41 protein-coding genes and 1 other RNA gene (1 of these 42 running past the window's edge) are annotated in these 57,671 nt (G+C 58.6%); 26 read left to right on the top strand and 16 right to left on the bottom strand.

The annotated features are described in order from the left end of the window. The first annotated feature begins 69 nt into the window (after nt 1–69). The 10 genes from ABAC402_RS31190 (at nt 70) to ABAC402_RS31155 (ending at nt 16,068) form a co-directional block, all read left to right on the top strand. A complete protein-coding gene (locus ABAC402_RS31190) occupies nt 70–1,302 on the top strand; it encodes a cellulase-like family protein (protein ID WP_023449715.1) in 1,233 nt (410 codons plus the stop codon). A 2-nt stretch (nt 1,303–1,304) separates the two neighbouring features. Continuing rightward, on the top strand, nt 1,305–2,774 hold the full coding sequence (locus tag ABAC402_RS39275) for a family 43 glycosylhydrolase (RefSeq protein ID WP_082179934.1): 1,470 nt from the start codon (nt 1,305–1,307) through the stop codon (nt 2,772–2,774). A 26-nt stretch (nt 2,775–2,800) separates the two neighbouring features. Further along, nucleotides 2,801–4,192 carry a family 43 glycosylhydrolase gene (locus tag ABAC402_RS39270; protein WP_082179931.1) on the top strand — a complete coding sequence of 464 codons (1,392 nt, stop codon included), beginning with the start codon at nt 2,801–2,803 and terminating at the stop codon, nt 4,190–4,192. A 62-nt stretch (nt 4,193–4,254) separates the two neighbouring features. Next, the gene (locus tag ABAC402_RS31185) at nt 4,255–7,074 is read left to right on the top strand and encodes a TIM-barrel domain-containing protein (RefSeq protein WP_162148521.1); all 2,820 of its coding nucleotides are present in this window, start codon (nt 4,255–4,257) and stop codon (nt 7,072–7,074) included. 8 nt (nt 7,075–7,082) lie between these two features. Next, nucleotides 7,083–9,224 carry a Sip1-related alpha-galactosidase gene (locus tag ABAC402_RS31180; RefSeq protein WP_162148520.1) on the top strand — a complete coding sequence of 714 codons (2,142 nt, stop codon included), beginning with the start codon at nt 7,083–7,085 and terminating at the stop codon, nt 9,222–9,224. Next, nucleotides 9,221–10,282: a glycoside hydrolase family 43 protein gene (locus tag ABAC402_RS31175; protein WP_023449710.1), complete on the top strand. Its 1,062-nt coding sequence runs from the start codon at nt 9,221–9,223 to the stop codon at nt 10,280–10,282. Before ABAC402_RS31180 ends, ABAC402_RS31175 begins: the two co-directional genes overlap by 4 nt. 58 nt (nt 10,283–10,340) lie before the next feature. Then, nucleotides 10,341–11,789, top strand: coding sequence for a glycoside hydrolase family 30 beta sandwich domain-containing protein (locus tag ABAC402_RS31170; RefSeq protein WP_023449709.1), 1,449 nt, complete (start codon nt 10,341–10,343; stop codon nt 11,787–11,789). 101 nt (nt 11,790–11,890) lie between these two features. After that, complete coding sequence (locus tag ABAC402_RS31165; protein WP_023449708.1) at nt 11,891–13,249, top strand: cellulase family glycosylhydrolase; 1,359 nt, start codon at nt 11,891–11,893, stop codon at nt 13,247–13,249. Between the two features lie 10 nt (nt 13,250–13,259). Then, a complete protein-coding gene (locus ABAC402_RS31160; protein ID WP_082179928.1) occupies nt 13,260–14,924 on the top strand; it encodes a family 43 glycosylhydrolase in 1,665 nt (554 codons plus the stop codon). Between the two features lie 91 nt (nt 14,925–15,015). After that, entirely contained in the window at nt 15,016–16,068 is a 1,053-nt protein-coding gene (locus tag ABAC402_RS31155; protein WP_023449706.1) for an ankyrin repeat domain-containing protein, read from the top strand. Nucleotide 16,069: 1 nt separating this feature from the next. On the opposite strand, the gene ABAC402_RS39265 is transcribed toward ABAC402_RS31155, so the two are convergent. From ABAC402_RS39265 to ABAC402_RS31115, 12 genes are all read right to left on the bottom strand, one after another. Next, nucleotides 16,070–17,578 carry a calcium-binding protein gene (locus tag ABAC402_RS39265; protein ID WP_023449705.1) on the bottom strand — a complete coding sequence of 503 codons (1,509 nt, stop codon included), beginning with the start codon at nt 17,576–17,578 and terminating at the stop codon, nt 16,070–16,072. 183 nt (nt 17,579–17,761) lie between these two features. Next, nucleotides 17,762–18,895, bottom strand: coding sequence for an alpha/beta hydrolase (locus ABAC402_RS0120215; RefSeq protein WP_082179926.1), 1,134 nt, complete (start codon nt 18,893–18,895; stop codon nt 17,762–17,764). After that, entirely contained in the window at nt 18,892–19,248 is a 357-nt protein-coding gene (locus ABAC402_RS31150) for a hypothetical protein (RefSeq protein ID WP_023449703.1), read from the bottom strand. Before ABAC402_RS31150 ends, ABAC402_RS0120215 begins: the two co-directional genes overlap by 4 nt. A gap of 32 nt (nt 19,249–19,280) precedes the next feature. Next, a complete protein-coding gene (locus ABAC402_RS0120210) occupies nt 19,281–19,688 on the bottom strand; it encodes a hypothetical protein (RefSeq protein WP_023449702.1) in 408 nt (135 codons plus the stop codon). A 263-nt stretch (nt 19,689–19,951) separates the two neighbouring features. Continuing rightward, nucleotides 19,952–20,704: a hypothetical protein gene (locus ABAC402_RS31145; protein WP_023449701.1), complete on the bottom strand. Its 753-nt coding sequence runs from the start codon at nt 20,702–20,704 to the stop codon at nt 19,952–19,954. Between the two features lie 204 nt (nt 20,705–20,908). Next, the gene (locus ABAC402_RS31140) at nt 20,909–21,844 is read right to left on the bottom strand and encodes a formylglycine-generating enzyme family protein (RefSeq protein ID WP_023449700.1); all 936 of its coding nucleotides are present in this window, start codon (nt 21,842–21,844) and stop codon (nt 20,909–20,911) included. A 10-nt stretch (nt 21,845–21,854) separates the two neighbouring features. Then, nucleotides 21,855–22,265 (bottom strand): hypothetical protein, encoded by a 411-nt coding sequence (locus tag ABAC402_RS40870; protein ID WP_155847381.1) that lies wholly within the window; start codon nt 22,263–22,265, stop codon nt 21,855–21,857. 122 nt (nt 22,266–22,387) lie between these two features. Then, nucleotides 22,388–23,218 carry a type 1 glutamine amidotransferase domain-containing protein gene (locus ABAC402_RS31130; protein WP_052025317.1) on the bottom strand — a complete coding sequence of 277 codons (831 nt, stop codon included), beginning with the start codon at nt 23,216–23,218 and terminating at the stop codon, nt 22,388–22,390. Nucleotides 23,219–23,258: 40 nt separating this feature from the next. Next, the gene (locus ABAC402_RS31125; RefSeq protein ID WP_082179925.1) at nt 23,259–25,058 is read right to left on the bottom strand and encodes an arylsulfatase; all 1,800 of its coding nucleotides are present in this window, start codon (nt 25,056–25,058) and stop codon (nt 23,259–23,261) included. A gap of 57 nt (nt 25,059–25,115) precedes the next feature. Then, a complete protein-coding gene (locus tag ABAC402_RS31120; RefSeq protein ID WP_031235615.1) occupies nt 25,116–25,775 on the bottom strand; it encodes a 2-hydroxychromene-2-carboxylate isomerase in 660 nt (219 codons plus the stop codon). 19 nt (nt 25,776–25,794) lie between these two features. Beyond that, on the bottom strand, nt 25,795–26,742 hold the full coding sequence (locus ABAC402_RS39260; protein ID WP_023449695.1) for a hypothetical protein: 948 nt from the start codon (nt 26,740–26,742) through the stop codon (nt 25,795–25,797). Nucleotides 26,743–26,888: 146 nt separating this feature from the next. After that, the gene (locus ABAC402_RS31115; RefSeq protein WP_023449694.1) at nt 26,889–27,956 is read right to left on the bottom strand and encodes an AraC family transcriptional regulator; all 1,068 of its coding nucleotides are present in this window, start codon (nt 27,954–27,956) and stop codon (nt 26,889–26,891) included. Between the two features lie 513 nt (nt 27,957–28,469). On the opposite strand from ABAC402_RS31115, the gene ABAC402_RS41245 reads away from it, so the two are divergent. The 3 genes from ABAC402_RS41245 to ABAC402_RS31105 all read left to right on the top strand — a co-directional run bounded on the left by ABAC402_RS41245 (nt 28,470) and on the right by ABAC402_RS31105 (nt 35,656). Continuing rightward, nucleotides 28,470–28,760 (top strand): type II toxin-antitoxin system RelE/ParE family toxin, encoded by a 291-nt coding sequence (locus ABAC402_RS41245; protein WP_082179923.1) that lies wholly within the window; start codon nt 28,470–28,472, stop codon nt 28,758–28,760. Between the two features lie 486 nt (nt 28,761–29,246). Next, a complete protein-coding gene (locus tag ABAC402_RS31110) occupies nt 29,247–31,346 on the top strand; it encodes an autotransporter assembly complex family protein (RefSeq protein ID WP_023449692.1) in 2,100 nt (699 codons plus the stop codon). A 2-nt stretch (nt 31,347–31,348) separates the two neighbouring features. Then, nucleotides 31,349–35,656 (top strand): translocation/assembly module TamB domain-containing protein, encoded by a 4,308-nt coding sequence (locus ABAC402_RS31105; RefSeq protein WP_023449691.1) that lies wholly within the window; start codon nt 31,349–31,351, stop codon nt 35,654–35,656. A 304-nt stretch (nt 35,657–35,960) separates the two neighbouring features. Here the strand turns inward: ABAC402_RS31105 and ABAC402_RS31100 are convergent, their stop codons facing one another. Further along, nucleotides 35,961–37,070: an Mrp/NBP35 family ATP-binding protein gene (locus ABAC402_RS31100; RefSeq protein ID WP_023449690.1), complete on the bottom strand. Its 1,110-nt coding sequence runs from the start codon at nt 37,068–37,070 to the stop codon at nt 35,961–35,963. Nucleotides 37,071–37,156: 86 nt separating this feature from the next. On the opposite strand from ABAC402_RS31100, the gene miaA reads away from it, so the two are divergent. From miaA to ABAC402_RS31075, 6 genes are all read left to right on the top strand, one after another. Next, complete coding sequence (miaA, locus tag ABAC402_RS31095) at nt 37,157–38,047, top strand: tRNA (adenosine(37)-N6)-dimethylallyltransferase MiaA (RefSeq protein WP_023449689.1); 891 nt, start codon at nt 37,157–37,159, stop codon at nt 38,045–38,047. Between the two features lie 41 nt (nt 38,048–38,088). Continuing rightward, the gene (locus ABAC402_RS31090) at nt 38,089–40,020 is read left to right on the top strand and encodes a S9 family peptidase (RefSeq protein ID WP_023449688.1); all 1,932 of its coding nucleotides are present in this window, start codon (nt 38,089–38,091) and stop codon (nt 40,018–40,020) included. A gap of 8 nt (nt 40,021–40,028) precedes the next feature. Next, nucleotides 40,029–42,023, top strand: coding sequence for a S9 family peptidase (locus ABAC402_RS31085; protein WP_023449687.1), 1,995 nt, complete (start codon nt 40,029–40,031; stop codon nt 42,021–42,023). Between the two features lie 214 nt (nt 42,024–42,237). Further along, nucleotides 42,238–42,981: a FadR/GntR family transcriptional regulator gene (locus tag ABAC402_RS0120200; RefSeq protein ID WP_031235612.1), complete on the top strand. Its 744-nt coding sequence runs from the start codon at nt 42,238–42,240 to the stop codon at nt 42,979–42,981. A gap of 208 nt (nt 42,982–43,189) precedes the next feature. Next, nucleotides 43,190–44,368 (top strand): aldose epimerase family protein, encoded by a 1,179-nt coding sequence (locus tag ABAC402_RS31080; RefSeq protein WP_155847380.1) that lies wholly within the window; start codon nt 43,190–43,192, stop codon nt 44,366–44,368. An 8-nt stretch (nt 44,369–44,376) separates the two neighbouring features. Then, nucleotides 44,377–46,179, top strand: coding sequence for an IlvD/Edd family dehydratase (locus tag ABAC402_RS31075; protein WP_023449684.1), 1,803 nt, complete (start codon nt 44,377–44,379; stop codon nt 46,177–46,179). Nucleotides 46,180–46,377: 198 nt separating this feature from the next. Here the strand turns inward: ABAC402_RS31075 and hutU are convergent, their stop codons facing one another. The 3 genes from hutU to hutI are packed head-to-tail and all read right to left on the bottom strand — an operon-like array spanning nt 46,378 to nt 50,778. After that, nucleotides 46,378–48,039: a urocanate hydratase gene (hutU, locus tag ABAC402_RS31070; protein ID WP_023449683.1), complete on the bottom strand. Its 1,662-nt coding sequence runs from the start codon at nt 48,037–48,039 to the stop codon at nt 46,378–46,380. Nucleotides 48,040–48,049: 10 nt separating this feature from the next. Beyond that, nucleotides 48,050–49,576, bottom strand: coding sequence for a histidine ammonia-lyase (gene hutH, locus ABAC402_RS31065; protein WP_023449682.1), 1,527 nt, complete (start codon nt 49,574–49,576; stop codon nt 48,050–48,052). Further along, nucleotides 49,573–50,778, bottom strand: a complete 1,206-nt coding sequence (hutI, locus tag ABAC402_RS31060; protein WP_023449681.1) for an imidazolonepropionase — start codon at nt 50,776–50,778, stop codon at nt 49,573–49,575. Before hutI ends, hutH begins: the two co-directional genes overlap by 4 nt. Nucleotides 50,779–50,879: 101 nt before the next feature. Between hutI and ABAC402_RS31055 the strand changes: the two genes are divergently transcribed. The 7 genes from ABAC402_RS31055 to ABAC402_RS31030 all read left to right on the top strand — a co-directional run. Next, nucleotides 50,880–52,238, top strand: coding sequence for a formimidoylglutamate deiminase (locus ABAC402_RS31055; protein WP_023449680.1), 1,359 nt, complete (start codon nt 50,880–50,882; stop codon nt 52,236–52,238). Then, nucleotides 52,235–52,924: a UTRA domain-containing protein gene (locus tag ABAC402_RS31050; RefSeq protein ID WP_023449679.1), complete on the top strand. Its 690-nt coding sequence runs from the start codon at nt 52,235–52,237 to the stop codon at nt 52,922–52,924. The genes ABAC402_RS31055 and ABAC402_RS31050 overlap by 4 nt, the downstream gene beginning before the upstream one ends. Nucleotides 52,925–53,401: 477 nt before the next feature. After that, the gene (locus ABAC402_RS31045) at nt 53,402–54,772 is read left to right on the top strand and encodes an MFS transporter (protein WP_023449678.1); all 1,371 of its coding nucleotides are present in this window, start codon (nt 53,402–53,404) and stop codon (nt 54,770–54,772) included. Nucleotides 54,773–54,924: 152 nt separating this feature from the next. Beyond that, on the top strand, nt 54,925–55,128 hold the full coding sequence (locus ABAC402_RS31040) for a hypothetical protein (protein WP_023449677.1): 204 nt from the start codon (nt 54,925–54,927) through the stop codon (nt 55,126–55,128). Nucleotides 55,129–55,456: 328 nt separating this feature from the next. Next, nucleotides 55,457–55,820: a transfer-messenger RNA gene (ssrA, locus tag ABAC402_RS39715) on the top strand. 172 nt (nt 55,821–55,992) lie between these two features. Then, nucleotides 55,993–56,571 (top strand): SspB family protein, encoded by a 579-nt coding sequence (locus ABAC402_RS31035; RefSeq protein ID WP_023449675.1) that lies wholly within the window; start codon nt 55,993–55,995, stop codon nt 56,569–56,571. 96 nt (nt 56,572–56,667) lie between these two features. Next, nucleotides 56,668–57,671, top strand: the 5' end (the start) of a protein-coding gene (locus tag ABAC402_RS31030) for a serine hydrolase (RefSeq protein ID WP_235079953.1). It continues 1,333 nt past the right edge of the window; the window shows 1,004 of its 2,337 coding nt (coding positions 1–1,004); its start codon is at nt 56,668–56,670; its stop codon lies beyond the right edge, outside the window.

Here is a 57,671-nt window from a genome sequence, read left to right as displayed (position 1 = left end):
TTTTTTGAGTCCATCAAAACTCATACCGCTCTAGCCGGACGTCAAAAAAAAGGTAGGTAAGGAACACAAATGAACCGCAAAGAGTTTATAACTGGCGCCGCTGCTATGGCCACTTTGGCTGTCACCAAGGCAGCGGATGCGGCGACAAATCCACCAACAGTTAGAGCGTCAACGCTCGCCATTACCATGTGGGATTTTTCCTGGCTCGAGCGCAGGTGGCCCGGCGCCGGTTACGAAGACTGGGATGTCGCGCTCGATGGTCTGGTCGAGCGTGGCTACAATGCGGTTCGGATTGACGCATTTCCACACCTCCTGCACTTCGGCGCGGAAAAAGAGTGGTTACTTCTGCCAGTCTGGGACCAGCAGATTTGGGGATCTCAGGACGTAAATCGCGTCAAAATTCTTCCCGCTCTAATTGAGTTTATTGAAAAATGCCACAAACGTAATATTCGGGTGGCCCTGTCGTCCTGGTTCCGGGAGGACGAATTCAACACCCGCATGAAAATCACCTCGCCTGAGGTAATGGCTCAAATCTGGATATCCGTGCTTGATGCAGTAAGACGCGCAGGTCTCATCGACGCGATACTGTGGACCGATCTCTGCAATGAATGGCCTGGCGATATCTGGGCACCCTATTTTCTTCCAAAAGCAAATTGGGGGGAGTGGCACCTTCCTCACTCATTAAGCTGGATAAACCGCTCCATAGAATTGGTTAGAATCGCCTACCCACAGATGCCATTGCTGTATTCATTCGACAATGATCGTGTCGAAAACTATCTTGATCATGATTTGTCAGAATTTGACTTGTTTGAACATCATATCTGGATGGCGCCCCAGAATGGTGGGGAATTCTACAATATTGTCGACTATAAGTATGGTCGGTTCGATCCACGCGGCTACCGCAATTTAAGTTTGAAGGCGGAAGCAACTTACCGCGAAAAGCCAGCCTATTGGCAGGGACTACTTACCGCAAAAATTGACCGCATTGCCGCCGTTTCGAAGACGGCTCGGAAGCCATTGGCGATCACGGAATGTTGGGGTTTGGTCGATTACAAGGACTGGCCACTGCTGAAATGGGACTGGCTCAAGGAACTCTGCGAGATTGGAACCGTCAGGGCTGCCAGCACCGGTCAGTGGATGGCGATCGCCACTTCAAATTTTTGTGCACCCCAGTTCGTAGGTATGTGGCGTGATATCGAGTGGCACCAGCGTATGACAAAAGTCATCCGCGAAAGCCCACTGGACCAAAGTTTGATTAATGCTCGCCTTATGCGCCCCCTTGCCGGCAAAAAGGTCGCCTAATCATGCGTATTCCGAATGGCAACGGGAAAACGGTGCCTGGGCGCCAGTCGGACCCGAGCCAACCGAACTATCCAGGGAAAAAATCATCAGTTTGCCGATGGTCTGCTGGCCTTGCCGCCGCCGCCGTTCTATTCGGCTTTGGTTCACAGGTTAAGGCCCAGAACCCTATACTCCCCCACATCTATGCGGCAGATCCGAGTGCCCATGTCTGGCCGAATGATCCCAACACACTTTGGCTGTACACCTCTCACGACGTTCCGGGGACCAATAACCACCAGTCGATGAACGGGTATCATGTTTTTTCGACCCAGGACCTCGTCAATTGGGTCGACCACGGACGGGTATTGGGTGTTGAGAATGTCGCATGGGCCATAAGTCATGCCTGGGCGATTGATGCCGTCTTCTGGAAAGGGAAGTACTATCTCGTTTACTGTATGGTTGAGCGTGAAACGGGAATGTTTCGCACCGGTTTGGCCGCAAGTGATCGCCCGCAAGGACCATTTACAGATATCGGATTTATCAAGGGTGTTGAATGGGGCCAGGATCCCGCGCTGTTCGTGGACGATGACAACACGCCTTATCTGTTCTGGGGTTCGGGGGGCAATGCCTATGGGGTGCGACTCAGCGATGATCTTATGTCGGCCATCCCCGGCACGACTGTAAAGCTGACCCAACAGCTTACAGACGTGTTCGAAGGGCCGTGGGTGCATAAGTATAACGGCACCTATTACCTGTCCTATCCCGGCCTCCCCGGCGGAAAATGGCCAGAGGAAATGTATTATGCCACCGCCCAATCCCCCCTCGGGCCCTACACGACCCAAGGCAAATACATTGGCTCATTTGCCTTGCAGTCGGGCACCAACCACGGTTCGTTCGTCAAGTTCAAGGATCGCTGGATCGCATTCTACCACAGCGCCTGGGGCTCGGCCGGGAAAAGCGAAGTCCGCTCGGTGATGGCGGACTTTGTAACCTACGACAACAAGGGCAAGATTTCGCCGGTTATCCCAAGCAAGAATGGCATCAGTAACGGCGTTCCCCCCAGGGTAACCATCCGGCTCGAGGCTGAAAACGGCCCCGCGGCTGGCGGGCGCCTTGACGATACCCGCGTAGAAACGGCACATTCTGGCTATAGTGGATCAGGTTATGTGACCGGCTTCAGGACTTCGCATGCCTATGTCCGCGTTCTGGCCCAAACCGCCGGAAAATCAAGCTACCGCTTGCGAATTCGCTATCGAGCTGAAGCAGATACGCCGATCTGGCTCTTGCTCAATGAGACAAGGCTTAACGGTGACAACGAAACCTACAAAACCGTTGCCTTGCCCAAGTCTGACACCTTTGTAACGTATGAGGTCGGCCTCGCCACACTGAGTGCCGGCGATAACCTTCTTTCCCTGGGTTCGAAGGATCCTGCACATGACACGTTGGCTGTTGATGCCATTGAACTTGTCTACGAACCCCACCCCCTAAATTAGGCCAACCTGTCGGGACGACATCCATCATGAAACGAAAGCACAACGCGTTGGCGATCGCACTTGCCGGGTCAATGTGGGCGGCACTGGCGCTTCACGGTCATGCCCAAACGCCAACGGCCAACGGTAATCCGATCGCGCCACACATCTATGCTGCCGATCCGTCTGCACATGTTTGGCCAGAGGATCCAGATACCCTCTATCTCTACACGTCTGTTGATACACCTGGCACCAACCATCATGCGTCGATGGCCAGTTATCACGTCTTCTCAACAAGAGACGGAAGCAACTGGATCGATCATGGCGAGGTCCTGTCTGTCGATCGCGTCAACTGGGCCGTCAGCCATGCATGGGCAATTGATGCCGTGTTTCACGAAGGCAAATACTACCTCGTCTACTGCATGAAAAACCTTAAGGATGGGCTGTTCTCGACGGGACTTGCGGTGAGCGATCGTCCTGAAGGACCTTTTGAAGATACAGGTGTTATCGAAGGCGTTGAGAATGGTCAGGACCCCGCCCTGTTTATCGATGATGACGGACGCAAGTATCTCTACTGGGGCTATGGACACCGGATTTTTGGGGCAGAGCTAAATACCGACCTAAGGTCAATAAAGCCCGAGACCAAGATTGAACTGAGTGGCCAACTCGAAGACGCTTTTGAGGGGCCGTGGATGAACAAGATCAACGGGGTCTACTTCCTGTCCTATCCTGGTCTGCCCGCCAAAAAGTGGCCGCAGCACATGTACTACGCGACAGCCCAATCACCGCTTGGACCTTTCGAGCCAAAAGGCAAGTTTATGGAAGGCTTTGATGGGCAGGCCGGCACAAATCACGGGTCTATTGTAAAGTGGCGCGACAAGTGGGTTTTCTTCTACCACAGTGCCTGGGTCTCGGGCGGGAACGGTACAAACCGCAGCCTGATGGCTGACTTTCTAAACCTCAGCCCGGATGGTCGTTTCAGCCTGGCGTCTCCCACCCGTTCAGGAATAGCGGCAAACGGCACAGGTCGAACGATACTTAGGCTGGAGGCCGAGAACGGCCGTGCAGCCGGTGGTTTTCTCAAAGGCGCTACAGCAGGGGCTGACACTTCCGGGTATTCGGGGCGCGGTTATGTCACCAACTTTGCCAGTTTCGAAAGTCTCGTGGGGGTCAGCGCCTATCTCGCCAAGCCACAGTCCATGAAGCTGAATGTCAGATATTCGGCACCCAAAGATACGCATGTATTTGTAATGGTTAATGAAACCAACATCAACGGTGGCTACGAGGCCTATCGGGAGATCGTTCTGAAGGGGAACGAAGGTTTCGCTGATGCCGATTTGGGCGTCGTCGACCTGAAGGCCGCGGCAAACCTTATCACACTCGCCTCGCGCAACGAGTCGGGACTGAAAATCGACTATTTTGAGCTCATCCCGCTTCCGTGAAGCAGGTTTTGATGCCTCGCGATTCCAACACAAATCCTCCCTGCCAAAGCATGGGAGACTCGATGGAGGAGAACATGGTAATCACCCGACGCCAGGGACTGGTGAGTTTTTCTGTGGGCGCCCTGGGATTGTCCACATCAACTGGATTGGCCGCGGAGGGAAGCGCGCCCTTCAGAGATTTCGAGTCCCTTCCAGCCGGCGTCCGCATGCGTCAGGGTGGCTACACAATCGATGTCTGCCTTTCTGGCGCGGACACCGTCAGTGTCATCAAATATCCTCATGATCGTAAGCCGCCGCTCGGTTTTTTCTTGCCCTCCACGCCGAGTGACAGTCAGGCCACCTTCAAGAATGGGGTTTTGCGCCTTGGCAAGATCAGTGTCTCGGTCGACAGCGCAGTCGGTCGCCTACGCTTTGCCAAATCCGGTGTGTCGAGATTAGAGGACCTGGGCGGACAGGACCTGACGACGTTCCACCTTGCGAAAGAAGCCGATTTGTATGGCCTGGGCCAGTTTCGCGATCCGCACATAAATTACCGCAACAAAAGCGTCTATCTCGCGCAGGGGAATATGGATGCCATCAACCCGATGCTCGTTAGTACTGACGGCCTGGGTTTGCTTTGGGATACGGGCACGGACAGCCATTTTACGTCCAGGGGCAAGTCAGTTGAATTCACAAATCCATCGCCGGTCACCCGCTATCATGTGTTCTTGGGGGATACACTTGAAGAGGTCATCGCCAGTTACAGACGTCTGACCGGCAAAGCGCCTCTGTTACCCAAGTACGCGTATGGCTTCTGGCAATCCCAGGAGCGCTACAATACCCAGAAGGAGCTCACCGACGTCCTGGACGGTTACCGGACTCGCAACCTTCCTGTTGATGTCATGGTTCAGGATTGGGGTTACTGGGGCGACGCTTCGCACTTCAGCGGTATGGTATGGGACAAGCAGCGATTTCCTGACCCGGCGGGTATGTGTCGGCATGTTCATAGCCAGAATGCACACATCATCGCAACGGTTTGGCCTGCGGTCGGGACGGAGTCGAAAGTGTATAAGGCGCTCGATCAGAAGGCGCTCCTTCTGAACGTGCCTCACTGGAGTGGGGGACGTGTCGTTGACATGACATCCCCTGAGGCGAGGAGCATTTACTGGGAGCATATCCGTGATGGTCTGCTTTCCGTCGGATTGGATGGCCTTTGGACAGATGGGACAGAGCCTGAATTCCTATCGACGGGAAGCCGCTACGTTACGACCCAGGCCTATGTCAGTGCCGGCTTGAGCCACGCGGGGCCAATAAGTGAGCACAGCCTGACCTTTAGCTATCTTCAGGCGCAACTCCTTTACAACAAGATGCGCGAGCATCGCCCGGACCGTCGGCCTTTTATCCTTACGAGGTCAGCATATGCCGGCCAGCAGGCCTTCAACGCGATCACCTGGTCGGGTGATATCTTCGCGAGTTGGCAAACCTTGCGCAATCAAATTGTTGCTGCGCAACAGATGAGCCTAAGTGGCATACCCTACTGGACCAACGACATCGGGGCGTTTCTCGTAACCCATCGCTTCCCGAAAGGTCTGGCCAGTCCCAGCTACCGTGAGCTCTATGTCCGATGGTTCCAGTATGGCGCTTTTTTGCCAATTTTCCGCGCACACGGCACGCAGATACGCCGTGAGCTGTGGGCGATAGGTGGACCGGACGATCCCTGCTATCTGGCCCTCAAAGGGGCGCTTGAACGGCGCTATGCGTTGTTACCCTATATCTACAGTCTGGCCGCCAAGGTCACGCTTGAGCACGCACCCCTGGTGCGACCGCTGGTCCTGGATTTTGGCCATGACCAGAAGATCAATGCCTACCCGCACCAATACATGTTCGGCCAGAACATACTGGTGTGCCCGGTCACGACACCGCTGCTGCATGACCAGGAAGATCCCTACGAATTCTTGCCCAACTACGCCGTCAAGGGTCATGCGGGGCCAGCGGCCGAGGTCATCTTCTATGAAGGTGAAAATTTCGAGCGCAAGGTAGAAGAGCGCCTGACCGATGACCTGAAGATGAGTTGGTTTGGTGATTTGCCGGCAGCCCTGAAGGGCAAGCCCTACAGCGCGATCTGGCGAGGCAAGATCATAGCTCAGGAGACGGGCCGCCACAAATGGCGCATATTCACTCAAGGGCTTCTGCGTTTTTCTTTTGATGAGGTCCTCAAAGTTTCCAGCAAAGGCTCCGACAGCGACGCGCTCAATAGGGCAAATGGAGCCGTTTCCTTTACGGGCCATGAAGGCGACGACGTCTATTTCTTCGAGGCGGACCTCGTCAAAGGTCAGGTGTATAGTTTTGAACTTACCCAGAGCCAACCCAAGCCTGACGCCGTGAGCCTGTGGGTTGAATGGATAACGCCCTCCCACGCCGAGGATATGAAAGCACCGCCGGCCAAGGCTTTTGAGGTGTATCTTCCGAAGGGTCGGGACTGGTACCCCATTGGCACCACTAAGCCACTGAAAGGGGGACAGGTCATCCCTCTGAAGCCCGCTCTCGATGACCTTCCCTTATTTGTCCCGGCAGGCTCCTTACTCCCCCAGACCCCGGGCATCAAGCACGCCGCTGACACAGTGTCAGAAACCGAAGTGCATATATACCCCGGTCTGGACGCTGGTTTCGATCTCTACGACGACCAGGGTGATGGCTTTGGTTACGAACGCGGCGAATACAGCCTGCTAAGGCTAAAGTGGCACGAAGCCCGCCAATCCCTCACCATCGGGCGTATCGACGGCAACTTCGACGGAATGCCGCAGGAGCGCCGCCTCAAGCTCATCCTGTACAAGGGCGAAACCCCCTCCATACACATGGCCGTGGCTTCAACTGCGGGTGCAAAATCAATCAAACTCGGATGAGGCTTTCCATGCATCGCCGCCAACTCATCAAGACCCTCCCTGTAACCGCTGCCGCTTTCAGTACTGCAGTGAACGCAAAAGCTGCGGAGAGCCTGGAAAAGACTGGCGCCTCTCTAAACCATGGGGGACTGAACCGCATTGCAGGCCTCTCGGCCTGGTCGTCAGTTCGAGGCGTCAAACCTGCGATCCGCGCCTCTGTCATGGCCAGAGGCACTACGCTGTTGTCGCTGGTTGTCCAATCGCGTGACACACTTCCATCCGACGCCAGCCTGGGTATTCGGTTTGAAGAGGCGCCTGGCTTTCAGGAGGGTGTCGTTTTCTGGCGCTACGCGCCTTGGAAAGCCTGGACGAAACCCGTCAAGATGATGCGCTTCGATGATCTGGAGGCCGACGACGTCCAGTGTGCCTATTGGCAGTATGAAGATGGGACCTATGCGGTTGCCCTGCCTCTGGGTGGTGGCGGCTTTCGGACGACCCTGGGCGCCAGAGCGGGCGCCATGACGACGGTTTCCAAGGCCCTTGCACCCGCGCGCGTTAAAGAGACCCTTCCACAGGTGGCGATTGGCTTCGGTGAGGATCTCTATTCTGTCCTGGAATCGGTTTTTGAAGACGCCATGGTGGCGCTGGGTACACCTGAAAACCTGCGAAGACACAAATCTCTACCCCATGCCCTCACCTACCTCGGATGGAACACTTGGAATGCATCCGGGAATGGCCGGGATATGAGCGAGCAATGGGTGCTCGACCAGGTGGACCGACTTCTGGCCGCCAAGGCCCCTATCCGCTCGCTCGTCCTCGATGACGGCTATTTCGAAGCAGACGACGGCAGGCTGCAGTCCCTTGTTCCCAACAGGAAAAAGTTTCCAAATGGACTGAAGCCCGTTGTTGATGCCCTGAAGGCCCGCGGCCTGAAGCACGTCGGGGTCTGGCACGCCTTTAACATCTACTGGAACGGTATGGATCCGGAATCCGAAATCGGACACCTCTATAAGGGGAAACTGTTTTCCTGGACCCAAAAACCCTCGCCCATTGATACAACAGGCAGGCTGGTAACCTATCATTCGCTCAAGCCTGAGGCAGCCGTACTGAATGGGTACTTCGATACATACTACACAAAACTGAAAGAGGCCGGAATTTCCATCGTCAAGGTGGACAATCAGCTGGTGGCCGAGCGCATGGCCAGGGACAACTATCCGGTATGGGATCTGGCCGTAGCCTACCACTCTGCCATTAACCGGGCCGTGGCTAAGCACTTTGATAACGCCATCATCAACTGCATGGATATGACCAATGATGCGTTCCTGAATTTCGGTCGCACGCCGGTTGCGCGCTCTGTTGAGGATTATTTCCCTTACAAGATCGGTGAAACCTACAATCTGCAGGAAGGCAATGCCGCGGCCCATGTGCTTCAGGCCATATACAACGCCCTCTATTTTGGTCAGGTGTCGTTTCCTGATTTCGACATGTTCGAGACCAGCAATCCGAATGCAAGACTTCACGCGGTTACCAGAGCCGCAAACTGCGCGCCCATCTACGTGACGGATAAGGCTGGGCAACATGATGTCGAACTGCTGCATTCCCTGGTGGATCACGAAGGTATAACCTTGAGGGCGGATACACCGCTCTTACCTACCCGCGACTGTCTCTTTCAGGTTCAGGCGGCCAGGCTGTTCAAAGCCTGGTCCCTCTGTGGCGAGGGTGGCCTCCTCACGCTAATGAACCTGGCGGATGCGCCCAGGGTCAGCGGCAAGGCTTATCTGACGGATATCGCACGGCTCCCACCCGGCCGTTACGCCGTCTGGGCGCAGTTTGAAGAGACCTTGTGCATGGCTGACGATGAAGCCAGCTTTGAGGTTACTCTGCCACGCTTTGGACATGAGATTTTGCGCGCCGCCCCCATCAGGCATGGCCGGGCCGTATTGGGGCTCAAGGAAAAACTAAATGGCCTGGCCTCGGTCCGCGATACCGTCTCAAGCCCCGAACACCTGGATCTGATAGCCCGCGATCATGGTGTTTTGCTAATCTATTGTGAACAGGCCCCCTCCCTGGTGCTCGTCGATGAAAAGCCTGTGAAGGCGGACTTTGCAAACCGACTGCTGCGCATCGAACTCAAGGACGGATCGCGCGCCTATAAGGTCTCAGTCAGATGACGCCCCCTGTTACATTAGCCGGCTTGTGCACGCTTTTCGCCGCCCTTCTTTGGACCGCTCCCGCGCAGGCTGAAAATCCGATTGTGCCCGGATGGTATGCCGATCCGGAGCTACGTTTGTACGAGAACAGGTTCTGGATCTATCCGACCTACTCGGATGACTATGGCGAACCCTATCGTTCAGATACTTTTAGCCAGTGGCAGACGGAACAAAGGGCCAGAACAGATCGGGTATGGCCGCCCTTTTTGAAGCATACCTTTTTCCACGCTTTTTCGTCTGAAGACATGGTTCATTGGAAAATGCACCCGTTTGTGCTGGATGTAAAAGATGTCGCGTGGGCCGCCTATTCGCTTTGGGCACCGTCCGCCATTGAGCATAATGGAAAGTACTATCTGTTTTTTGGCGCTAACGACATCAAAGACAATGAGCAGGTCGGCGGTATCGGTGTCGCATTGAGTGATCAGCCTCAGGGCCCGTTTCGTGATGCAATCGGCAAGCCTTTGATCGACCGTTTTCACAACGGGGCTCAGCCGATCGACCAGATGGTTTTCAAAGATGACGATGGTAAGGTCTATCTCATTTATGGTGGCTGGAAACATTGTAATATTGTTCGGCTGAGCGATGATCTTCTTAGCGTTCAACCACATGACGACGGCAGCGTTTTCAAAGAAATCACACCAAGCCCAGACTACGTTGAAGGTCCGTTCATGATCAAGCGCAAGGGCATATACTACCTTATGTGGTCAGAGGGCGATTGGACCGGCCCTGACTATAGGGTTGGCTACGCGACAGCAAACAACCCGACCGGTCCTTTCGAACCGGGTGGCGTAATCCTGGCTCAAGACGATCAAATTGCGCGGGGCGCGGGTCACCATTCCGTCTTAAACATACCAGGCACCGACGACTGGTACATTGCCTATCACCGCCGACCCTTGGGCGAAACCAACGGCAATCACCGTGAATTGGCAATTGAACGAATGAAATTCGATGATGACGGCTCAATCCAACCTGTAAAAATGACAAAATCTGGAACAGGCACAGTCCACTTGAATCATTAGGTGCCAAACCGAATCTGTTCTTTTGACTGCCTTTGCCTGTTTATGGAGGTAAACAAAAATGAAATTCAACCGCAGAACATTCGTAGCGAGCAGTTTGGCAACCGCCGCCGTGTCCGGGACTACTCAGGCCGCCGGCTCAAGAACACCCACCTTCATATCGACCAGGCGCGAAGCTGTATGGCAAGACCTGAGCGCCTCGGTGAACGTGCTGACGCAAGGCAGTCCGGATGTACGTGTGGCAACCGACCAGCCGGCTCAGATCATTGATGGGTTTGGCGCTTGCTTCAATGAGCTCGGTTTCGATGCATTAATGTCCCTCCCGCCAAAGACTCAGGTTTCCGTTCTTGGCGACTTGTTTTCACCGCCCTCGTCTACCGAACACGGACTTGGGTTCACTCGGTGCCGCATGCCCATCGGCGCCAATGACTTCGCGCGGGATTGGTATTCTTGCAATGAGGTGTCCGGTGATTTCGCTATGCGACACTTTTCGATCCAGCGCGATGAATCATCGCTCATTCCCTTCATTAAAGCCGCCCAGCGACTTCAACCTGATCTGACGCTTTGGGCGTCGCCCTGGTCTCCACCATCCTGGATGAAAACCAACGGGCATTACGCTCAGAATACTTCGTCGCCAGGACAACCCCCGAACGGCTTAACCGCTGCTCAAATTGTGCCCGAAGGGTCGGACGGCTTTATCCAGGACGACACTTATTTTCGGGCCTACGCCCTGTATTTTAAGCGCTTCCTTGAAGCCTATAGCTCACACGGCATCAAAATTGACATGGTCATGCCGCAGAACGAGTTTAACTCGAACCAATCATTCCCTTCGTGCGTCTGGACACCAAAGGGGCTGGCGCGCTTCATCTCCCACTTGCACGAAGCCATGTCGCCTTTAGGCGTTGACATCTTTCTTGGCACGATGGAGCGTCCAGATACTCAACTTTTTGAACAAGTGTATGCGGATCCCAATGCGAGACGAGCAATAAAGGGTGTAGGCCTGCAATGGGCCGGGCGCGGGGCGGCACCGTTCCTGAAACGGGACCACCCCGACCTCAAAATCTATCAAACTGAACAAGAATGTGGAGATGGACGCAATGATTGGCGATATGCCCGCTACACTTGGGACCTCATGCGCGACTACATGAGAGCAGGCGTGAGCGTTTATCAGTACTGGAACATGGCTCTTCTCAAAGACCGCCCTTCGACCTGGGGCTGGAAGCAAAACAGCCTGGTTGTTGTAGATCCAGATGCTCGGACCGTCTCATACACACCAGATTATTACACTTTGAAGCATGTATCTCATTTCGTAAGGCCCGGCGCGCGGCGAGTTAATGCTCAAAGCTGGACAGGTCATGACAATGCGCTCGCATTCGTAAACCCGGACGGGCAACAGGTCCTTGTTTTGCGCAATGACGACACCGAAGCCTTGCCTCTAAAAGTCGGCATTTCTGGGAATATCGCCGAAGTCATCGTGCCCGCCAATTCACTCAATACAATTGCGTTGTAGTGAGGAAAAACTAAATTTTGCATCAAACTGGAAGGTGAAGCGAGTGTGTTCAAGCGGTCGAGACTCTAAATCCAAGCTGCAAAAACATGAAAGGGTTACCTATGGCTGACTTTAATCGCCGACATATTCTGTGTTTTACCGGTGCATCCGTGCTCGCGGGCTGCGATACCTCGTCGATTACACGAAGTTCCAAAGACGCCGTCGGCCTAAGTTCACCGAGCCGATTCGTGTCCGTCGATGGGCAGAGATTTTCGCTTAACGGATCAAGCTATCGCTTTGTCGGCGCTAACATCTGGTACGGTGCCTATCTCGGCTCGCCAGGGGCCACGGGCGACAGGGCGCGTTTGTTGCGTGAGCTCGACGATATGCGCGCGGTCGGCATAACAAACCTCAGAGTACTGGCCTCGTCAGAATCTGGTCCCTTGATTAGCTCGGTTTCGCCAACCTTCAGCGAAAAAGGGAAACTGGCCAGCAATAGTGACCTTCTCTCGGGACTGGATTTTCTACTCTCCGAGATGGCCAAAAGAGACATGAAAGCGGTCCTCTACCTCACTAATTTTTGGGAATGGTCCGGGGGTATGCAACACTACCTACACTGGGCAGATGGTCGGCCGGTTGTAGATCCGGCTGCGCCCGACCACATCTGGCCGGCGGTCGCCAACCGGGTCGGGGAGTTTTACCGAACCCCGGCGGCCACTGAACTCTACTATAGCTACGTGAGAAGCCTTGTTTCGAGGGTTAACTCAATAACCGGGATTGCCTACAAGGATGATCCCACGCTTATGTCTTGGCAACTGTCCAACGAACCTCGTGCCGGCGGCAGTCGAAACGATGTCTTGGCAAACCTGCAACCCTACTATGAGTGGATTGAGACCACCGTACAACTCATCCGCTCGATTGATAAAAACCACCTGGTATCATTAGGCCATGAAGGCCTGAAAGGCTGTGGTGAGGACCGCCAGTGTGTGCTGGATGCCCACCGTTATGTTGACTACATGACCGCACATATCTGGCCCCAGAACTGGGGATGGGTAAACGGAAAAGACCTAAAGGGCACTTACCAAAAAGGTGAGGCAGCCGTAAGTGACTATATAGATCAACATGTCGCCATGGCTAAGCTTGCAAATCAGCCGTTGGTTTTTGAAGAGTTTGGTTATCCGCGAGATGACGAGGCATACGACCCAGGCACGCCCACGATATGGCGAGATCGCTTCTACGCGTTGATCTTTAAGGCCGTAGAAGACTCGCAGCGGCTGGGCGGTCCAGTACAGGGGTCTAATCTCTGGGCTTGGGGCGGCACCGGGAGAGCAATTCATTCGGACTATAAGATGAAAAAAAATGACGTCAACTTTGTCGGCGATCCCCCCCATGAGCCACAGGGTTGGTACAGCGTCTTTAGCTCCGATACTTCCACAAAAGCGCTCGTTAAAGCGCATGCTTCAGTATTGTCAAAACGATAGGATCCCGGACATGACCTTTAACCGACGTATGGCGCTGGGTGGGATGGGCCTCATGGCGAGTCTCCTGGCGCGGCCTGCAGTGGCTGAACAAACGCCTAAATCCGAGCAGGCTAAGTCACCTTCTAGCCCTGGCCGCCCCCCGAGGGCGACGGAACCAAACCCCGGACAATTTGCCGACAACTGGCGTCGCGGGCCAGAAGGCAACCGGCTGGCTGATACGGGTAAAGGGACCTTCCTCAATCCGATTTTAGCCGGCGATCGACCTGATCCCACGCTTCTCAGAGACGGCGACACCTACTATGCGACCTTTTCATCCTTTGACGCGCACCCCGGTCTCGTTATCTGGGCGTCTTCGGATCTGGTGAACTGGTCGCCGGTCACCAGCGTTCTGCGTGAATATATTGGCAGTGTTTGGGCTTCAGATCTCTGTAAACATGACGGAAAGTACTTTATCTACTTCCCCGCCGGCGGAAAGATTTTCGTTACCCATGCTGAAAAGATTACGGGCCCCTGGTCTGATCCCATTGATTTACAAATCCCCCGAATAGATCCTTGTCATGTGGTCGGGGAAGACTCCAGGCGGTATCTTTTTACGAATGAGGGGGATCGTGTAAAACTCTCCGACGATGGTTTGTCAACCGATGGTCCGATAGAGCACGTTTATGACGCTTGGACCTATCCGGACACTTGGGATGTGGAAGGGTTCTTCCCGGAAGGCCCCAAACTCGTGCGGCACGGTGAATTTTTCTACATGATTGTGGCCGTCGGCGGAACCGCTGGACCGCCGACGGGACATATGGTTGCCGTTTCGAGATCCCGTTCGGTTCACGGTCCGTGGGAGCATGCCCCTAATAACCCCGTCGTTAAAACCCAATCGGCTGCCGAGAAATGGTGGAACAGAGGCCACGCGACTCTGTTTGAAGGGCCCGAGGGGCAATGGTACCTTGTCTATCATGGTTATGAAAACGGTTATCGGACCCTCGGACGCCAGATGTTGCTGGAGCCCGTCCGATGGCGTGATGACGGTTGGTTTGAATCCGCGCATCCGGACCTCTCCACACCCATTCCTTTTGCCACCAAAGCGAATTCGGCGCCACTTACCCAGTTAAGCGATGACTTTTCAGCGGCCCGATGGGGCACGCAATGGAGTCTTCAAGGTGGGGACCGAAACGAGTTTAAGGAACGGGTTCGATTAGGTAACGGCGGGGTGGTGCTTAAGTCGAAAGGGGAAACGCCAAATCAAACCGCACCCTTGACCCTGATTACGGGAGATCTTGCCTACGGATGCGAAATCGAGATTGAGCGCGACGCCGGGGCAGAGGCAGCTTTGCTTCTATGGTATAACAAATCGCTCTTCTGCGGTATGGGCATTGGCGAAGGGTTTCATTCAATGTACCGGGGTGGAACCCAATGGAAAATCGAGACGTACCTAAAATGGGTGCCGCCGCAGCCAAAACTCGGCCGTCGTTTTTTTATGAGACTTGAAAACGACCACCATACTGTACGCATACACTACAGTCCGGACGGTCAAACCTGGACGAAATTTTTTATGGGGTTTGATGTCTCCGGGTATCATTTAAATGTGGCGGGCGACTTTCTGAGTTTAAGGCCGGCGTTGGTCGCCTTGGGTAGTGGCGAGGTGGTCTTCAGAAACTTCAAGTATTACGGTCTTTAACAAGAACGTTCTCCCGTGCTGACAAAAGCAGGCGTCTCGCTATCCGCGTGACGCCTGCTTTTGTCGCGCGATGTTTTCCGGGAAGAAGAACATGGCTAAGCCCAAAAAGAAACAATTGCCCAAGACCTTCGAAGACCTGCTGAAGGCCAGCGATATCGAAGCCCTCAAGGCCGTGTTCGACACACATGAGCTCGACGCTCGCGGCGGCTATACCAAACACACAGCCCAGGCCTATGGCGACTGTCCAGACGAGTTGACCCGCTGGCTGGTCGCAAAGGGGGCCGACCTGATGGCGACCGACACCTACGGCGATACGCCGCTGCATGCCCGCGCCGGAAGCTGGCAAGGCCATGTCGAAATCCTTCTGGAACTGGGTGCCGATGTCCACCATGCCACCGGCTTACACGGCACCCCGCTTCATGTCGCAGCCACCAGATACAGACCCGAAAGCGCCCGAACCTTGCTGAAATACGGTGCGCGCGTTGACGCCCTGGACCGTGAGAACGTGACACCGCTGGAGCGGGCGCTACGGTGGTGCCAGAACACTCAGATTGAAGCCATGGCGGAACTGGCCGGTATCCTGTTGGTTCACGGTGCCCGGGTTACGCCCGAGATCAAGACCTGCGTCACACGTATCGGCGGAAACTTCGAATTCCACCGTAGCAGTTTTAATCCGGAGCTCCTTGAGACGACCAGTAACGCCCTCGAAACGCTATATCGGCTACACGACGTTCCATCAGTGCCGCGCCGCCGGCTGCACGACGGCACATCTCCCATTATCGCGAAGGCCGCACGCTGGCAGGACCGGCATGAGGAACTTTGGGAAATGCTGATCCCTTCCAAAGGTCCAGCCGCTACGGTCCAGGGTGAAGTCCTGCGCATCGGTAGCCGCATCGTCGACGAACTGGACCGCAACGGCGGCGTCAATTGGGATGCGAACTACCGTAAGATGGCCCAGAGCTACGCGCGGCACGTTGCGTCCGGCGCTTCCCTTCCCGAAACTATGCTCAGCGAAGTGCGTGATATCGTGGCCCGTCTGAACGGCCAACAGGAGGGGCCTCAGCGGCTGTGCGAACTAGCCGTCGAATGGATTTCTCGCAATCCGGTCCCGGTCAAACTCCCCAGGCCGGACTACAATCGCTGACCTACCACACGATATGACTGAGCACATCCACCTGGGCCGCATTTAGCACTGTCACGACATTCCCGCTGCCGAAGTCGATGACCACATTCAGCCCCACCTGAGTCACCAAACCTTCGTTGGCCACACCATTGGTATAGGCGTTGACGTCGATCATATCCCCTTCAACCGCGCTGAAGTCGGTCACCGTATCCGCCCGGCTTGCCACCCCGAACAGAAAAGAGTCTGCGCCCAGCCCGCCGGTCAGGGTGTCATTCCCGCCCAGACCGTTCAACACATTGGCGCCGCCATTGCCGACCAGGACATTGCTCACCCCATTGCCCGACGCGTCGATGTCCGCCGAACCCGTCAGCCACAGCTCCTCGGCATGGCGCCCGGTCAGGGTGTAGGTCGCCGACGCATACACCACGTCATAGCCCTCTCCACTCGCCTCGACCACCTTGTCGCCAGAGCTCTGAACATAATAGGTGTCATCCCCCAGCCCACCGGTCAACGTGTCGTTACCCACCAGCCCGTCCAGCACATTATTTCCGGAATTGCCGGTCAGCCTGTTGCCGACGCCATTGCCGGTCGCATTCAGGTCCGCCGTCCCCGTCAGGATCAGGTTCTCGACCACCGTCCCGACCAGCACATAGCTGACCGACGCATAGGCCAGGTCCGTCCCCTCACCGGCCAGTTCGAAGATCCTGTCACCGGTTTCATCGATGTAGTAGGTGTCGTTGCCCAGTCCGCCGGTCATGTAGTCGCCGCCGGTGGCTCCATCCAGCACATTATTGCCGCTGTTGCCGATCAACTGGTTGTGCGAGCTATTGCCGGTGGCATTGATATCGCCCGTTCCGGTCAGGGTCATCCGTTCGACATGGTCGCTGAGCGTGTAGCTCACACCTGCCCGGACCAGGTCATCGCCCTGACCAACTACCTCGATGACAATGTCGGACGCGGAATTGACGATATAGGTATCCCAACCGGCGGCGCCCATCATGGTGTCGCTGCCGTCACCGCCGTCAAGAAGATTGGAACTGTTATTGCCAGTCAGGCTGTTGGCCGAGGCGCTGCCGGTCCCGTTGATGTTGGCGATGCCGATCAGAACCAGGTGTTCGAGATGAGTGCCCGCCAGCGAAAAGGTGATGGAAGCCTGGACGACATCCGTACCCTGGCCGCTCTGTTCGTCGATCACATCACCGACAGCATTGACGACATAGGTATCATTGCCTGTCCCGCCGGTCAGGCTGTCGTCACCGAAGCCACCATTCAGCACGTCGTGGCCTGTCCCGCCCCACACCATGTCGTCGCCTTCGCCGCCATTTAACGTGTCGCTGCCGGTCTCGCCATAGATCTGGTCGTTGCCGCCTTCGCCTGCGATGGAATCCTGCCCGCCGCCCCCGTCGAGCAGGTCATCGCCCTCGCGGCCTTCGATCGTATCGCCGCTGCCCCCACCGACATAGCTATCGTTGCCGGGGCCACCGGTCCAGATGGCTGCGATTACGCTTGTACTGGAGCCACGACTTGCCATGTGTTTCTCCCGGGATTTTGCGGGAAGATAGTCAGATACTGCGACATCGCGCAAGGAGATAGGGATGACGGCAAGCCCAATGTAACGATATCGAGTTTCAGGGGCAGCGTATGGGGAGCACTTCAGCTAACGACAAGTCCCATCAATTAATGTGACTCAAGCTTTGTCCCCTCGCGCCGACAACTATTCCTTCTCAGAGAGCTTGGCGACCCCCATGCCGAGCGTCACAATAACGGCCCCAGCCAATTCTCCGACAGATGTTCGTTCAGATTTCGCGACGGCATCATCTTTCAGGGTCTGGTTCGCAAACTGAAGCATTTCTTCACTTTCTGCGAACTTTGAATGACGCGCTCCGCCGCCGCCGGAGACCTTTGAGAGGTCAATAACACGGATGCCCGGAGTTGCCTGGATCCTTGATTTGTAGGGCTCCTGAGAGGGATCTAGGGCCCCAAGCCGCTGCTCACCGCGGGCAAGCATTTTTGACAGCCTCAGAGCGCGATCATCTGCCGATACGATAAACGTAAAATACGGTCTTTCCTGTCCAAGGCTGGTAAATTGCTGCTCGAAAACATCCAGATCCAGATCCGGTGCGGCGAGAATCACGTCCGATACCTTTGCCGAGACGCGACCATGTCGGATACTCATCTGGCGCAGCGTCTCCATTGTCACATAACTGCCCATGGAGTGGGCCAAAATGGTTATTTGAGAAACCTTGTCACTCTCGATCGCCTCAGTAAGAACCATTTCCAATGCATCACGGGAGTAGGTCGCGCTTTCCCGGTCATAAAGATATCCCATTAGCTCTCCGCCGGATGGCCAGGAGAACAGCACTGGAGCCGCGACAACGGGCAGGTCTTCGGAAATTTGGGCCAGACGGAATACTGCATCAGCAAACTGGGTGTTGTAGCCGTGAACAAAGATCAACAAGCGTCCATCTGTCTCTTGACGACCAAACCACGCCCACGCTTCTTCTGGTGTAGCCGGCTTGACGCTTACGGCCGCGAATTCCTTTTGCGGATCCGACTTGCTGTCAGAGGGCCATTCCAACCTGCCGGGCTGGTGTGCAGGTGGAACTGAAACCTGAATAATTCTGCCAGATATTCCGGGGCTGCGCTCACCTGTGTAGATTTGGCCCGGCAAATCAGAAGGCTGCCGTGTCGAAATCGCCAGAATATCGACCGTCTTTGCACCTTCGGGGGCCGTTCCAATAGGCATTAACAATGATGGCGTGCGTGCAGCACAGCCCCCTAGGAGAAGTGCGCCCGTAATCACGATTGCCGGTAGTGCGCGTTGTAACCGTGATGGCATAGCGATCATGATGGCAGCCCTTCAGCGTTTTGGGAGGTCTGAATAGCGTCTTTCGTCTGACACTGGATTTCAATATCCGTTATTCGGGCCTCAAGCTCAGATTGCGTTCGACCCGACAAGATTTGCGCATTGTCTTTGTAAGCCCCCTTAGCCGCCCCTACGACAGCTCCGATAGGCGTTGCCGTTTGCAGGACCGACTTTGCCCGTTCGCCGCGAGACGGCATGGCAGCTTTGAGCGCGGTGATCTGTTCATCGGCTTTGGCACAGTCTATGTTTTGGGCCAGCAGCAATGCCCGCTCGTCATGGCTGGCCGTCGCACAGCCTGCTAGTGAAGCGATAAGCAGTAACGGAAGCAATTTCATTTGAATTACAGCCTTTTTCTAATCGAGGTAATCTAAAATTTGGTACTAGAGCCAGCTGAATTCGTATTCGAGCGGCTCATACGCCAGTGGTTTAGCGCGAAGACACTTGTTGCAGTGGCTTCGACCAGAACCATATCAACAGGGAGATCGGCGTTATGTGCGAGATAGGCCGTAACGCGACCGACCATGGCAAATACCAGCAAGAGGATCGCCGCCAAAACCCAGGGCCTCGCCCCAGATATCAACCCGATCAGCGCGGTTGCGCCCAAGGTTAAAAAGAATGAGGCAAGGTCGGCAATTTGCGTGCTGAGCCCGGTTCCCATCATCAAGTCCATGCGAAAACTTTGCGCAGCAAGTTGTGGCGCGATTAACCATGCCAGGCCCACCAACACAAAGCCTGAGGCAAAGATAGCGCCAGTGAGTTTTATGATCCTGTCCATCTTGATCCCTCGCTAGAGCGAGATGGCTTTAGGTAGAATCACCATCTCGCTCTAAGTTTTTGTTTTGTCGCGCAATTTATCCGAAAACGGGAGCGCCCGTGCGGGTGCGTCACACTTTATCGGATTGCGCTCTAGCCAGGCGACACGGGCGCGCTATTCGATAGGCTCGCACCAGATAGACGCTCTAACTCTTTGCTTTTAAAGGCTTCTGGTAGCGTTGCCCTAGACGCCTGCGCAAAGCGTCACACTTCATGGAGCGAGTTCTAGAACTTCGCCTGCAAACCCAGGAATGGGCCCGACACTTCAGATTTTACATCTGCGTTGCCAAAGACTCTTTCAATTGACATGTGACGGTAGCCACCAATCATTGACCATCGGTCATCAAAACGATAGCCGAGGCTTCCGGCGACCTGCCATGTCAAATCGGACGAGTCTCCGAGCCCGAAACCTCCGACATCGGCATAGGCAACGCCGTACCAGTTGTCGTTGAAGGCTTTTGTTATCCTCGCCGCGACGAGAACATCGGCCCATCCCCCTTCGTTATTGAAAGTGGCATCTGGCGTGCTGCCTTGTCCCGCGAGGTGCGTATCAATCGACAGATCGAGGTAACGCAATCCACCCCCGACATCGAGCCGCAAATCTTCAGTGTCAACCACAGCATAGGTGGCATAGGCACTGGCCAGGGCCAGCTTTGAGTCTATCTCGGCTTCACTGTACGGCAATCCTACAGGTGGCTCCGTTTCAACACCGATATCGAAATATTGTACGTCACCAATAAGCGACAGGCGATCCTTGCGGGCTTCGAATGCGCCAAGAAAAGCGATATCCAGAGTCTCGAGTATCTCTTCAAACTCCGCCTCGCCTTCAACAACCCCGACGGGCGTCACAATCTCCGATGACACCCCCGGAAACCATCCGTACAACGTGGCTGTGTAATCCCATTGGCTTTGCGCGGCAGCTGCTCCCGGCATGATCAAGGCGATAGCGGCTAATGTCGGCACCCAATTTAGTGACATTTTCTATGCTCCCGGCCGCTTTACCTCACATCACGCAAGGCTCAACCCATTGCTGCGGCTTCGCAGTCAAATTAGTACCAGAGGACCAAACCCAACGGACAGCTCAACTCAGGCCAAAGATCATTCACTTCTGACCAACGCCAAGCTTATTCGTCTTGCTCAAGTTTTAACATGAAGTGCGCTTGGCTCTTTGTCGCTTTATTGTCATTTCGGACCTTCCAAGACTATACGAAATCCGACATGTGAGGTGCTGAAATTCGGTTCGACGCTATCACGTGCGGCCACTCGGTATCGGCGACAATAGTTATCACTACAAAGAAAGGAGCCACCTTTGATGGTGAAACGCGGCACGCCGCTGGCAAACGGGCTCTCGGTCCACTCCCAAACATTGCCGATCAGGTCATAGGCACCGGTCAGTGCAGGCTCAAAGCAGCCGACGGGCGCAATTCCGGCAAATCCGTCCTCGCCGGTGTCCTCCAACGGAAAGAGACCCGTCCATATGTTTGCGCGTGCCCTCCCATACCGGTCCACCAGCCCCGATTTCGGATCGCCAGGATCAAACAAACCGATACTGGCAGCATATTCCCACTCGACCTCGGTTGGAAGACGTCCACCAGCCCATTTGGCATATTCGCGTGCATCATTTAGACTGACGTGAACGACGGGGTGGAGTGAACGGCCGTCCAGTGTGGAGCCGGCGCCCTCGGGCGATTTCCAGTTCGTCTTGGAGTCTATCCGCCACCACGACATCAGGTTTTGCGGTTTAGAGGTCGTTTGAAAAAGGGCTGACCCACCATTGCGTTCGGCTTCTGTGACGTAACCAGTGGCTTTGACGAATTCTGCGAATTGGCTATTGGTTACTTCGTGCGCTTGAAGGCGAAAAGGTGAGACAAATATCCGACGCGGAGGCCCTTCTTCGGCATAGAGCGGCTCCGCCCCCATGATGAAGCCGCCGCCTGGAATGTTGATGAATTGACCCAAAGCACTTTGTCGAAGTTGACAGGATTTAGCATCCAAGCTTCTCTGCGCCCCTCCCCAAAGCATGATCCCAAACAATGTTGTAATGGTCCCGGCAATAAAAACCACAACCATAAGAGCGTAGGGCGTCCGGCTAAGAAGATTCAAAAATCCCATTTTCATACCAGGTGCCTCAATGGATTGTATACTTAAGTAAAGCCAATGCAGCACCAATGCTTCCCACAAAAGTTGCGCCAGCAAGGGGCATCCATGATCTTGGCCTGATGGCCCACCCCGCCCGTGCCCCAATAATAATGAGAATAGCAATACAGTACACTTGTGCGCTGAATACAGCATAGCTGTATTTGTACAGGCCAAGTCCGAAAACCAAAATCAGAAGTGTGGGAGGCGTTGCAACGATAAGAGAGGGGAGAGATTGTGCCCAGGCCATTTTCATTGCGCTGAAAGTTAGAATCCGATCGCCCGTGCGGATGGCATTCGCTAAAACTTCAGAAAAGGCGCGCGCCAGCGTCACCGCAAGCATTGTGCCAAACAGAACGACAGCCGGCCGTAGTGTAATCTGCGCCCTGTCGCCAATAGCCATCAGCAGGCTCAATACAATGATAGAGCCATAGATTATGCCGACAGCCGCAGAGTCTATGACTTGCCAATTCGGACGCATATTGAATCGTATGTACATGTCTGACCATCGAGCCTTGATGACCGCTACGTCATTTTTTTATCATTTCTAATCTTTTCGAGTATCCGGTGAGCTGTTTCATAGCCACTATTTTGATTTTGGCCTGTGATTAAATTTCCATCTACAGAGGTATGCGTCATGAATGGATCGAGCCAGCCATGCTTGCACTCAAATACTGCACCTGCTTTTCGCAGCTCCTCTTCCGGGTGCTTCGGTGTAATGGCGATGCCGAACGTATTAATCTGATTATTAGTCACGCCCGTAACTCGCCGCCCCTTGACCAGAAGTTCACCATCAGTGCCCTTTGCACTGCAAAGACCAAGGGCTCCATGGCACACCGAGCCGAGTATTTTGCCTTGAGCGTTGGCCCGAGTGACAAAATCGGCCAGGTCATCACTTTGCATCAGGTCATAGGCCGCCCCCCACCCCCCTGCCATAAAGATGACGTCATAGTCGTCGGGGTTCATTTCAGCTATATTTTTGGAATTGTTGAACTTTTGCATGGCATCGTTATCAGCCTTGAAGCGTCGATCATCGTCACAAATCAGAGGCCATACCCAAGATTCAGGCTGGATTGGGATTTGGCCGCCCCTGGGAGAGGCCATGTCTACATCCATACCCGCATTGATAAAGGCGTAGTAGGGAACGGTGAATTCTGATCCGAAAGCACCTGTGGGTCTGTTTGTCGGATCAAGGCGGTTGTGGTTTGTACAAATGATTAATGCCCGACTTCCCTTGAGGTCAAACGGAGGAATATCATAATGTCGATGTAGCCCAAGGGCCTGTAAAAGACGTGGTAATAAAAAATAAACCGAGGTCGCAGCCGCAGCCGCACCAAAAACTGTTATTAAAAGCATGTCTCTCCTCGTCATCATAGTCATCCATCTTCGCAAAAATCTAACTTAAGGAGTCTACATCTCTTCTTGAAAATAAATTTCTTTTATGAAATGCAATTATTAAACTGAATATAAAGAAAATTAGCCCGCCAATTGCAAATATAAAACCCATCATATATGGCCAATACTTAGAAACAGACTTTTTAATCAAATTTTTCTCTAGGAGTTTAAAGGCGCTTTCATCTTCACTAATCTCTAATACTCCAACACGCTGAGCATAGGTTTCATATTCAGCGAGCATGTCTTTGAACAGGTCTGGATTGTCATTTGACAGATCCGTTGTTTCGCCTGGATCCAAAGATATGTCATAAAGGCGCCATGTGCTGTCGCCATTCGGTGGCGTATTGCGGGTAATTTTCCACTTGCCGCGATACAGAGCTGCATTGCCGCTGACCTCAAACGCAAAGCTCTCATCGTCTTTGTATGTCGTATCAGAGTTTCCCGACAGCATAGGAAGCACGCTTTTGCCATAGAATTGGTCAGGCTCATAAGGCAAATCCGCCGCATCCAGGATGGTAGGAACCAAATCAGCCACATGCACGGGGGCATGTTTGACGCCCACATCGGCAATGCCCGGACCCGCGATGACAAAAGGAACCCTTAAAGCGCCTTCGCTACCGTAGAACTTATAAAGGTCAAAAGGCGCAGACAGGACTGAAGCCCATTCTGGACCAACGGCCGTGACGCTGCGGCGTTGTCCGAGGTTTTCGTAGGACGTATCAAACCTTTCGATCATTTTGACGGCATCTAGGGCGAGGTTTGCTGGTCCCTCCATAGATGTCTGTCCAGACTCAGCCCCGTTATCTGACAGAACCACAACAATGGTGTTTTCCAATTGTCCGTTTTTTTTCAAGTAGTCCAGGAGCCGCCCTATGTGATAATCAGCGGCCTCCATCATGCCAGCGTTCACTTGCATCGAGCGCGCCGCATAGGCTTTCTCGTTGGGCGAAAGGTCATCCCAGGGGCGATGCGTCTCGGGCACAGGCGCGAGTTTGGTTTCAGGCGGGACTAATCCAAGGGCAATCGCGCGCGTTAACTGCTCCTGGCGCATGACGTCCCACCCCCTGTCGAACACGCCCTCGTAGCGGTCAACATATTCGGTCGGGACCTGGATCGGCATATGGGCCGCCTGCAGAGAGAGATAGGCGAAAAAGGGCCTATCAGGGTCCCCAGCGCCCACATACTCAATCATTTTGTCAACAAGCGTGCGCGAGGAGTAGAAGTCCTCCGGCAAGTTGACGGGCTTGCCGTCCTCAAACCATTCGACCGAATGGGAACCCGGAAGATAAGGCTTGGCATCGTAATTGCCCCCTCCCGTTGCATCCATGACGTATGAACGTTGGAAGCCAAACTTGTGCGGCAGGTTCGCGCCGACCTCTCCGATACCCCACTTACCCGTCACATAGGTTTGGTAGCCCCCCCGAGACAACATGGTCGCGATGGTCTGCTGATTGGCATGCCAACGCATAGAGTATCCGGGTGCCCCACGCATACGCTCCGTCGTCGTTTCAACGAGCGTTCCCATACCAACTTCGTGATTGTCCTTTCCGGTCATCAGCATAGCCCGTGTCGGGCCGCAAAAAGGTGACGTGTAATAGCGAGACAATAGAGCGCCGCGCTGCGCGATCGAGTCAATCCGGGGCGTTCTGGCATCACTGCCGTAGGCGCCAATGCCGGAGAAACCCACATCATCAAACAGAACGACCAAGACGTTTGGTTTCTTGTCTTTTGCGAGCGCAGGCGTAGAAGCACACGCCATTGCCAAAAGAACAGGTAAGGCCACTTTTACGATATATTTCATGACATTGTCCTAGATTTCTGTGTGGAGCTTACGGATCGACGAGACCACAGTGACGCGTTACGTGATTGGCATTGCTGGGCGTCTCGCAACACCTGATCGCTCTAAACGCCATCGGAGAGTCTCAATGCGGTCCTGGCCGAAAAAGGGCTCTCCCTCGAAAACCATTGTCGGAACTCCCCAACCGCCCGCTGCATCCAGCGCGGTGTGGTTCGCGTCAATGATCCTAGTCACCTCGTCCGGATCGAGCATTGACTCCATTTCGACCAGATCGAGCCCTGCCAGGGCTACCGCATCCGCGAGTTTAGCCCCCTGGTCCCAACCGGCTTCACCGCCCCAGATCAGATGCGAAACTTGGAACGCGAACTCGAGACCTTTTCCGCGACGCTCCGCCTCGATGCCCAGTCCCGTCAAACGATAAATATAGGGCTGCTTCTCTGAGATCTTTAAGGTCGACAGATCCTGCACAATCGGGTCCGGTGAGGGCATTGCTATCTTCATACCGAGAAATTCTGCCCGGCGAGCCGCGTCCATAACAATGTAGCGGACTTTGTGAGGGCCTTCTGTGAACAAGACTTCCTTGGCACGCAACGCGATCGGCAATACCGGTCGTAAAGTCACGTCAATATCGAAGTTTTCACGCAAGCGAATAAGATCGGGCGTAACAAGATAGGAATAGGGACTACGAAATGACCAGAAAACATCAACCTGACTGCGCATCTTCATTTCCTCAAAAATTTTACTGAGTAATGGAAATCGACGTTTCGGGGTTCACATCATCTCTTGGGTCAATCAGGTATCCAGCAGGAAAATGAACGGCCTGGGCGCGTTCAACGCTACTCATGCAGAGCAAATGATTATTATCGCCATCATTGAGATCAGCAAGGGCGAAGGGCACCTTGTCAATCAACTGACCTTCTTGATTGAGTATTGAAACCTTATAACGGCTCCGCACGCTCTCATCGGCGTCCTTGCCGTCAATTTTTCTGATACCGCCGCCCCAGGTCACGCGAACCACCTGCTTCGTTCCGACCGGGCATCGGCTGCCCCCACCCCAGGGAAGGCGCGTCGCCTTCGTGCCTAACGCCCACTGCGCCTCAGGCACAATTTCAGCAAAAACAAGTGTCGGGCCGGCATTCAGCGGCGTGACTTCGACTTTGGTGCCTTTGAAGTTTATAGTGCCGTCCAGGGATAATACATTTCCGATGATCTCAACTGAGACGGGTTCATCATCCGCGCTGCCCAAGTCTCCAGCCAACAGGGCCGTACGCAGTTCGCCAGGGTCATCCGCTGGCGCCAGGGTCAGACAAGTGACAGGCTTGATGCGGCCGGAACGAGTCGTTACCCGTACATCACCTGGCTCAAGGGTCGTATGGTCAACTTCATGAGAGAAGATGATGGGCATACCGTCAGCCCCGCCTGCACCAACGCAAGCTACCCGGTCCGTATTTCGCTTCGGTAAGCCATTATCCAGTCCAAAAAAGGCCGAGATGAGCGTTGCGCCTCGCCCCTCGGCATGACGCGTGGCCATTATGTCTGTTCGGGTTGTGTCGCCTTGTGCATAGGCGTCCAACGTCCGCTTATACTGTGCAACCCCTTGAGCAAGACTCAGTTTGTCACACCCCGTTTGCGTTAAAGACAACGCCAGCGCCGAGCATAGCAACAGCACGCTGCGATTATTTTTCATAGATGCGCTCCCCGACCTTAGCCCTAACCTCAACGTAACCCGTCGACACATGCGCGCTTGCGCAATGCAGCGGTTAGTCTAAATCAGTGCGGGCAAGTTAGGCATCAGCCCGACAATTCAAAAGCTCTTATCCGGCCAAAGACTATTCACTCGTGACCGTGTTGCGCCGCGCGAGCCATACGATCTCGAAAGGACTTGGGCGACTCGCCGGTCCACCGCTTGAAGCTACGGGCGAAATTCGATGGCGTATCGAATCCAAGATCGTAAGCGATGGCGTTGATCGGCATCGTGCTGTTGGCTAGCCGGTCTCGGGCGCGTCCCTCGAGGCGCTGCTCTATCAATTGTCTGTAGGTCGTCCCATAACGCTCCAACTGTCGACGCAAGCCCCGTTCAGAATACCCAAGCGCTGTGGCGGCATCCGAAAGGGGCAAGCCAAGGTTTCTCTCGTTTTCCAAAAAAGAAAAAATCTGACTGATAGGCGAAGTGACATACCCTGCGTCTGCCGAAAAGCGCTCACAAAGGGCCACAAGGCGCTGGTGATTGATCGGATCTGCACCAGGTAGCTGGTGATAAAGAAGCGGCGAAGGAAACTTTATCCGATTAACGGAGGCCCCAAAGCGAACCGGAATGCGCGAGACTTCAGTCGCAATATCAGCCCAGCCGGGAGGTTCGGCAATCGCCGCCTCGCAATGCGTCACAACGACTGGCAACCGTACCATGTCTTTGAGAAGATTATTGATAACGATCAGGGCGCTACTTGTAACAAAATAAGCCACGTCCTCCAGTGGGAGCTTGGGGCTCAGGCAAATCTCAGCATCACGACCCTCGGGGGAATCACTCCAACTGTTAAACATGAAATCAAATGCGGGGAACGTCAGATGAAGAAAGCGTCCTAAGGTTTCGAGTCCATCGATAAGAGTTTCAGCATTCATTGCGGCATAGGCCGGCGGCCCAATATAATTCGGCTCAAAGCGTAGCGCCAACCGCGATCCCAAATGCAAATCGCCCGTTTCTTTGATCGCATTTAGTATAAATAAGCGAAGTGTAAAAAACTCTACCCGAGAATTAGGATCGTTGAAGCGCTCCTCTGTTAGACCTGTGCCGTTTAACAAAGCTTTTGCTGAATAGCCTGACTTAAGCAGCTCGCGAAAAACGAAACCGGGGTAGTTCATCGGGCAAGCCTGGTCATATTTAGTGAGCAACGTCGTCTTCATCACGCAGCCTCAAGGGTCTTACAGTTTGGACAAGCGGCATAGCTTTGTTCGGAACTTGATAAAGAGTCCAGACTGGAAGAGCCAAAAAACCAACACCCACTGGCCGATTTCAGGCTCAATCGTGTCGCATCCGTTTGTGCTCATAGCAGAAAGGGGTCGAAGACGTTAAAGGTACAGTCGTGGCGTCGGAACTGTCGTCGGAGAGTTCGGGAATTGGGAACAGGAGAGCAGTTCCGCAGCCCGATGAAAGCACGTGCTGCAAAAGAGGTTTAGATTTTTCCGGCTAAATCCTGCAATACTGACCCCATTGCCGACACAAAAACCCTTCTTGAAAATCCGAGTTTCACGTCGCGGACGTTTCCAGACGCCGAGGATATGGCCCTCTGGCAAAGTCTTTCCCCGGCGCAGCAATTCGAAGTGATTGCGCGCGACGAGGAAGCAGGGTTTCAAAGCGGAATTGCCCCCCAAGAGACTATGGCCGAACGTTTGGCCCGTGTCCGCCGTCTGTAATTCATACGTTGGGAAATAAGCCGCCAGGCATCAGACGATATTGACGACATAATTCGCTACACCGACACCAACTTGGCTGCAGACCAAACGCGTGATTATGTCGGAGGGCTGTTTCGCAGCTTTGACCTTCTGGCCGATAATCCGGAAATGGGACGTGTCTGGGCGCCGGAGCGACGGTGTTACATTTATCGCTCTCATTATGTGTTCTATCGCATCATGACGAATTATGTTGTCGTCTCGGATATTCGAAATACCCGTCAGGCCTTGCCCGAGGCATGGCAAACTCTCCGTTGAGCCGGATGGCCAAGCCAACCCACCGGCCCCAACCGCCCTCCTTTTGCGTCTTCGCGTGAAACCGCTTGTGCCTTATCGTCCATCGCTAAAGGGGCTTCCGAACCTCCGCGATATTTCACGCGAAGACGCGAAAAAGAAACGACCAAACCCGCTTCGGTAGCGGGACCAGAACCAAACGTTGATGCGCTTCGCGCGGTGGCCGATAAAGCACCGACGGCGCCAAATGCTCCGTCCATCTGTGTTCATCTGGCTTATCTGTGGACAACCCTTCTTAACTCCAACCTGCACCACCCGCGACCGCCGGAAATAACCCAGAACACAATCCCGCCGCACCTCGCGTTCACGGTTGATCAATCTGCATCGCCTATCGAATCAAGCCATATTTCCATATGGATTTTTTGCGCCGCGGTGGCGTGTGTGTTCGGTATCTGACGACAGCCGAAAGCCCCGGCATCATTCGGGCACTGGCAGAATAAAGGTGGGCACGTGACAGGCGCAAGGGGTGGACTAGTCTTATGCGCCGTCAGCCTGGCCGCCCTGCTGGCCGGCGCGGTCACCGCCCAGGAAACACAAGCCCCGCCCACCGACGATATCGTCTCCGACGAAGCCTTCGACGAAGCCCTCCCAACCCTCGACAAAATACCGGACGCCACCCCCGAAACGCCAGCACCGCCCGTCGAAACCCCAACACCCGACGCCACGGTCACCGTCACCGAAACCGCCCCCAACCGGGCCGACGCCCTGCCCGCCGTCACCGTCGACGACCAGGAACTCGAAGCTCCCCTCCCGGCGCTGGAAGGCTATGACGTTCAGCCGTTTCAGGCCGCCGCCGAGCCCGACCGCGACCTGCCCGAAATCCGCTACACGCTTCAGGTCGACGGCCTGTGGGGCCGCATGAAGGACCGCTTCAAGGACCTGAGTGCCCTGGAAGACGGCGACGGCAAGGCCGCCAATACCGCCATGATCCGCGCCCGCGCCAATGAGGACGAAGCCCTCATCCTGCGCCTGCTCAAATCCGAAGGCTATTTCGACGGCTCGGTCATGACCACGCTTGCCCCCGTCACCGGCCAGCCCGACCAGACCCGCGTCGCCATAACTGTTACCCCCGGCAACCTCTACCGGCTCAACGCCATCGACATCGCCGCCCAGCCGACCGCGCCGCCCGACCTGATCCGCAATTCCCTGCCGCTGAAAAAGGACGACGGCATCGTCGCCGACACCGTCCTGGCGGCCGAGGCCAATGTCAGCCTGGAGATGCAGCGCAACGGCTACCCCTTCGCCAAGATCGGCGCCCGCGACATCGCGCTGGAAGACCTCACCCACACCGGCGACTACAAACTCAATGTCGACACCGGCGACCGCTCGCGCTTCGGCGGCTTCCGCAGCGATGGCGACATCGTCTTCCAGCCCGACCATGTCGAGGTCCTGACCCGCTTCGAACGCGGCGAGCTCTACGACAACCGCAAGGTCGACGACCTGCGCGAAGCCCTGGTCGCCACAGGCCTCTTCTCCAGCGTCGGCGTCGAGCCCGTCCTCAGCGGCGAAAAGGCCCCTGACGGTACATCTTACGTCGACCTGCTGGTCCATCAGCAGAAGGGCCCCAGCCGCACCCTGTCGGCCGAGGTCGGCTTCAGTACCGGCGAAGGCTTCCAGGCCTCGGCCAGTTGGACGGACCGCAACCGCTTCCCGCCCGAAGGCGCCGTCATCTACACCGGCGTGATCGGCACCCAGGAACAGAGCCTGTCGGCAACGTTCCGGCGCTCGAACGACAAGCGACGCGACCGCAGCACCCAGTTCGGCCTCAGCGCCGCCCACAATGTCTACGATGCCTACGACGCCAATACGGCCGCGCTGACCTGGTCCCGGTCGCGGGTCTCGACGCCGCTGTGGCAAAAGGTGTGGACCTGGTCGTATGGCGCCGAAATCCTGGCCACCCAGGAAATCTCGACCGACCTGAGCCGCCCCGCGACCAACAGCAACATTCGTGAGGTCTTCTACCTGGCCGACCTGCCGATCCGTATCGGCTACGACCGCTCCGACGACCTGCTCAACCCGACAACAGGCTTCCGCCTCGGCATTCAAACCACCCCGGAAGTCAATCTCGGCGATACCGGCGCGCCCAACGTCAAAACCCTCCTCGATGGCAGCTATTACCGGGCGATCAACGACAAGATGGTGATCGCCAGCCGCGTCCGCCTGGGGACCCAACTGGGCGCCCAGCTCGACCAGATCGCGCCGTCGCGGCGCATCTATGCCGGCGGCGGCGGCTCGGTGCGCGGCTTCGCCTTCCAGGGCCTGGGCCCCGTCGACGCCGACGGCGATCCGACCGGCGGCCTGAGCGTTTTTGAGGCCTCGGTTGAGCTGCGCTACCGCCTGGGCGACCTCGGCATCGTGCCCTTTATCGATATCGGCCAGGCCTATCCGGAAGACATGCCCACCTTCTCCGACCTCCGCGTCGGTATCGGTGTCGGCGCACGGCTCTATACCAATTTCGGCCCCATCCGCATCGACGTCGCCATCCCGCTCAGCCGCCGCGACAACGACCCCCAGGTGGCCCTCTATGTTGGCATCGGTCAGGCCTTCTGAGCATGGCGGAACCTGAACCCGAGAAGCCGAACCTCAGACAGCACCTCGACCGGGCGCGCGGCCACGCAACCCGCCTCAGCCGCTACGCCGCGACAGAACTCCACGGCCGCTGGAAGGCGCTGGACTGGCGCGAGGTCACCTGGTCGAAGGTGGCCCTCAACATCGCCATTATCCTGGCTATCGTTGCCGTCATCGTCGCCATTCTGCTGATGTCGCTAAACACGGCACCCGGCCGCCGGCTGTTGATCGAATACGCCACGGGCATCAAGCTCAATTCCGGCCTGCAGATCGAGATCGAGCGCATCGACGGCTCGCTGTATGGCGAAATGACCCTGCACAATGTCCGCGTCCGCGACCCCAAGGGCGTGTTCGTGCAAAGCCCCATCATCCACCTCAACTGGCGGCCCTTCGGCGCGCTCGACAAACACGTCGATATCCGCGACTTTTCCAGCCCGCGCATCGATGTCCTGCGCCAGCCGGCGCTAAACCCGTCCCAGGATCCGGAAAAGGACCAGGGGCCACTGCTGCCCGACATCAAGATCGATATCGGGCGGGTCAAGGTCGACGCCATCCACCTGGCGCCCGAAATCACCGGCGAGGCCCGGACCCTGAGCCTGAACGGCGAAGCCCACCTGTTGAAACGCCGGGCAAGGATCGTCGCCGACGCCCGCAGCACCCAAGGCGATCTGCTCAATGTTCTGATCGATGCCGTCCCCGACGACAACCGGCTCGACATCGACGCCCGCCTCAGCGCCCCCTCCGGCGGCCTGGTCGACGATGTGCTGAAACTGGACGGCCCGGTCACCGCTGCCATTGCCGGCAAGGGCGAATGGAAGCTGTGGCGCGGCAAGGCGACCGCTCGGTTGGGCGAACACCCGCTGATGAACCTGGACCTGACGGCCAAGGACGGCACCTTCTTCGTCAAGGGCCCGACCTATCCGGGTGTGTTACTGACCGGCGAATCCGCCGCGCTGTTTAAGCCCGCCGTCCAGGTCGATTTGACCGCCAAGGGTAAGGACCGCCGTTTCGACACCGACCTGAAACTAACCTCGGACGCCCTCAGCCTGACCGCCAGGGGCCTGGTCAACCTGGCCGGCAACCGCTTTGACAAGGTCGAAGCCCATCTGCGCCTGCTCGATCCGGACGCGCTCGGCTACGGCTTTGACGCCAGCGACCTCTATGCCGACCTGATCATCGACGGCACTTTCCGCCAACCGCGCTTCGACTACGACGTCAAGGCAAAGCGGTTCAACCTGGACACGCTGCGCCTGGTCGATTTCACCGCCAAGGGCACCTCGCGCGGCGGCGACGGCGTCGTCATTATCCCGGTCAATGCCCGCGCGACGGCCATTTCCGGCATCGACCCGCGGGTCGATCCCCTGCTCACCCACCTGAAACTGGACAGCGATGTCCGTATCGAGGACGGCCAGTTGACCAGCGACAATATACGCCTGGTCTCCGATCGCGCCAAGGCCAGCGGTAGCTTACGCGGCAATACCCGAGACGGCGTCTATTCTGCCGACGTCAAGGCCAGCGTCAACAACTACACCATCGCCGAAATAGGCACGATGAACGTCTCGACCTCGGCCAGGATGACCTATCGTGACAAGCCGGGCTTCTCCATGACCGGTTCGGCCGATATCGTCACCACCCAATGGTCCCAGGACGGCGTGCGCGACCTCATGGGTGGCAATGCCCGCCTGACCGGCAACTACGCCTGGTCGCCCGCCGGCATCTTCTCCTTCTCCAAGGTCAGCGGCAAGGCCCCGCTCTTTACCCTGGCCTCGGCCGACGGCAATTTCAACACCAAGGGCGCCATCACGCTCAAAGCGCTGGGCACCTCGCAAACCTATGGCCCGCTTGACCTCACCGCCACCGGCACCTTTGACCGACCCGTGGCCGTCCTGCGTGCCGCCAGCCCCGGCCTGGGTGTCGAGATGCGCGATGTCGTAGCCAACATCACCGGTGTCGATGGCGCCTACGCCATCGTCGGCGAAGGCAGCAGCGCCTACGGCCCCTTCTCCGCCGACACCGTCCTTCTGATCGGTCAAGGTCCGCTGGTCATCGACATCAAGACGGCATCCTTCGCCGGCATCAACACCTCGGGGCGACTGACCCAAACCGACGGCGGCCCCTTCGCCGGCAACCTGGCCCTGGCCGGATCGGGTCTGACCGGCACGGCGGTCTTGAGCAACGACGGCGGCGACCAGGCCGCCGTCGTCAACGCCACCGGCTCCGGCGTCATTATCCCTGGCGATATGCCAGAAAAGCATCGTGGCACAGTCGGCCGCGCCATCATTGCCGCCAACCTGGTACTGCGCGATCAGCTCGAACTCACCGGCGACGTCCAGATGGCCAATGCCACCTGGCAGGATTTCAGCCTCGCCACCGGCCGCGCCAAGATCAACCTGAAGGGCGAAGCGGGCACCGTCCAGGCGGTCGCGACCGGCTCGGCCGCCGTGCCGTTCAACATCGCCTTAAACGGCACCATCGCGCCCAACCTGTACACCATCGCCGCCAAGGGCACCGCCAACGGGCTGCCCTTTACCCTCGAAAAGCCGGCACGTATCACGAAAGCTGGAAATGCCAAATCTGGCGTGGAATGGGTGTTGCAGCCGACCAGGCTGGTCATGGAACAGGGCCGCATGGACCTGGCCGGCCGCTTCGGCGAACGCACCCAGATGCAGGCCCGGCTACACAATGTCGACCTCAGCGTCGTCAACCTGTTCAGCAACGACCTGGGGGTCACCGGCCGGGCGGAAGGCTCGGTCGAGTTCGCCCAGATTGGCGGCGGCTTCCCGACGGCGCGCCTGGCGCTGAAGATCGACGACTTCTCGCGCACGTCAGCCGCCATGGTTTCGGCGCCGGTCGACATGACGCTCGACGCCCAGCTCAACCCCAACCGCTCTTCGTCCTCCAACTATGTCCGCGCCGTGGTCCGTCAGGGCGGCACTGTTGTCGGCCGCATCAATGCCGACCTGACACCGTCAACCAATCCGCGCTGGGTCGAAGCCCTGATGGACTCAGGTCTCTCAGGCGGCGTACGCTACAACGGTCCGGCCGCCGTGCCCTTCTCGCTGAGCGGCCTGCCGCGCCAGAACCTGACCGGTGCCGTCGCCGTCGCCGCCGACATGTCGGGCCGCCTAAGCCAGCCGTTCCTCAATGGCGTCATCAAGGGCACAGGCCTGACCTACGACAACGAAACCTTCGGCACGCGCATCACCGCCCTGGCCATCGACGGCCGCTTCACCAATGACCGCCTCGAACTGACCAAACTGGAGGGCCGCGCTGGCGCCGGCACCGTTTCCGGTTCGGGGTGGCTCAGCCTGGCCGCCGACCAACGCTTCCCAATGTCGATTCATATCGATCTGAACAATGCCCGCCTGGCCCGCAGCGACACGGTCGACTCAACCGTTTCCGGCACGCTGGACGTCACCAACTCGCAAGCCGACGGGGCCTGGGTCCGGGGTGATCTGAGTCTGCCGCAACTCAAGTACGAAATGGTCCGCCAAGGCGCTGCCCAGGTCAATGTGCTCGATGGTGTCCACAAAAAGGGCGTGGACGACAAGCCTCAGGTCGCCGATGAGACAATTCCAGCCTTATGGAATTTAAGCATTGGGGTCCGTGCCGACCGCCAGATTTTCGTCTCCGGGATGGGAATGGATTCGGAATGGGCGATGGACCTGCGCGTCATCGGCACGACGCGCGATCCGCGCGTCGTCGGACGCATGGAGGTTGTCCGCGGCAACTACACGTTTGCCGGCAAGGCTTTCACCATCGATAACGGCCAGATCCTGTTCGACGGCGGGCCTTTGGTGGACCCGGAAATCTCGATCCAGGCGTCGGGCGACATGCAGGATGTCAAGGGGCTCATTAGGGTTTCCGGCTCGGCCCAACGGCCGTCCCTGGCCTTTTCCTCGACCCCGGCCCTGCCCCAGGACGAGGTCCTGTCGCGCATGCTGTTCGGCGAGAGCGTGACCAACCTGTCGGCCACCGAAGCTCTGCAACTCGCATCTGCTGTCAACGGCTTACGTGGTGGGACCGATTTCCTTAATCCGTTGGGTGCGTTACGCTCGGCGACCGGTATCGACCGCCTGCGCCTGGTCGGCGCCGATGCCGAAACCGGCCGCGGCACGTCGCTGGCCGCCGGCAAATACCTGACCAGCAATGTCTATGTCGAGATCGTCACCGACACCAAGGGCTTTACCGCCACCCAGTTGGAGGTCGCCCTGTCGCGCGCCCTCTCTGTCCTGTCCCAGGTCGGCAACCAGGGCACCGCCGTCAGCGTCCGCTATTCGAAGGATTATTGAGGAAGGTTTTTGAACCACGGATGGACACCGATAGAATCGGATTTCAAGGTCACCCGAAACTCACTGCAAAGAGGCATCGAAGTGTGTTTAGAACCGCGAATGAACGCGAATAAGCGCAAGTATCTTTAGCATTCGTCTAACCCCGTGCGCTTGACATCAGCTATTGAGCGCCTTTGGCGCTCGCTCTTATTCGCGTTCATTCGCGTTCATTCGCGGTTCCAACCAGCGAGCGGCGCTTCTGCACAATCGACGCAGGATTTTCATGATGTCGGTGTCTATCCGCGTCTATCCGTGGTTCAATCACTTACTCTGTAGCTGTTGCCAGGCCATCCAGGACCTTCTGGGCCATGACCTTGAACCGCGCGGCCATGTCGCCGTCCGGCTCCAATGCCGTCAGCGGCCGGCCGTCGTCGCAGCCAGCGCGCAAGGCCGGATCCAGCGGCACCTCGCCGAGGAAGGGCACCTTGACGGCATCCGCCAACCGCGCCGCCCCGCCACGGCCAAAAATCTCGATCTCGCTGCCCTCCGGCGCCTTGAAGAAGGCCATGTTCTCGACCACGCCCAATACCTTCACGCCGGTCTTGCCGAACAGGGTGACCGCGCGCCGGGCATCCGACAGGGCCATTTCCTGAGGTGTGGAAACGACGACCGCCCCGTCGATCAGGGTTTTCTGTGTCAGAGTCAGTTGCACGTCGCCCGTCCCCGGCGGCATGTCGACCACAAGCACGTCCAGGGGCTCAGCCTCAGTCCCCCACCGCGTCTGCGTCAACAGTTGTGTCAAGGCCTGGGACGCCATCGGCCCCCGCCAGATCATGGCCTGATCGGCATCGACCAGGAACCCGACCGAGTTGACCTTGAGCCCCCAGGCCTCCGGCGGCACCATCAGCTTGTCGGGACCGAACTCTGGCGGCCGTCGCACACCCAAAAGCGTCGGCGCCGACGGCCCATAGATATCGGCATCGAGGAAACCGACGCTCAACCCCAGTTGCTGCAAACCCAGAGCCAGACCCAGCGACACGGTCGACTTGCCGACCCCGCCCTTGCCCGAGCCCACAACGATGACCTGCTTGACATGGTCCGGCCGGGCTTCGGCGACGGGGGCGGCCTTCTTGACCTGGTCGATCGCCTGGGGCGACAGCCGCGCCGGTGCTGGCTTGGCTGGCGCCGGCGCCATTTCTGCCGTCAGCACGACCTGAGCCTTGCGAACCCCCTCCAGCCCCGCCAGCAATTTCTCGGCCGCCAACCGTACCGGGCCGTAAGACGTCACCTTGTCCTGCGGAACTTCCAGCATGAAGCCGATGCGTTCGGGCGAAACGATCAGGGCACGAACCATTCCGGCGTCGCTCAGTCCCTGACCGGTCGCGGGATCGGTAATGGCGTTGAGGGCGGTCAGGACCTGGGCACGGTCTAACATGGACGGGACTCATTTCGTTCGGTATGGGGATCAAGGAACAGGACGGCGTTGACATAGGCGCTCAGGTCACCGCTTTAAAGTAGAAAATGCCAAAAACGGACATGCCAACCGACGTGCCGATCCTTTTGCTGGCCGGACCGACCGCCTCGGGCAAGTCGGCGCGCGCGCTGGCCTGGGCGCAGGAAACCGGTGGGGTCATCCTCAATGCCGACTCGATGCAACTCTATAGCGACGTTCCCATCCTGACAGCGCGACCGACGGCCACCGATATGACGCAAGCCGAACATGTCCTTTACGGTCATCTTGGCCCGCAGGTTTTATGGTCGGCCGGCGAATGGCTGCGCGCCGCCAGGCCGTATCTCGATGCCGCGCTGAACGGTGGGGCGCCGGTCTGCGTCGTTGGTGGTACCGGCCTCTATTTCAACAGCCTGGTCTTCGGCCTGGCCGATATCCCTCCGATCGGCGAACTGGCCCGCACCACCGCCCGCGACACCTACGACGTGCTCGGCGAAACCGCTTTCCGTGACCTGTTGCGGCGACACGACCCCAAGGCCGAACATCGCATATCTGCGAACGATCGCCAGCGCCTGGCCCGGGCCTACGAGGTTTTCCTGCACACCGGAACGCCTCTGAGTGATTGGCAGGACAGGACAAAGCCGGCCCTGCCGAAAACTTCCTGGAAAATGGAAATCTTGCACCCGGACCGTGAAGAACTCTACGCCCGTTGCGACGCTCGCCTGCAGATAATGCTCGATCAAGGCGCCCTGGACGAGGTCCGCGATCTGACGCGTCAGGGCCTGCGGGAAGACTGGCCGATCATGCGGGTGCTGGGGCTACGTGAATTCGCTGCCCATCTTAAAGGCGAAATGACGCTCGACGCCGCCCTCGCTCAGGCGCAGCAGATGACGCGCAACTATGCCAAGCGCCAGGGCACCTGGTTCCGCAACCAATTCCCTGACCAGGCCTTGCAGCCCTAGGTCTCTCACGTTATGGTTTGGCGGTATTCCGGGGGGTATCCATGCATTTCCATCGCCGCCACTTTCTCACCTTCGCCGCAGCCTCCGGCGCCACCGCCTTCTTGCCGCGTGTCGCGAACGCCGCCTTGCCGATCGAGGCCTATGCGGCCCTGCCGATGGTCGACCAGATTGCCCTGTCGCCCGACGGCACACGTATCGCCCTGATCAGCCAGAACCAGGACAACAAGGTCCTTATCCACCTTAATGTGTCTGATCAGGTCACTAAAACAATCCCGCTCGGGACAGTCAGAACCCGCAAACTGATGTGGGCGGATAACGACCATGTAGTGATCCAAACTGGCCATGTTCGGGGCGAACGCCGGCGCGCGGAAGTAGGGCTGGTGTCCGTGGTCAACCTCTCGACCCTTCAACAAATCATGTTGTTCGACAAGGACTCAGACCGGTACTTCTTCCATCCCACCCAAGCGGGTTGGCCGCAACGGGTACACACCGCTACCGGCTATCAATTGATCGCCAGTACGTGGTCTAGTCGTGGGCGGGTCGTTGTCCAACGCTTTGGGATGGACGATCCGGCCGGGACTACGGTTTTCGAAGGATCGGAATACCTGTCAGACTGCATCTGCGCTCCCGATGGCCAGATTATCGCCATTGCCGAGGCGAGCGCGACCTACGGTTACTGGCGATTGAAATTTAATCGCGCCGCCGTCGGACAACCGCCCCGTTTCGAGGAGGTCTATGCGGTAAACACGCACGACCTCTCCCCTTGGCCGAACCTGGTGGGACTGGATCGCTCCGGCAAAGGGCTGTTGCTCGCCATGTATTCGAAAGACGCCGGCTGGTTTTACCACGAGATGTCGCCCGCCGGGACCTTGGCGCCGGCCTTCGAAACCGGCAGCGGCGGAGACGAGATTTCCGCTCTGTTCCATCCCGTCACCGGACGCCTGGCCGGATACGCCGTTCATGACGACTGGTTCCGCTACGAATTCTTCGATCCGCTGATGAAGTCGCTGGCCGAGGCTGTTCCAGAGGTACTGGGTCCGGGATATCGCTTTTCCCTGATCGATCACGCCGAAGATCCGCGCAAAATGATCGTCTATGGCGAAGGTCCTGGCGACGCCGGGTCCTACTACTATTGCGATTTTGCGACAGGCAATGTTTTCACCATCTTCTCCAACTACCTCGATCTCGACGAAGCCGCCCTCTCGGAACGCAAGCCGATCGACTACAAGGCCGCTGATGGGCTGGATATCCATGCCTACCTGACCCTGCCCAAGGCGCGGACGGCAAAAGACCTGCCGCTGGTGGTGCTCCCGCATGGCGGACCGGAATCGCGCGACTACGGCGGCTTCGACTGGCAGGCGCAAGCCCTGGCGTCACGCGGCTACGCCGTGTTGCAACCTAACTTTCGCGGCTCAACCGGCTATGGTGAAGCCTTCCTGCGTGCCGGCGATGGCGAATTCGGCCGCAAAATGCAGACCGACTTGTCCGACGGCGTTCGCCACCTGGCGGCGCAAGGCCTCATTGACCCCAAGCGAGTCGCCATCATGGGGGCATCCTACGGTGGCTATGCCGCCCTGGCCGGCGCCACCATCGACAAGGGTGTATATCGCTGCGCCGTTTCGGTGGCCGGCATCTGTCACCCCGAATGGTTGGTTTTCGGAAGAATGCCGGGAACCTATTACCACAAGATCATTACCCGCCGCCTCGGCGACCCTGAACGATACGACGAAATTTCTCCCTTCAAACGTGCCAGGGAAGCCTATTGTCCGATCCTGCTGCTTCACGGCACAGACGACTCGGTTGTGCCCATTGACCAGAGCCGGCGCATGGAAAAGGCCCTGAAAGCCGCGGGCAAGCCCGTCGAATTCATTAGCTACAGGGGACAAGACCACTGGGAGACCATCAGTTCGCTGCGTATCGAGATGATGAAGGCGGCCGTGGCCTTTCTCGAACAACACAATCCGGCCGGCTGAGGTCCAACATGCGCCCGACACGACCATCCGACCTGAACCGCCGCGCTCTTTTCCGCATCGGCGGCGCTGCTGCCGCCATAAACCTGGCGTCCCTTAGCGCCCAGGCCGACGAGGCACCGAAGGTACCGGCCACCCCCATGCCGCCGGTCGAGGCCTTCGCCTCCCCGCCAGCCATCGACGAAATCGCGCTGTCGCCCGACGGCAAGCGCTGCGCCCTGGTGACCCAGAGGGGCGACGACAAGATGCTGATGCACTTCAACATCGCAGACCTCAAGACCAAGACGATCAATATGGGTCCCACCAAGATTCGTGACCTCTTCTTTGGCGACAACGATCACGTGGTCCTGATCAATTCGGTGACCACCGCCCTGCCCGAGTTCGCCGGCTGGAAACACGAATTCTCGATCGCCCGGTCGGTTCATCTGGATACGGCCGAGGTAACCAACTTCTTTTCGCGCGAGGAAGGCTTCTACGGCATAGTTCTGGGCGACATCCAGCGTATCAAGGTTGACGGCGAGTACCGGGTGACCGGCTCGAACTACCGTATGACAATGGGCTACAATCTCTGCCTGTTCAGCTTCAGCATGACCAAGCCGCGCGGCAAGCTGCTCCACGAAGGCGACAACGATACCGAGGGCTGGGTCGTCGCCCCCGACGGACGGCCGGTGGCCTATTCCGAATACAGCGACGAACGCAAGACCTGGAAGCTGTATTTCAACACCGGCGAACCCGGAAAATTCAATCGCTTCAAGGAAATATACAGTGTCAAGGAAGCGCTCAACACGCCCAACCTGATCGGCCTGGGGCGCGACGGGCAATCGGTGGTCCTGTACCTCAATGCCGGCGAAAACGAGGGCGAATATCACGAGATCTCGGCGGATGGCACCCTGGGGCCGGCGCTGGACAGCGGCGGCGACGGCCGCGGACGCGGCGCCCTGTTCCACCCCAATACCGGTCGGCTGGCGGGATTTTCGCACCACGACGACTGGTTCTCCTACGACTATTTCGACCCCTTGATGAAGAAGATCGCCGCCGGACTGGCGCCGACCATGGGTGAGGAGTATCGCGTCGCCATGCGCGGTTTCGCCGAGGACCCGCGCAAGCTGCTCATCTACGGCGAAAGCCCCTTCGATGCCGGCACCTACTTCTTTGCCGACTTCTCGACCGGCCAGGTCGAACTTCTGGCGCTGAACTATCCCGACATTCCCAAGGAATGGATTACCCAGAAGACAGCCATCCGCTACAAGGCCGCCGACGGGCTGGACATTCACGGCTATCTGACCCTGCCGCCCTTCAAGGCGGTGAAGAACCTGCCGCTGGTGGTCCTGCCACATGGCGGGCCGGAATCACGCGACAGGATCGATTTCGACTGGCAGACCCAGTGTCTGGCCTCGCGCGGTTACGCCGTCCTGCAACCCAATTTCCGCGGCTCAAGCGGCTATGGCGAGGCTTTCGTCGAAAAGGGTTTCGGCGAGTGGGGCCGCAAGATGCAAACCGACCTGTCGGACGGCGTGCGCTGGCTGGCAGCCCAGGGCACGATCGACCCCAAGCGCGTGGCGATCCTGGGCGCCTCTTACGGCGGCTATGCCGCCCTGGCGGGCGCCACCCTGGATCCGGACGTCTACCGGTGCGCCGTTTCCATTGCCGGCGTGTCCGACCTGAAGTCGATGACAAGTTTCGTGCTCGACAACAGCGCCGGCAAGCAGACCCGCCGGGTGCGGTACTGGAAACAGTTCATGGGCGATGCCAAGACCCTTGAGGCCGTGTCCCCGGCCCGCCAGGCAGATAAGGCCTATTGTCCCATTCTGTTGATCCACGGCACCGACGACACCGTGGTGCCGATCGACCAGAGCAAACGGATGGAAAAAGCCCTGAAGGCGGCCAACAAACCGGTGGAGTTTATTACCTACAAGGGCCAGGACCACTGGGAAACCGTAGGGTCGCACCGCATCGAAATGATGAAGTCGGCACTTGACTTCCTGGCAAAGCATAATCCGGCTTAGTCTATCGCTGTGTATGCGGACCGGATTCGAGGCCGGCACTTTGCGATTGCTTACTCAGACAAATGCAGATTTTCACTCGGCCAATACGCCGCAAAATAGCTTTGTCAAAGAGACAATTCAATGTCATGACAAGGACATGAGTACACCCGCCACACCCGAGTCGGAAGGCGAAGGCAAGTCCCCCGACACCAAAACCCTGTCCCGCCGCCTCAAGATGAGTGCGGCCCGACCGCGTGAAGGCGGTTCCGGCCAAAGCCACCTGATGTACCAGGGCCGGTTGCACGGCGCTCTGGCGCGGCAGCTGGGGGTCGATATCCTGCGCGGGGTCTATAAGCAAGGCGAGGTCCTGCCGAACGAAATCGACTCATCCTCGTCTCTGGATATTTCGCGCTCGGCGTACCGCGAGTCGATCCGCATCCTGGCCGCCAAGGGCATGGTCGAGAGCCGCCCCAAGACCGGCACACGCGTCACCGAACGGGCACGCTGGAACCTGCTGGATCCAGAAGTCCTGGGCTGGATGTTTGAAACCGAGCCACCCCATGACTTCGTCAAGGCTCTGTTCGAACTGCGGCTGATCACCGAACCGGCGGCCGCCGAACTGGCGGCGGCGAGGCGCACCGATGAGCAGATCGAATCGATGCGTCAGTCGATCGAGATCATGAAGCGCGAGACGCTGCAGACTGAGGCCGGCCGTCGCGCCGATCTGGAATTCCACCACACCCTGATCCAGGCGACCGACAACGAAGCCCTGGCCTCGCTCAGTTCGTCGATTGAGGCCGCGGTATCATGGACAACGCGCTACAAGGCCCGGCACAATGCCCTGACCCGCGATCCGGTGCCTGACCATGAGCGCGTCTTCGAAGCCGTAGCCGCCGGCGATGGCCGGGCAGCGCGCTGGTGCATGGAATCCCTCATCCGGATGGCGCACGAGGACACCGAACGCGCCTTTCAGAGCTGAGGCTATCGGGCGGAAGCGCCGACCACGCCATCAGGACGCGTCAGATCGGTTATTTTGTGTGATTTTTAGTTTTACTATTGTCGGACTTTATCACCGCAGCTATGACTCGTGTGAAGATACAGCCGGGGGGTTTACAGCCAGAACCGGTCTACAGGGTGATGGAAACGGACTCGTTTCAAGAGTCCCAGCGTCTCAGGAGAGGCAAAGCATGATGTCGATGGTAAAGAGATTAGGTCTGGCGATGGGCCTGGGTGCTGTCATGTGCCTGACGGCCTGCGCCGACAAGGGTACACCAGCCGATAAGGACGCCGCTGCAGCGACCGCCACGCGCGCCGACTGGGGCGCGCTTTCGGACGGCAGCAAGGTCGAGGCCGTCGAACTGAAGAATTCCAAGGGCGTCTCCGCCCGCATCATCACCTATGGCGCGACTCTGCAGAACCTGATGGTTCCTGACAAGGCCGGCGCGCCAGGCGATATCGTCATCGGCTACGACACCATCGAAGGCTACGAAAAGACACCGAACTATACCGGCGTCACGGTCGGCCGCTATGCCAACCGCATCGCCAGGGGCAAGTTCACCCTGGACGGCAAGACCTACACCCTCGCCACCAACAATGCCCCGAACGCCCTTCACGGCGGCGTAAAGGGTTGGGACAAGCGCAACTGGACCATCACCGACGTCAAAACCGGCGGCGACACCGCTTCGGTGACGCTGCAATATGTCTCTCCCGACGGCGAGGAGGGCTATCCGGGCACGGTGTCCGCCGAGGTCACCTATGCGCTGAATGAGAACAACGACCTGACCATCAGCTACAAGGCGACGACGGACAAACCGACCGTCGTCAACATGACCAACCACTCCTTGTTCAACCTGGGCGGCGTTCCGGTGACCCGCTCGGCGTTGGACGCCTACGTCAAGATCGAGTCCGACGCCATCCTGGCCGTCGACAAGACGCTGATCCCCGATGGCGAACTGAAGGTTGCGGGTACGCCCTTCGACTTCAACAGCCCGGGCCTGATCAGCGAGCGCGTCACCTCGACCCACCCGCAGATCATCGTCGGCAATGGCGGCATCGACCATAACTACATCGTGCGTGGCGGCCTGACGGCAACACCGAAGCTGGCTGTCACGATCGAGGACAAGGTTTCGGGCCGCGGCATGACCATCGCCACCACCGAGCCGGGCATTCAGATGTATACCGGCAACTTCCTGGACGGCACCCTTGCCGGCAAGGGCGGCCAGAAGCTGGTCAAGTACCAGGCGGTCGCCTTCGAAGCGCAGCGGTATCCGGACAGCCCCAACCAGCCTTCGTTCCCGACGACACGCCTGGATCCGGGCCAGACCTACACCCAGACGACCGTCCACCACCTCTACACCGTTCAATAAGACCCTAAATGTCCTTCGATAAGCCCGCCAAAACACCCCTGCGCTCGCGCGCCTGGTTCGACAATCCGCACAATCCCGACATGACAGCGCTCTATCTTGAGCGTTACATGAACTTCGGTCTGTCGCTGGAAGAACTCCAGTCGGGCAAGCCGATCATCGGTATTGCCCAGACCGGTTCGGACCTGTCGCCCTGCAACCGGCATCACCTGGTGCTGGCGGACCGCATCCGGGCAGGCATTATCGAAGCGGGCGGTATTCCGCTGGAATTCCCGGTCCATCCCATTCAGGAAACCGGGAAACGTCCTACCGCCGCCCTGGACCGCAACCTGGCCTATATCGGCCTGGTCGAGGTCCTGTACGGCTACCCTCTGGACGGCGTCGTGTTGACCATCGGCTGCGACAAGACCACACCGGCCTGCCTGATGGCGGCCGCCACGGTCAATATCCCGGCCATTGCCCTTTCCGTCGGCCCCATGCTGAACGGCTGGTACAAGGGTCAGCGCACCGGCTCGGGCACCATCGTCTGGAAGGCCCGCGAACTTCTGGCCGCCGGCGAGATCGACTATCAGGGCTTTATCAAGCTGGTGGCGTCATCCGCGCCGTCGACCGGCTACTGCAACACCATGGGCACGGCCACGACGATGAACTCGCTGGCCGAGGTTCTGGGGATGCAACTCCCCTACGCCGCCGCCATTCCGGCGCCGCACCGCGACCGCCAGGAATGCGCCTGGCGCACGGGCAAGCGCATCGTCGACATGGTTCATGAGGACCTGAAGCCGTCGGATATTCTGACCAAAGAGGCGTTTATCAACGCCATCCGTGTCAACTCTGCCATTGGCGGTTCGACCAATGCCCCAATCCACCTTAACGCCCTGGCCCGCCATATCGGCGTCGAGCTGAAGGTTGAGGACTGGCAGACCTATGGCGAGGAAGTGCCGCTGATCGTCAACCTGATGCCGGCCGGCGAATATCTCGGTGAGGACTATCACCACGCCGGCGGGGTCCCGGCTGTCGTCAAGCAACTGATGAACCAGGGTCTGATCTTTGAAGACGCCCTGACCGTTACCGGCACCTCGATCGGCGACAACTGCCGCGATGCCGTGACCGAAGACGAGAACGTCATTCGTCCCTACGACAAGCCCCTGAAGGAGCGCGCCGGTTTCCGCGTCCTGTCGGGCAACCTGTTTACCTCCGCCGTCATGAAGGTCAGCGTGATTTCGCCGGAGTTCCGCGCGCGATATCTCAGCAATCCCGACGATCCCGAAGCCTTCGAAGGCCGCGCTATCGTCTTCGACGGTCCAGAACATTATCACACCAGCATCGACGATGAGTCGTTGGGGATCGACGAGCACTGCATCCTGTTCATGCGCGGCGCCGGCCCGATCGGCTATCCGGGCTCGGCCGAGGTCGTCAACATGCGTCCGCCGTCGTACCTGATCAAAAAGGGCATCTCGTCCCTGGCCTGTATCGGCGATGGCCGTCAGTCGGGGACTTCGGGCTCGCCGTCGATCCTCAACGCCTCGCCGGAAGCCGCCGCTGGCGGTAACCTGGCCCTGCTGCAGATGAATGATCGGGTACGCGTCGACTTGAATACCAACACGGTCAATGTGCTGATTTCCGATGAGGAACTGGCGCAGCGTCGGGGTACCCTTGAGGCCGCCGGCGGCTTCCAGTATCCGAAGAGCCAGACGCCGTGGCAGGTCATGCAGCGCGCCACGGTCGGCCAGATGGACACGGGTGCGACCCTGGAAGACTCCGTGCAATTTCAGCGCATCGCCCAGACGATGGGCCTGCCGCGGGATAACCACTAATTTTCTTATCCTCCACCGCTTGCGGGGGAGGTGCTGAGCAAGCGAAGCTGAAAGCGTAGCGTGTCGAAGCGGAGGGGGAGCCGGGAACTCGGAGCTTGTACCGCCCCCTCCGTCTCGACGCGTTTCGCCCCGTAAGGGGGCTCACTTGCTCGACACCTCCCCCGGCCTCGCCGGCAGGCAAAGCGGTGGAGGATAAGATTACAAAATCCCCGGCAGGTCCAGTCCGTGCTCGCGGGCGCAGTCCAGCGCGATATCGTAGCCGGCATCGGCATGGCGCATGACACCCGTGGCCGGGTCGTTCCACAGCACGCGGCGCAGGCGACGGTCGGCATCTTCGCTGCCATCGCAAACAATAACCATGCCGGCGTGCTGCGAATAGCCCATACCCACACCGCCGCCGTGATGCAGCGACACCCAGGTCGCGCCTGACGCCGTATTCAGCAGTGCATTCAGCAAAGGCCAGTCCGATACCGCGTCCGAACCGTCCTTCATGGCTTCGGTCTCGCGGTTGGGCGAGGCGACCGAACCGGAATCGAGGTGATCGCGGCCGATGACCACCGGCGCCGTGAGTTCACCGGTACGGACCATCTCGTTAAAGGCCAGGCCCAGGCGGTGGCGATCGCCCAGGCCGACCCAGCAGATCCGCGCCGGCAGGCCCTGAAACTTGATCTTCTGCCGCGCCATGTCGAGCCAGTTATGCAGATGCGCATTGTCCGGCAGCAACTCCTTGACCCTGGCGTCCGTCTTGTAGATGTCTTCCGGATCGCCCGACAGGGCCACCCAGCGGAACGGGCCGATGCCACGGCAAAACAGCGGACGAATATAGGCCGGGACGAAGCCCGGAAAATCGAACGCGTTGGTGACGCCTTCGTCGAGAGCGACCTGGCGGATATTGTTGCCGTAATCGACCGTGGCGACACCCGCCTTGGCGAAGTCCAGCATGGCGCGGACATGGACGGCCATGGACGCCTTGGCGGCACGCGCCACCGCCTGCGGATCGCTTTCGCGCAGGCTCAGCCATTGCTCAACCGACCAGCCCGCCGGCAGGTAGCCGTTGACGGGATCGTGCGCCGAGGTCTGATCGGTCAGCATGTCCGGGCGGACGCCGCGCCGGAACAGTTCGGGCAGGATTTCGGCGGCATTGCCGAGCAAGCCGACCGACAGGGGCGTTTTTTGGGGCGTCTTCGCTTCGGTGATCCAGGCAAGGGCTTCGTCGATATCGGCTGTCGAACGGTCGAGATAGCCGGTGCGAAGCCGCATCTCGATGCGAGAGGCCTGGCATTCGATGGCCAGGCACGAGGCACCGGCCATGACGGCGGCGAGCGGCTGGGCGCCGCCCATGCCGCCCAGGCCAGCGGTCAGCAGCCAGCGGCCCTTCAGATCGCCGCCGAAGTGCTGGCGGCCCATTTCGGCAAAGGTTTCATAGGTGCCCTGGACGATGCCCTGGGTGCCGATATAGATCCACGATCCGGCCGTCATCTGGCCGTACATCATCAGCCCCTTGCGATCCAGGTCGCTGAAATGCTCCCAGGTCGCCCAGCGCGGCACCAGGTTGGAATTGGCGATCAGGACGCGCGGCGCATCACGGTGGGTCTGGAAAACGCCAACCGGCTTGCCCGACTGGATTAGCAGCGTCTGGTCATCGTCGAGGCGGCGCAACGTCTCGACGATCTTGTCATAGCTGTTCCAATCGCGCGCCGCCCGGCCGATGCCGCCATAGACGACCAGATCTTCCGGCCGTTCGGCGACGTCGGGGTGCAGGTTGTTCATCAACATGCGCAGCGGCGCTTCGGTCAGCCAGGACTTGGCGGTCAGCTGCGTGCCCGTGGCTGGCAGGATGCGGCGGACATTGTCGGTCATGGGAGGCTCCCTACGGATTGACGTCTGGAAGGGCGATGCCAGCGGCATCGGCGACGCTGCCGGTGCGGACCAGGGCAATGGCCTGTTGCAGGTCAGGATGGAAATAGCGGTCATCGTCCAACGCCGGAACGGCCTGCCGGACCAAGGCGCGGACGCTTTCCAGCGCCGCCGACGAATTCAGGGGCGCATGAAAGTCGCAGCCCTGGGCGGCCGACAGCAGTTCAATGCCTAAGACGGCAAAGGCATTGTCGGTCATGTCCTTGAGCCGGCGCGCGCCATGGGCGGCCATGGAGACGTGGTCTTCCTGGTTGGCTGAGGTCGGGATGGAATCGACCGAGGCCGGATAGGCCTTCTGCTTGTTTTCGGAAACCAGGGCGGCAGCGGTCACCTGCGGGATCATGAAACCGGAATTCAGCCCGGGATGCGGCGTCAGGAATGCCGGCAGGCGCGACAGGGCGGGATCGACCAGCATGGCGATGCGGCGCTCTGACAGGGAACCGATTTCGCACACGGCCAGGGCAATGATGTCGGCGGCGAAGGCCACGGGTTCAGCATGGAAGTTGCCGCCGGACAGAGCGACGTCCGAGTCTGTGAAGATCAGCGGGTTGTCGGAAACGCCATTGGCTTCGGTTTCCAGGGTGACGGCGGCCTGGCGCAGGATGTCGAGCGCGGCGCCCATGACCTGGGGCTGGCAACGCAGGCAGTAAGGATCCTGGACTCGCTCGTCGCCCTTCAGGTGTGAGGCCCGAATGGCCGATCCGGCCATGAGATCGCCCAGGGTCTTGGCCGTGTCGATCTGGCCGCGATGCCGGCGCACAGCATGGATACGCGGGTCGAAAGGGGCGTCAGAGCCCTTGGCGGCTTCGGTCGCTAGCGCGCCGGTGACAAGCGCGGTTTGCAGCAGAAGCTCGGCCTCAAAAAGTCCGGCGAGGGCATTGGCGGTCGAAAACTGCGTGCCGTTCAGCAGGGCCAGACCTTCCTTTGGGCCAGGCACCAAGGGCGTCAAACCGGCGGCCGTCAGGGCGGCCATGGCCAGCATGACGGTGCCGCCTGCGTCGATCTCCCCTATCCCCATCATGGCGGCCGCCATATGGGCCAGGGGCGCAAGATCACCTGAGGCACCGACGCTACCCTGACAGGGAATCACCGGCATCAGGTCGCGTTCCAGCAGGGCTTCGAGCAGGGTCAGCGTGGCGGTCTGCACACCGGACACGCCCTGGGCCAGGCTGACCAGTTTCAGCGCCAGCATCAGGCGCACCACCGGCCGCGGCGATGGCGCACCGACGCCGGCGGCGTGGGACAGGATAATGTTGCGCTGAAGCTTCGCCAGGTCGTGGTCGTCGATGCGGGTCGAGGCCAGCTTGCCGAAGCCGGTATTGATGCCGTAGACCGGCTCGCCCTGGGCCAGGATGCGCAACACGGCGGCCGCGCTGGCTGCGACGGCCTCCAGACAGGCGGGATCGAGTTTGAAGGCCGCGCCGCGGTAGATATCGCGCCACTGCGAAAGGGAAACCTGGCCGGCCGTCAGGGTGATCATGACACCGCTCCGTTGAAAACGCGTTGGTACAAGGGGTTGAGGCCCATGCGGCAGACCAGCTGTTCCGGCGTGTCGACATCCCAGACGGCGAGGTCGCAGGCCTTGCCGGCTTCGAGGGTGCCGATCTCGTCGCCAAGGCCGAGCGCGGTAGCGGCGTTGCGGGTGACGCCTGCCAGGCACTCGCCGACCGTCAGGCGAAACAGGGTTGCGGCCATATTCATGGTCAGCAACAGTGAACTGAGCGGGGAGGTTCCCGGGTTGTGATCGGTGGCAAGCGCGATGGGCACACCGGCCCGGCGCAGGGCGTCGATCGGCGGGACTTTGGTTTCGCGCAGGGTATAGAAGGCGCCCGGCAACAGGGTGGCCACCGTGCCGGCGGTGCGCATGGCGGCGATGCCGGCCTCGTCGAGATATTCGAGATGGTCAGCGGACACGGCGCCATGGCGAGCGGCCAGGGCGGCACCGTTCAGGTTCGACAACTGCTCGGCATGAAGCGTGACCTGCAGGCCATGGGCGCGGGCGGCGGTGAAGATGCGATCGGTCTGAGCGGGGGTAAAACCAATGTTTTCGCAAAAGGCATCGACGGCGACGGCCAGGCCCCCGGTGGCGACGGCCGGTATCATCACTTCGCAGACCTCGGTGACATAGTCGTCCGAACGTCCGGCGAACTCGGGCGGCAGAGCATGGGCGCCCAGAAAGGTGGTGACGATCCGCACGCGGCGATGATCGGCCAGGGCGCGTGCCGCACGCAGCATCTTTAGCTCGTCGGCCAGGGTCAGGCCGTAGCCGGACTTGATCTCGACGGTCGTAGCGCCTTCGGCCAGCAGGGCATCGAGCCGCGGCAGGGCCTGGGTCACCAGGTCGCTTTCCGTTGCCGCGCGCGTCGCTCTGACCGTGGTGGCGATACCGCCACCGGCGCGGGCGATGTCTTCGTAGGAAGCCCCTTCCAGGCGCGCGCGGAATTCGTGGCAGCGGTCGCCGGCATAGATCAGGTGGGTGTGGGGATCGATCAGGCCCGGCGTTACCAGCCGTCCGGCCAGGTCGTGCGTGGTGTCAGCATCAAAATCGCGCTCTGGACCGGCATAGACAATACGGCCGTCACGGCTGGCCACGACTCCGTCCATGACGTCACAGTCCACGACCTCAACGCCGGAGGTCATGGTGACGAGGCGGGCATTCGTCCAGAGCGTATCGCAGCGCATCGGCCGCTCCCAATAGTGTCTAGACATAATAGATAATGTATAGACATTACGTCTGGCAAGCGGCAAACTTCGTCTCGAAGCAAGTTTCTGTGAGGTGACCGGTGCGGGAATTCAGGCTGTGGTTCGGGGAAGCCCTGCTGAGCGGTGGCTGGGCGCAGAAGGTGCGCCTGACGGTGGCTCAGGGCCACGTCAGGCGAATCGAAACCGATGTGGCGCCCGAGGCCGACGACGAACGTCATGCTATCGCCCTGCCTGGCATGCCCAACCTGCACAGCCACGCCTTTCAGCGCGCCATGGCCGGGCTGACCGAACGCCGTGGCGCCGGGCCGGACAGTTTCTGGAGCTGGCGCGAATTGATGTACCGTTTCACTGCCCGCATCGGTCTGGAGGAACTGTGGGCGGTCGCCGCGTTGGCTTACATGGAGATGCTGGAAGCTGGCTTTACCCACGTCGGCGAGTTCCACTACCTGCACCATGCTCCCGATGGCCGTCCGTATCATGATCCCGCCGAGATGGTCGGCGCGATCGGCTCCGCCGCCATCGAAACCGGCATGGGTCTGACTCTGCTGCCGGTGTTTTACGCGCATTCCGGCTTTGGGGGCGCGCCACCGACCGAAGGCCAGAAGCGGTTCGTTTCCACACTCGACAGCTATGTGCAGTTGTATGAACGTTGCCGCCAGTATGTCGACGAAGTGCCGAACGGTCGTCTGGGCGTCGCGCCTCACTCCCTGCGCGCGGTGACCGAGGAAGAACTGTCCGTACTATCCGCCCTGGCCGGCGACCGGCCAATCCATATCCACATCGCCGAGCAGGTGCGCGAAGTCGAAGACTGTCTGGCCTTTACCCGGCAAAGGCCGGTGGAATGGCTCCTCGACCACTGCGATGTCGGGCCGAACTGGTGTCTCGTCCACGCCACCCACATGACCGGGGACGAAACCGTACGGTTGGCACGCAGCGGCGCTGTCGCCGGCCTGTGCCCCGTGACCGAAGCCAATCTGGGCGACGGATTGTTTCCAGCGGCGGACTATCTCGGCCACGGCGGGCGGTGGGGTATTGGCAGCGATTCCAATGTCTGCATCAGCCTGAGCGAGGAATTGCGATTGCTGGAATACGGCCAGCGACTGTGGCACCGCGCGCGCAACGTCCTGGCCCGGCCCGGCCAATCGACGGGTACACGACTCTACACCGAGGCCCTCGCAGGCGGTGCCAAGGCGCTGGGCTGCCCGGCCGGTCTCGTCGAAGGCCAGCCTGCGGACATCGTCAGCCTTAAGGCCGACCACGCCGCGCTCGCCGGAAAGACGGGCGACGAAATCCTGGATTCGCTGGTCTTTGCCGCCGGTGGCAGTCTCGTCGACCGGGTCTGGCGCTATGGCCGCCTTCAGGTCCAGGACGGGCGCCACGTCCTGCGAGACCATATTCTGGCCCGTTATGTCCGCGCACTGGAGGTTCTGCGCGCATGAGCCTCGTTAGAAAAGGTTGGCCGCTCCACCGCCGCATAAGCCGCGACCTGGAAGACCGAATCCGCGCGGGCGAATTGCGGCCGGGTCAGCGCATTCCCATCGAGCATGACCTGATGCAGACCTATGGCTGCGCCCGCATGACGGTCAACAAGGCTTTGAGCCGGCTGGTCGGCGAGGGCCTTATCGAACGACGCAAGCGCGCCGGCTCCTTCGTCCGCCTGCCAAGACTGGATGCACCGGTGCTGGAGATTCCCGACATCGAGGTCGAGGTCACCGCGCGTGGGGACCGCTATCGCTTCGAACTGTTGAACGCGCATGTTATTGCCGACGACGATCTCGATGGTCCGGTCCTGGCCTTGACCGGCGTCCACTACGCGCAGGACCGCGCCCTGGCTTTCGAGGAACGGCGGATTTGTCTCAGCGTCGTTCCGGACGCGCAAACAGCCGACTTTACCGTCCAGTCGCCCGGTCACTGGCTGTTACAGGCGGTGCCGTGGACGCGGGTCGAACACAAGATCAGCGCAGTCGCAGCGTCGCCTGAGGTCTGCGTCAGGTTGGGCATCGAAAAAGGTGCCGCCTGCCTCGTCGTCGAACGGCGGACCTGGAAGGACGACAGTGTGGTCACCGCTGTCCGCCAAATCTTCGATGGCACGACTTACAGGCTGACCGCGTCCTTTGGCAAATAGCCGTCATGCGCACTGGTCCAGCTGCGACCGAAATTCCGCTCCAGAACTCTCGAGCCGGATGAATTTTGATGGAATCACAATCCCGCTCTAAGCTTTTGTTTTGTCGCGCAATTTATCCGAAAACGGGAGCGCCCGTGCGGGTGCCACACACTTTATCGGATTGCGCTCTAGACATGCGGGGCGATTAACGAACACCAAGGCTGTCATGGCGAGAGGACAGCGGTTATGCAGACAGAATTGTCACTACAGAAAGGATGGCAGCCGTGAAATTCAAACCTCTTACTGCGCCCTGGGCGTACGTGGCGCTGACGACGCCCGGAGTCTTACCTGCCATCCACAAAAAAACACTGAGCCGAATACTCCGATTTGGGGGACTCGCCTTGACACCGGTGTCACGGTGAGGCTTATTGCGCTGGACAATCGGTCCGAAAAGGGCTTGATAACGCTAACAAGGCGCATAAGGACAGGGAAAGTATCATGCCGAACGATATAGATCGTGACGCGATCACCTCCGGTGCGGTGCAGAAGGCCAGCAACTATCGCTGGGTTATTTGTATCCTGCTGCTGGTGGCAATGGTCGTCAACTACACACACCGTCAGACCTTCGCACTGCTCAAGGATACGGTCGGCCCGGAACAGGGCTGGACCGAACAGACCTATGCCGATATCGTCTTCTGGTTCCAGACCGCCTACGCAATCGGCTACGTCACCTTTGGCGGGATTATCGACCGCATTGGCGCGCGCGCCGGCTACGGTATCGCTTTTGCAATCTGGACCGTGGCTCACACCTTTACGGGATTTGTCGGCAACGCCTTCCAGTTCATGGTCGCCCGCTTTGCCCTGGGCATCGGTGAATCGGGCGCTTTCCCCGCCAGCCTCAAGGCCATTGCCGAGTGGTTTCCGCAGAAGGAGCGTGCCCTTGCGGTTGGCATCTTCAACGCGGGCGCGAATATCGGCGCTATTGTCGCGCCCTTCGCCATTCCCCTGATCACCCTCAGCGTCGTGACCGTGCCGATCGGCGACATGACGCTGACACTGGAAGGCCTGGGCTGGGGCTGGCGTGCCTGCTTCTTCGTCACCGGCATCGGCAGCATGGTGTGGCTGGTCGCCTGGTGGATGATGTATCGCCATCCGCGTGAACACACCAAGGTCAATGCTGCAGAGTTGGCGATCATCGAAAGCGACCCGGCCGACAAGGGCGCCAAGGTACCGTGGCTCAAAATTATCGGCGTTAAGGAGACCTGGCTGTTTGCCATTGGAAAGTTCCTGACCGATCCCATCTGGTGGTTGTGGCTTTTCTGGCTGCCGGATTTTCTGGGTAAGAACCACGGCCTCAACCTGTCCAGCTTCGGCCTGCCCATCATCGTCATCTACCTCTTGTCAGATTTTGGCTCTGTCGCCGGTGGCTGGTTGTCGTCGACCCTTCTCAAGTCGGGCCTGACCGTCAACCATGCCCGCAAACTCACGCTGCTGATTTGTGCTGTGATGGTCCTGCCGGTATTCTGGCTGGACGGCGTCAAGGACCTGTGGACGGCTGTGCTGATTATCGGCATTGCCACCGCCGCGCACCAGGCGTTTTCGGCCAATCTCTATACACTGCCAACCGATACCGTTCCGCGCAACGCTGTGGCATCAGTTATCGGCTTTGGCGGCATGTGCGGTGCGATCGGCGGTATGCTCATGTCGAAAAATGTCGGTTTCATCCTGACAACGACGGGTTCTTACAAGACGATCTTCTGGCTGGCGGGGTCCGCCTACATTGTTGCCCTGATCATCATTCATCTGATCAGCCCGAAGCTTGAACGCACCACCAAGCTGGACGGTGTGGTCGAAGCACCCAAGGCCTGATATCCGATACACGGGGGCGTGAAGCTGGGGCGGGATGACCTTGTCATTCCGCCCCATTTTTTTTGTTACCCGCCACTTGGTGGTATTCAGACCTTAAAAACGTGACCCGAATGATGGATTAATCGCAGGACAGGGTTCTGCGATATCTGCGGATGCCGGCCGCCATCGCCAACCGCAAGGCCAGGCGCGAGGAAGACCTGTCGGCCGAGGACAGCGAACGCGCCATCGGACTGTCGCACTTGATCGGCGAGGTCCAGTACATGGTCCAGCAATCCGGCGAGCCTGAGGGCTTTGACGCCGGGAAATGGCTGGCGCAATGGCTGGAACAACCCCTGCCGGCCAGGAAGTCCGCGTGAGGGTGGCCCGGCGATTGCCGCCGCTCTGGCTCCCGTTTTTTTGAGCAAACAGAATCCGCATTTTCAAAGTTATCATAGCTTTTGCCCCCCCTTTATACCAACCCTCGATGACCTTGCCTCATCGTGGGTTGGCAAGCGCGCCAAAGAACGTTCTGGGGCGCCCGAGCTTTTGCGAGGAGCCATGGGGGCGCCTAGTCCGGCGCTTGAGCTAAAAAAAGCGAAGACTAAGCGTCATTCTTTATGAGGCTTGGTATTGCGCGATAAGCCGGCTTGAATAGAGTTCGGCGGTTCGGTACCGGCGTTCGCAATTTGCCATTTTTTTCACGCCTCTCTTCCCATCAAGGACGGCTGTGCCTATATTGGGAGTGTACGGGTAACCGGACTATGGGGATAAACGCCCACGTAATAAGCGAACTGGACCCGGGTGCGATTCCCGGCGGCTCCACCATTTTCCTTCCGGAAGTCTATGGCCGGACGTTTATGGGGCCGATCAGCATCGACAGGCGTGTAAAGGTGAAGCCTTCCCTCGGTATGAGCCTCCGCGATCGGCTCATTTTCTAACTGCGAACGATAACTTCGCTCAGGAGCATGCCCTTGCTGCGTAATGCAGCGGGGATCCTCCACCTAAACTCCTAGGGAATAAGCCCCCTAGGCGGGGCCCGGCAGGCGCCTTGCAACAGAAGCCTGCCACTTACACCTACTTTATGAACAAGGCGGGCTTCATGAACAAGGCAGGCTTCCCTTTTTCGTGAGCGGAAGATTTTACAGTTTCGTTTGCGTAGGGGCGTGTTAAGTCTTATTGCCCCCGTATACGCCTCGTTTTGCGCCCCGTTTGGCGCCCCCCATTTGGCGCGCAAGGATAACATGACCGACGATCAGATACCGTCAGATCTGATGGATTACGCCAGTCTGACCCAAAATGCCCTGCGTGGCGTCATCCGCCAGGCCCTGCGCCGTGCTGCTTCGCCGCAAGGCCTGCCGGGCGAGCACCACTTCTACGTCACCTTCCTGACGCGCGGCCCGGGTGTTTCCGTCCCGGACGACTTGCTGGCACGTTATCCATACGACATCACCATCGTGCTGCAGCATCAGTATCGCGAGTTGCGCGTAACGGAAGATTTCTTCCGCGTCACACTTACCTTCGGTGGTGCGCCCAAGGTGCTGACCGTGCCCTACGCTGCCATCACCCGTTTTCACGACCCGATCGCCCAGTTCATGCTGGAGTTCGAAGTCGACGATGGCTCGGGCCTCACGCAGGACACCGACCCGGAAGACCTGCCCGCAGAAGCTCTGGAAGGCACCAAAACCGAGGTCGTGGTTCCCGATTTCGTCTCCGCCTCGCCGGACACCGGCAAGGACGATGATGCTACCCCAGATGACTCCCCAGATGGCTCCCCAGATGCCCCAAAGGTCGTTTCGCTCGATCAGTTCCGCAAAAAGTAATCGGCAGACGGCGTCAAAAAGGACGTACATTGCGCCCCAGAATCGCCTAAACTCAGCCGTGCGGCTATCGGCAGGCGTATCGGGATCTCAGTGAACATGACATGGCGCGCTCTTATGGCAGGCGGCAGGCGTTTCGGTACGGTTAAGGGGTGGGCTTTGGCCGTCATCCTGGGTGTGTCCGCCGGGCCGGCGGTTCCCCAGGATGTTCCGCCGGTGTCCGGTTCGCCGGTGGAAACGCCGCCGTCGACGCTGAAGCCCTACGTTCCATCATCGGCATCGGCATCCAGTTCCAGCGCGACCAGTTCAGGCGCCAACCCCGGCACGCCCAAGCCGCGGCCCGGCGCGGCGGCCTCGGCCAGCGCCTCCAGTTCGCCCCCATCAGCCGTTGTTCCCAGCTATCTTCAAACGGTCACCGCCATGCCAGCGCCCGCGTTGACGGTCCGCCCCCTGGCACCCAGCGCTCCGGTTGTTGAATCCTTCCCCGGGGTCTCCGCCAATACGCCGATCAGCGCCGACGATATCGAGACCTTCACCGACTCCGTCGTCCGCGCGCTCATGCAGCGCGACCATGTTCTGGGGGCGTCCGTTGCCGTCGTTCAGGGCAATACCCCCCTTTTGGTCAAGGGCTACGGCTACGACCGGCTGTCACCGGCACGCCGCGTCGACCCCAATACCAGCATGTTCCGCATAGGCTCGGTGACCAAGACCTTCACCTGGATCGTCGCACGCCAGGAGATCGAAGCCGGTCGCGTCGGGATGGACACGCCAATCGTCCAGTACATCCCGTCCGACGTCTTTGCCGAGAACAATGCCGACAAGCCGTTGACCCTGCGCCACCTGATGTCCCACACCGGCGGCTTCGAGGACACCAGCCTGGGTCACCTGTTCGAACTGAATGAAAACGAGTTGTCCGGACCTGACGGTTATTTCCGCCGCCACACCCCGGGTCGCGTCCGCCCGCCCGGGCAGTACAGTTCCTATTCCAACTTCGGGGTCGCCCTGGCCGCGACGGCGCTGAGCCGGACAGCCAAGGCCCAGGACGTACCATCATTGATGGAGGCACGCATCTTCCAGCCACTCGGCATGGACCATACCACCCT

It is taken from the genome of Asticcacaulis sp. AC402 (assembly GCF_000495835.1).
Lineage (GTDB): Bacteria > Pseudomonadota > Alphaproteobacteria > Caulobacterales > Caulobacteraceae > Asticcacaulis.
This window is presented reverse-complemented; position numbering and strand designations above follow the sequence as displayed.

Coding starts and splice junctions, on each gene's coding strand:
- ABAC402_RS31085 (WP_023449687.1), top strand. CDS start 40,029: ATGCGCCCGACACGACCATCCGACCTGAACCGCCGCGCTCTTTTCCGC.
- ABAC402_RS31190 (WP_023449715.1), top strand. CDS start 70: ATGAACCGCAAAGAGTTTATAACTGGCGCCGCTGCTATGGCCACTTTG.
- ABAC402_RS31125 (WP_082179925.1), bottom strand. CDS start 25,058: ATGAAATATATCGTAAAAGTGGCCTTACCTGTTCTTTTGGCAATGGCG.
- ABAC402_RS40870 (WP_155847381.1), bottom strand. CDS start 22,265: ATGGCTATTGGCGACAGGGCGCAGATTACACTACGGCCGGCTGTCGTT.
- ABAC402_RS39275 (WP_082179934.1), top strand. CDS start 1,305: ATGCGTATTCCGAATGGCAACGGGAAAACGGTGCCTGGGCGCCAGTCG.
- ABAC402_RS31120 (WP_031235615.1), bottom strand. CDS start 25,775: ATGCGCAGTCAGGTTGATGTTTTCTGGTCATTTCGTAGTCCCTATTCC.
- ABAC402_RS31140 (WP_023449700.1), bottom strand. CDS start 21,844: ATGAAAATGGGATTTTTGAATCTTCTTAGCCGGACGCCCTACGCTCTT.
- hutI (WP_023449681.1), bottom strand. CDS start 50,778: ATGCGCTGCGATACGCTCTGGACGAATGCCCGCCTCGTCACCATGACC.
- ABAC402_RS31170 (WP_023449709.1), top strand. CDS start 10,341: ATGAAATTCAACCGCAGAACATTCGTAGCGAGCAGTTTGGCAACCGCC.
- ABAC402_RS39265 (WP_023449705.1), bottom strand. CDS start 17,578: ATGGCAAGTCGTGGCTCCAGTACAAGCGTAATCGCAGCCATCTGGACC.
- ABAC402_RS0120215 (WP_082179926.1), bottom strand. CDS start 18,895: ATGATCGCTATGCCATCACGGTTACAACGCGCACTACCGGCAATCGTG.
- ABAC402_RS39260 (WP_023449695.1), bottom strand. CDS start 26,742: ATGAAAAATAATCGCAGCGTGCTGTTGCTATGCTCGGCGCTGGCGTTG.
- miaA (WP_023449689.1), top strand. CDS start 37,157: ATGCCAAAAACGGACATGCCAACCGACGTGCCGATCCTTTTGCTGGCC.
- hutH (WP_023449682.1), bottom strand. CDS start 49,576: ATGATCACCCTGACGGCCGGCCAGGTTTCCCTTTCGCAGTGGCGCGAT.
- ABAC402_RS31100 (WP_023449690.1), bottom strand. CDS start 37,070: ATGTTAGACCGTGCCCAGGTCCTGACCGCCCTCAACGCCATTACCGAT.
- ABAC402_RS31185 (WP_162148521.1), top strand. CDS start 4,255: ATGGAGGAGAACATGGTAATCACCCGACGCCAGGGACTGGTGAGTTTT.
- ABAC402_RS31045 (WP_023449678.1), top strand. CDS start 53,402: ATGCCGAACGATATAGATCGTGACGCGATCACCTCCGGTGCGGTGCAG.
- ABAC402_RS31035 (WP_023449675.1), top strand. CDS start 55,993: ATGACCGACGATCAGATACCGTCAGATCTGATGGATTACGCCAGTCTG.
- ABAC402_RS31145 (WP_023449701.1), bottom strand. CDS start 20,704: ATGTCACTAAATTGGGTGCCGACATTAGCCGCTATCGCCTTGATCATG.
- ABAC402_RS31075 (WP_023449684.1), top strand. CDS start 44,377: ATGTCCTTCGATAAGCCCGCCAAAACACCCCTGCGCTCGCGCGCCTGG.
- hutU (WP_023449683.1), bottom strand. CDS start 48,039: ATGACCGACAATGTCCGCCGCATCCTGCCAGCCACGGGCACGCAGCTG.
- ABAC402_RS31105 (WP_023449691.1), top strand. CDS start 31,349: ATGGCGGAACCTGAACCCGAGAAGCCGAACCTCAGACAGCACCTCGAC.
- ABAC402_RS31180 (WP_162148520.1), top strand. CDS start 7,083: ATGCATCGCCGCCAACTCATCAAGACCCTCCCTGTAACCGCTGCCGCT.
- ABAC402_RS31160 (WP_082179928.1), top strand. CDS start 13,260: ATGACCTTTAACCGACGTATGGCGCTGGGTGGGATGGGCCTCATGGCG.
- ABAC402_RS31050 (WP_023449679.1), top strand. CDS start 52,235: ATGAGCCTCGTTAGAAAAGGTTGGCCGCTCCACCGCCGCATAAGCCGC.
- ABAC402_RS31115 (WP_023449694.1), bottom strand. CDS start 27,956: ATGAAGACGACGTTGCTCACTAAATATGACCAGGCTTGCCCGATGAAC.
- ABAC402_RS31155 (WP_023449706.1), top strand. CDS start 15,016: ATGGCTAAGCCCAAAAAGAAACAATTGCCCAAGACCTTCGAAGACCTG.
- ABAC402_RS31150 (WP_023449703.1), bottom strand. CDS start 19,248: ATGAAATTGCTTCCGTTACTGCTTATCGCTTCACTAGCAGGCTGTGCG.
- ABAC402_RS39270 (WP_082179931.1), top strand. CDS start 2,801: ATGAAACGAAAGCACAACGCGTTGGCGATCGCACTTGCCGGGTCAATG.
- ABAC402_RS31130 (WP_052025317.1), bottom strand. CDS start 23,218: ATGCTTTTAATAACAGTTTTTGGTGCGGCTGCGGCTGCGACCTCGGTT.
- ABAC402_RS31080 (WP_155847380.1), top strand. CDS start 43,190: ATGATGTCGATGGTAAAGAGATTAGGTCTGGCGATGGGCCTGGGTGCT.
- ABAC402_RS0120210 (WP_023449702.1), bottom strand. CDS start 19,688: ATGGACAGGATCATAAAACTCACTGGCGCTATCTTTGCCTCAGGCTTT.
- ABAC402_RS31175 (WP_023449710.1), top strand. CDS start 9,221: ATGACGCCCCCTGTTACATTAGCCGGCTTGTGCACGCTTTTCGCCGCC.
- ABAC402_RS0120200 (WP_031235612.1), top strand. CDS start 42,238: ATGAGTGCGGCCCGACCGCGTGAAGGCGGTTCCGGCCAAAGCCACCTG.
- ABAC402_RS31165 (WP_023449708.1), top strand. CDS start 11,891: ATGGCTGACTTTAATCGCCGACATATTCTGTGTTTTACCGGTGCATCC.
- ABAC402_RS31090 (WP_023449688.1), top strand. CDS start 38,089: ATGCATTTCCATCGCCGCCACTTTCTCACCTTCGCCGCAGCCTCCGGC.
- ABAC402_RS31040 (WP_023449677.1), top strand. CDS start 54,925: ATGCCGGCCGCCATCGCCAACCGCAAGGCCAGGCGCGAGGAAGACCTG.